We start from the raw sequence: 57671 nt of genomic DNA, 5'->3' as shown, positions 1-57671 counted from the left end.
ACGCTTGCAAACTTTTTACTTGCTTACGTTGAAGGAAAAATGAATCAGTTTGTACGTAGCGACTTTAAAGTTAAACCAAGTACTCAATTTGAAAAACAATGGCTTGAGCTACAAAAAATTTGGCTGTAATGTTTGCTAAATTAATAAATTAAATACGATAAAACGACCTACGGGTCGTTTTATCGTATATAGCTGCCATTTATCTGATCCGCTCGAATTATGAACCAAACTCGTTACAATGAAACAATGTCATAATACGAGAATCAATAATGAAAACAAAACTCACCTTATTAAGCACGGCACTCATTGCCAGCTTAACTAGCACCGGCATACACGCCAAAGAATCGCTACAATTTAAAGACGTATTTAGTTTTAAATCAGCTAAAAGCACGCAACTATCTGACAATGGCCAAGTACTCACTTTTAGTGCAACGCCGTATCGTGGAAATGCAACTGGCCAAGTTTACTCACTACAAAGCAATGCACTCATCGCAGAAGTAGAACGCGGTACAAAGCCTCATATTAATAAGGCCGCTAACTGGGTCGCTTTTACACAAGTACCTACCTTACTTGAAAAAGAAACAACCAAAAAAAAAGACACACTTAAAAACAATCTGGTACTCGTAAACACACAATCAGGTGCCCAACAAAGCTTTGCTGATATAAAAGATTACACGTTATCTGATGATGGTATGTGGCTTGCTTATCGTTTAAATAAAAAAGACGATGACGCAAAAGTAGAAGATAAATCCGATAGCACTAAAAACGAAGAAGACAACGCTATCACGCCCGATAAAAAAGATAAGAGCTATCCACTTGTTATCGTAAATTTATCTGATAAACGCAGCCATACAATAGAAAACGTATTTAGCTACGCTATTAACTCAGCTAACAGCCAGCTATTAGTGAGTCAAAGTTACAGCGACGGTAATAACAACCAAATAGCGTTAATTGAGCTAAGTGACTTTAATAGCAGTGCATTAATTGATGAACCGGGCGTAATCGCAAATAAAATAGCGTGGCACCCAACTGACAATATTGCAGCATTTACATTGGGTAACTATGTAAATGATGACACACGCCGTCGAAACTACAGTTTACAGCTATATAAAAACGATCAACTTTCAACAATAGATTCACCCGACAAAGTGTGGGCTTTAGGCAAAACGGCCTCACTTAAATGGTCAGAAAATGGCGAGCGTTTATATTTTGAAAACCATCCAAAATTAGCAGCTAAAGTAAAAGCCAAAGAATATACCGACGAAGCCTCATTGTACGACTTTGATACCATACGTGAACATAAAGGTTTAGATGTATGGCACAACAACGATGCACAAATAAAACCGCGTGAAGAACAGCAATGGAACAAAGTTAACAAAAATCGCCATTACAGCGCCGTGTATCACGTTAACTCGCAAAAAGTGGTACAGCTCAGTACAACTGATATGCCAGAGCTTTCACTTAATACAGAGCGTGCTACATCGTTGCTTGGCTCGTCAAATATTCCCTACCTAGAAAAAATAATGTACGGCGGTTTTTTTGCTGATTACTTTGCAGTAAATATAAATACCGGTAAACAAACTCCAATTATTAGCAACTACCCGTTTAGACCGAGCCTTGCCCCTAATGGTGAGTTTGCAGCTTATTTTAGCGACAGCCAAATACAGCTAAAAGATTTAAAAAATAATAAAGTAACGCCGCTTACAAAAGCGATTCAGGCAACCTTTGCTGATGATAAACACGACTACCCGTCTACTCAGCCTGGTTATGGTTTTGCTGGCTGGATGACCGATAGCAGCCAAATACTTGCTTACAGTAAATACGATATTTGGGCGTTTGACGTAAAAACGCAGCAAGCTAAACGCCTAACTAATGGTAAGCAAAGCAATACGCAGTACCGTGTTATTAAGCTTGATAAAACCCAAGTGGGCTTTAAAAAAGACGATACATTACTTGTCTCTGCTATTAATTTACAAACTAAACAAAGCGAAGTTGCAAAACTCGACTTAACCACTAATACAATAACTAACGTGCTTAGCGGTAATAAACGCTTTGATATGGTTAAAAAAGCCAAAAAGGCTGACAAGTACTTATTTACCTCGCAAACTTATAGCCAATTTCCTGATTACTACCAAACAGACTTTAGCTTTAGTGCACCAAAACAAGTGACCACTCTAAACCCACAAATTAGTAATTTTGCATGGGGCGAAAAGCCAGAACTAATAAGTTATAAAGGCTTTGATGGCGAAGACTTACAAGGCGTACTAATAAAACCTGCGGGATATAAAAAAGGCGATAAAGTACCTGTAGTTGTGTATTTTTACCGTTACATGAGCCAGCGTATGTTTGATTTTCCAAAAATGGAATTAAACCATCGCCCTAATTTTCCTATGTTTACCTCAAACGGTTATGCGGTATTTTTACCTGATATTCGTTTTGAAATAGGTCACCCGGGTAAATCGTCAATGCAAACCATGATAAACGCCACCCAAAAATTAATAGATTTAGGTATAGTTGATAAAAACAAAATTGGCTTACAAGGGCACTCATGGGCAGGTTATCAAAGTGCGTTTATGATAACCCAAACAGATATGTTCAAAGCGGTTGTATCAGGTGCACCAGTATCAAACATGACCAGTGCTTATAGCGGCATTCGATTAAAATCGGGTCTTGCTCGTCAATTCCAATACGAAACAGGGCAAAGCCGTATAGGTAAAAACTTATTTGAAGCCCCTGAACTTTACATAGAAAATTCACCTGTATTTTTTGCAGACAAAGTGAATACGCCTATTTTGATAATGTCTGGTGATAAAGATGATGCCGTACCTTGGCATGAAAGCGTGCAGTATTATTTAGCACTTCGTCGTGCAGGAAAGAACGCCACCTTCTTGCAGTACGAAGGCGAACCGCATCATTTGAAAAAGTTTCCTAATCAGGTCGACTTTTCAGTGCGTATGATGCAGTATTTTGATCATTACTTAAAAGGTAAACCTGCTGCTAAATGGATGGTTGAAGGTGAGGCCTTTATTAAAGAGTAGTACCAATCTACATAGAGTTAAATAGACCTCATATCTAAACAGGTTGGTATAATACCAACCTGTTTAAATCTTTGATCAATTTAACGAATTAAATTGCACTATAACGTCGTTAAAAATTTTTATTTAGAACACTAGATACAAAAATTTTTGCCTAGTTCTAGCGTAATTTTCTTAACGTTAAATAGACCCCATATATAAGCAGATTGGTATAAGATAATCACCCTTTCAATAAAAAGCCGATATTACATAGTAATATCGGCTTTTTATTGAAAAATCACAGCTACATGATTTTTAGTTACAAAAAAACCGCGTATAAAACGCGGCTTTTAAATGCTTTTTAATTACAGACCAGCACGGTCTTTAATTACAGCAATAAGTGGTGAACCAGCATGGTTACCTTCAGCCCAAGCGATATCTGCGCCATCAGCTAATGAACTTTTTGAAAGGTTTTTAACAATGTATTCACCAGTACCTACTGCGTTGCTTGCAACTGCATGGCGTAATAAGTTATTACCATTACATTGTATTGCATCGTAGATATTACGAATTTTTACACGAGAACTTTTAAGTTTACTACGTAAACGGTTTTTATCGTCCGCTGCTATATACTCGCAAATAGATACAGCTAATTGATCTTCAGCGTTTGCAGGCGCTACATACGAAAATGAACCTACTGCAATAGCAGTAACAATAACTAGCTTTGGTAATTTAAACATGAAAAACCCTTTATGGTACTTTTTACCTATGTTGATTGGTTAATATTGTACCAACACACGTAGATTTTCGCAATAATGTTATTGAATTTTATATAAAGTTACGAATTTATAACTAGATTTGTTTTTATTATCAGGCTGCATACTTAACTCTTCTTTAAGCTCCCATTTAGCTATTTTTTGATAATCTGGGAATTGTGTATCGCCTTCTACATCTAAATCTATAAACGTTAAATATAAGCGCTCTGCACGCTCTAAAAACTGCTGATAAATATTTCCACCACCAATGATCATTACTTCTTCAGCGTCAGAAACTAAATTCAATGCAGCCTCTGGTGTTGCTACCGTTTCAATTCCATCAGCTTGATACCCAAGATTACGAGTAATAATAATATTACGTCGCCCAGGCAAAGGACGTCCGATAGATTCAAAAGTTTTACGACCCATAATTACAGGCTTACCTGTAGTCACTTTTTTAAAATGCTGAAGATCTGCAGGTAAATGCCATGGCATTTTATTATCTAGGCCAATTACACGGTTATTTGCCATTGCTGCAATCATTGAAATTATCATATTAAATACCTAGTACTTTATTTTTAAACAAAGAAAAAGGAGCATAAGCTCCTTTTTATAAATTCTATTTAATTAGCGCTCGTAGACAACTTCTACGTCGTAATCATCTTCATCCCAGTCGTCCCAATCATCATCATTGCCTTTACCTTTAGTGGCTTTTTCATGATAGGTATCCCACTTGAATTCAATCTCTTCATCTTCAACCTGTACAAACTTCTCTTTAGGCATGCTATCGAGCAGTGTCATTATGTTGTGAATTAAAGGTTGAGTATTGAGTTTATTAATCGCTGAAATGTGATAAATATTTTCAGTTTCGCCCAGTTCTTCTGCAATAGCTTCACATAACGCTTTTGCTTCGTCCTCTGGTAATAAATCTATTTTATTAAAAACTAACCAACGTGGCTTTTCAGCTAATTTAGGGCTGTATTGATGTAACTCGTTAATAATCGAGAATGCATTATCAACAGGGTTTGAACCATCTACCGGCATTACATCGATAATGTGTAATAACACACGACAACGCTCTAAATGCTTCAAGAAGCGGATGCCTAAGCCTGCACCATCAGATGCACCTTCAATTAAGCCTGGTATGTCAGCTATTACAAATGATTTATTCGCTTCTGGACGCACTACACCCAAATTAGGAATAAGCGTTGTAAACGGGTAATCAGCTACTTTAGGCCTTGCTGCTGATACACTACGGATAAACGTAGATTTACCTGCGTTAGGAAGCCCTAGTAAGCCTACATCCGCTAATAGTAGCAACTCTAATTTTAAATTACGTACTTCGCCTTCAGTACCCAAGGTTTTTTGACGAGGTGCTCGGTTAGTACTTGATTTAAAACGTGCATTCCCCAAGCCGTGGAAACCACCTTTTGCAACCAAAATACGTTGACCATGTTGCGTTAAATCACCAAGTCCCTCTTGGGTATCAACATCCATGATACGTGTGCCTACAGGCACCATAACAAATAAGTCATCGGCTTTTCGGCCTGTACAGTTACGGCTACGACCGTTAGTACCACGTTCAGCTCTATGGAAACGCTCAAACTGATAATCAATGAGGGTATTTAAGTTTTCATCAGCTTGTAGATAAACACTACCACCGTCTCCACCGTCACCGCCGTCTGGTCCACCATCTGGAACATATTTTTCACGACGGAAAGACACGATGCCGCTGCCACCGTCTCCAGCTTCTGCGCGAATTTCTACTTCATCTACAAACTTCATGATTACTCACTTTAGGGATTGGCTTGTTAATTTAACTATTATATACCGAAGCCAAGCTGATTGCAGGCTTGGCTTGGGTATATATTTTTTTCTTAAAACAAAAAACCCCGCAAAGGCGGGGTTTTTTAACTACCTTACTGATTACTCAGTTACGATAGTTACGTATTTACGGTTTAAAGGACCTTTCTGTTCAAACTGAACTTTACCATCTGCTTTTGCGAAGATAGTGTGGTCTTTACCGATACCTACGTTTGTACCAGGGTGGAAACGAGTTCCACGCTGACGAACAATGATGCTACCCGCTAGAACTGATTCGCCACCAAAACGCTTAACACCTAGGCGTTTGCTTTCTGAATCGCGACCGTTACGAGTACTACCAGCTGCTTTTTTATGTGCCATTTCTAAGTACCTCTAATTAAGCGCTAATGCTAGTGATTTTAACTTCAGTGAACCATTGACGATGGCCCATTTGCTTACGAGAATGCTTACGGCGTCTAAATTTAACAACCTTAATCTTCTCACCGCGACCATGTGAAACAACCTCAGCTGTTATCTTGCCACCGTTTACGAACGGTACACCGATCTCGATTTTCTCACCATCAGCAACTAAAAGTACTGAATCAAATTCTACTGCCGCACCAGTTTCAACGTCTAATTTTTCAAGACGAATCGTTTGACCTTCAGTCACACGATGCTGTTTACCACCACTTTGGAAAACCGCGTACATAATTAACTCCGTCTGTGCACCCTCAAATCGGTGCAACTAAAATATTCTTCGATAGGGCGCGAAGTTTACGCTAACGCGAAATAACTAGCAAGCCTATTTTGTAATTAAAATGAATAAAAAGTAGCTGCATTGAGAGTAATTCAATATTTCCCCCAGTTTATATTAATTGACCCTTTTGCCAAGTGCTTTTTAGCTGTTAAGCGAAATAAGTTAATGCGCTTAAATAGAGCTCTCGCTGTATAATATCTAAGCGCGACTCAGACTGCATGTTGGTTATCTATTAATCAGTTATCTCAACCAATTAAGCTCTTATTCAGTACTTTAATAGTGTTTTTTCAATCAATCGTCACAAAATATCGAGCTAGTGCATTTTTTGTTGTACAATCTGCGCCGTTCACACATAAAAATTGGCTCGGAGATCAATGGATATAAAAGCTATCCAGGCGTTAATCGAAAGCGATATGAATGACGTCAATCAACTTATACATGCGCAAATGCGCTCAGATGTGGCGTTAGTTAATCAGCTTGGTTTATATATAGTTAGCAGTGGCGGCAAACGTGTTCGTCCAATGCTCGCAATTTTAGCAGCCAAGGCGCTCGGTTATCAGGGTAAAGATCACATAACACTTGCAACAATTGTTGAGTTTATCCATACAGCAACGCTATTGCATGATGATGTTGTAGATGAATCAAACTTACGACGTGGCACGCCTACAGCAAATGCTGAATTTGGTAATGCTGCTAGCGTATTAGTTGGTGACTTTATTTACACTCGCTCATTTCAGCTTATGGTTGGCCTTGGAAAAATGCAGATTATGCAAGTACTTGCCGATGCAACAAACATTATTGCTGAAGGTGAAGTATTGCAGCTGATGAACTGCAATGACCCAGATACGACTGAAGCCAGCTATATGCAGGTTATTTACTCTAAAACGGCTAAATTATTTGAAGCAGCGACAGGCCTTGCTGCCATTATTACTGAGCAAGACCAAGCGACACTCGACGCATTAAACTTATACGGTATGCATTTAGGCACCGCGTTTCAGTTAGTGGATGATGTACTCGATTACAATGCGGATGCTGAGCAGCTAGGTAAAAACATTGGCGATGATTTAGCTGAAGGCAAACCAACCCTTCCGCTTATTTATGCTATGCAACATGGTAGCGAGCAGCAAACGCAACTTATTCGTGATGCAATAGAGCACAGTAATGGTATGGAGCATTTAGAAGAAATTTTAACTGCACTAAAACAAACTAATGCGCTTGAGTTTACAATGCAAAAAGCAGAGTTTGAGGCCGAAAAAGCCATTGCCTGTTTAGACTTTTTAGCTGAGTCTGACTATAAGCAAGCACTTATAAGCCTTGCCCGTATTGCGGTTGACCGCGACCACTAGTTTTAACTAGTTACACAGTGTGACATTAATTCTGAGCAATAAAAAAGCCTGCAAATGCAGGCTTTTTTGTTGCTTAAACCGGCTATTACGCCATGAAATCAACACCTTCTTTGATGTCTTTTTTCAGAGTTTCAAGCATGTCATTTTTTGCTTTTGTTTCAAATGCGCTTAGTTCGCCGTAAGAAAGAATTTCTTCTACGCCGTTTTTACCTAAACGTACTGGATGTGCAAAGTACTCTGCATCGCCATTTTCAACAGCAACGTAAGCGTAATCTACAACTTCTTCACCTTGTAGGCCTTTAACTAAAGACATACAAAAACGCGCTGCAGCAGCACCCATAGATAGCGTAGCTGAACCACCGCCTGCTTTAGCATTTACAACTTCAGTACCCGCATTTTGGATACGTGGAGTAAGTGCAGCAACTTCTTCATCTGTAAAAGAAACACCTTCAACTTGAGAAAGTAGAGGCAGAATCGTTGTGCCTGAGTGACCACCAATTACTGGTACTTTTACAGTTGCTACGTCTACGCCTTTAAGTTCAGCAACAAATGCTTCTGAACGAATAACGTCAAGCGTAGTAATACCGAATACGCGTTTAGCGTCGTAAGTACCTGCTTTTTTGAATACTTCAGCAACAATTGGAACTGTGCCGTTTACTGGGTTAGTAATAATACCTACTAACGCTTTAGGACAGCTGGCAACAATGCCTTCTGCTAACGTTTTGATGATGCCAGCATTTACATTGAATAAATCAGCACGATCCATACCTGGTTTACGTGGCATACCCGCTGGGATAAGAACGATGTCAGAACCTTCAAGCGCTTTATTTAAATCGTCTGCGCCAAAGCCTGCTACTTTAACATCTGTTGGGATGTGAGAAAGGTCAACCGCAACACCTGGTACTACTGGTGCAACATCATAAAGTGATAATTCAGAGCCAGCTGGTAAGCCTGTTTTTAATAATAAAGACAACGCTTGGCCGATACCGCCTGCAGCACCTAATACAGCAACTTTCATTGGAATTCTCCGTCATTTGAGGTAGGAAATATTTGTGGCTCTTAAGATAATGAAATTAGCGACTAAAAACAAATTTATCCTGTCTATTTCAAGTATATTTTCGACCATAGTCGTAAACTTTTGTGATTTAACGCATCAAACTGGCAAGTTAACTAAACAACTGCTGCATAATTATTCATTATTGTGTAGAATTTGCAGCATAAATAACAAAAATGAATAAAGACTATGCAACCACAAGATAAACAAGAAGCACTGGTAAAAGCATTTAAATCGCTTTTAAAAGAAGAAAACTTTGGCTCTCAAGGCGAAATAGTTGATGCGTTAAAAGAGCAAGGCTTTGACAATATAAGCCAAAGTAAAGTATCACGCATGTTAAGTAAGTTTGGCGCTGTACGCACACGTAATGCCAAGCAAGAAATGGTTTACTGCTTACCTGCTGAAATGGGTGTACCTACGGCTAAAAGCCCATTACGCCAATTAGTAATCGACATTATGCACAACGAAATGATGATCATCATTCGTACCAGCCCAGGTGCGGCTCAGCTTATTGCACGTTTATTAGATTCATTAGGTAAAGCAGATGGCGTACTAGGAACTATTGCCGGCGATGACACTATTTTTATCGCCCCGGCTAAAATATCTGAAATAGACGTGACACTTGAACGCGTTCGCATTTTATTTGATACGGTTTGATTATTAATCGTAATTAAATCTGTTTTAAAAATCCGACCGAAGGTGCAAAAAAAGCAGAACCCATATCGGCTTGAGTAAAATCAAGCCAGTGGTCGTAACAATCACCTTCGCCTAAACGGCTTTTAAGTATTTTTTCGAACGCGGTTCCTGTACATGCACATGTAATTGATAACATTCCCTGCTCATACACATCGCCATAAGGCATGCTTTGATTTAATAGTAGCGGTTGCCCGTCTTCGTCTTTTAGTTCACTACGCGAAGCATGGCTGGTTTCGATCGCGGGGGTAATTAGTGTGTTATCAAGGCGCGTACGACCCATTATTTGCTCTTGCTCACTTAATGATAAATGCTGCCACACAGTTAAGTCATGCTTATAACGTTGTACATGAATATAACTTCCTTGATCTTCAAAGCTACCCGGTTTATTTATTAGTGCCGTCGCACGCTTTTTTCTACCATGAGCAGAATCGCCACCATAAATAAAGCCATTAAAGTCTCGTCCATCTAAAAAGCGAAAATTACGAACCTGCTCTACCAGCTCTACATCAGGAGCAAATAACTTTAATACTTGCAGGGCAAATAAATGGTTAACGTCTTCACGGTCAGAGCGAATTTGCACAAACAAATCACACGGTTGCACGCTCATTTGGTGATCGCTGTGATTTATATTAGGAAAGCTCTGTAATTCGCTTGGAATGTACTCAGGAAGGATATGTGGCCAATATTGCGCACCAATAGCGACCATACAAGAGAGCATTGATTCTGAAAACTGATCGCTAAATTCTTCTTCAATAGCGCTTACTTGCTTTAGTTTTACGCGTAACGATTCATCTTGACCATCAAACACATTAAAAAATAAGTGCAAACCGTGTAAGTTTGCTTCAGCACAAATCCCTGATTGCGCTTGCGCCATTGTTATTCCTTAGTTTTATAGATAAAAACACAGCGAATAACAAATTAATTATGATTCGAAAAAGTTCACCGTGTGAGGTTTTATTTTTATTATAACCTGCTCATTTTTTGCAAATGATTGGTCATATTGTGCAGCAACTTCAACTTCTTGCTCAGCAATAACGACTGTGTAAACATACGCTGAACCAATAAAGCGACTACTTAATATTGTAGCTCGTTCACAGTGTCTGTCACATAGATTATCACTTACCAATTCAATCTGGTGAGGACGAACATATATTTTCCCTACACTCGCTCTATGCTCATGTCCAATATATGATTTAACTAAGCCAAACGGTGTATTATATTCAGTTGTCGTTAATACTTCTGCCTCTAAGTATATGCCTTGACCCAGAAACTCTGCAACCTCCTTTGAGCTTGGGGCTGCAAAAAGCTGTTCTGGCGTGCCTTGTTGCGCAATTTTACCGCGATGCATAATGGCAAGTGTATCGGAAAAGGCAAATGCCTCTTCTTTTGAGTGCGTAACAAATACAGCAGAGACTTGTGTTGCCTTAATAATTCGACGTATATCGGCGATTAGTTCAAAGCGTACTTGTGTATCAATGTTTGAAAAAGGCTCATCAAGCAATAACAAACTAGGTTTATAAGCTAATGCGCGAGCAATCGCTACGCGTTGCTGCTGACCACCCGATAACTGATGAGGAAATCTATCGGCACAGCCAATTAAATGCACAAGCTTAAGCATTTCATCAACACGTTGCTGCTTTTGGGCTTTACTCATTTCACTAAGCCCAAATGCGATATTATTTGCCACCGTTAAATGCGGAAACAATGCATAATCTTGAAACATCATGCCGATGTTACGATGCTCAGGTGAGACAAATGATTGCTCATTACTCACTAATTTACCGTCTATAAAAATAGACCCTTGCTTGGCTTCAATTAAACCTGCAATGGCTTTTAATGTGGTTGTTTTACCGCAACCACTTGCACCGAGCAGACAAACAATTTCATCTTTGCCCACTGTTAAATCTAAATCATGAATAACCTTTGTACCGTTATAGCGATAGCTCACGCCTTGTAAAATTAAACTACTCATTTAACTACGTTGCTCCATAGAACGATTAATAAAATACAAAGGAATAAACCCGACAATAACAATAAATAATGCCGAAATTGAAGCAAGCTCTAACTGCTCGTCACTCACATACTGAAATACATGAGTTGCTAAGCTTTCAAAATTAAACGGTCTGAGCAATAACGCCGCAGGTAGCTCTTTCATGCACTCAATAAACACCAGTAATGCCGCCGTAAGTAGTCCACGGCGTAATAAAGGTAGATGTATTAAACGCAATGTTTGCCCTTGGCTTTTACCCATTGATTGACTTGCCATATCGAGTGATGGGCTAATGCGTAAAAAACTCGATTCTATCGCTCCGTGTGCGATGGCATAAAACCTAACAATGTAAGCAATAATAATAGTAAGAATACTGCCTGTAAGCAGTAAACCTATATCTAAATTATATGGTTCGAGCGCTTCATTGATGGTGTTTTCTAATAATGTAAGTGGTAATAAAACAGCAATAGCGAGCACTGTACCAGGCAATGCATAGCCCGTACTGGCTAAACGCCCAGGAATAAGCGGATACGTTTGCTTTGCAACACGCTGATAAAAAACCACAAAAATACTCAACGTAATGGTTATTACACTCACTATCCCTGCTACTTTTAAACTTTGCCAAGCATAGCTAAAAAACTCAATGTTCCACGCTTTATCAAAGTAGGTAATTGCGTAGTTTACGAGTACTGCAATGGGAATTAAAAAAGCGATAAGTAGAATAAAGCCACAAAATGCAGTTGCTAGCCAAGCCGACTTTCCTTTTAATACATAGAGAGATTCGCTATTTACACTTGATTGGCGCTCAAATACCGCTTGGTTACGGCGGCTAAAGCGTTCTGCCATTAATGCCAAAAATAAAAGTAAGAGCATTACACCCGATATTTTAGCGGCCGCTGTAAGCGAATAATAACCAAACCATGTGTCATATACGGCGGTCGTTAATGTGCTCACGGCAAAATAGCTGACGGTTGCAAAGTCAGCCATAGTTTCCATACTAATGAGTGCAAGAGCCGCAACAATTGCGCCGCGAGAGAGCACCAAACTTACTTTAAAAAAACTTTGTTTAGGAGATAGCCCCATTAATTGACTAGCTTGTACTAATTTGAATGACTGTTCGCGAAGGGCTGTTTTAAAAATTAAAAATAAATACGGGTAAAGTACCAAGGCAATCATAACGATAGCGCCAGGTAGTGTACGTATATCAAAAAACCAATAGTCACTAGGTGATTGCCAGCCAAACCATTTTCTAAGTGCTATTTGCACAGGGCCCGCATAGTCTAATAAATCAGTGTATACATAGGCAATAATATAGGTAGGCATAGCAAGGGGCAGCATAAGTGCCCATTCAAACTGCTTTTTACCAGGAAAACTACAGTAAGCAGTAAGCCAACCGAGTGGCAGCGCAATAGCACAGCTAAGCACACAAACGCCTAAAACCAGCAACACAGTATTAGTAATGTAATCCCAAAGCACTGTATCCCAAAGATGAGAAAACACCTCAGAGTTACCTTGCAGAGATTCAAAAAGAAGAAAAAACAACGGGGCCGACAGAATCAAACCCGTCGACCACGCAAAGAGCTGCCATTTAGACAGCTTAAATTTATAAGTCATTAAAGATCGAACTTCACCTCATCAATCAGCTTAAGCGCTAACGGACGATATTTACTGATCTCATCGAGTGGCAAGCTGTCTTCCTTAAAGCTCCCCCAAGACGCAACCAAACTGGATAATTGCACACCTGGCTTAACTGGATACTCCATATTTAGTGAGGCATACATGTTTTGTGCTTTATTGTCGGTCATATACTCTATGAGTTTCAAGGCATTTTCAGGATTTTTAGCGAACTTAGTAATAACCGCACCCGATACATTTATGTGCGAGCCACGATTAATTTGGTTCGGGAAATTAATATTTACCGCTTCCGCCCAACCTTTTTGTTCTTTATCTTGCAACATTTTTCCAAGGTAATAACTATTACCTAACGCTAAATTGCACAAACCTTCTTTAACAGCTTTAACTTGAGCACGGTCGTTACCTTGGGGTTTGCGCGCTAAATTAGCTTTGACGCCTTCAAGCCATGTTTTAGTATCAGCCTTACCATGGTGAGCTATCATTGATGCAACAAGCCCCAAATTATAAGGATGCTTACCCGAACGAGTGCAAATTTGACCTTTATATTTAGGATCAGCCAACTCTTCATAAGTTAGGTTTGGTAACGCACCTACTCGCTCTTTTGATGAATAAACATTACGCACACGCTTTGTTAGCGCAACCCACTGGCCTTCGCCATCACGAAATGCTGCAGGCACATTATTATTTACGCTGTCACTTTTAATAGTTTGCGTTAACTTTAAATCTTCTAATTGAATAAGTGCACTAAAGTTAGAAGTTAGTACTAAGTCGGCTTTGCTATGTTTTCCCTCGCGCTTAACACGTTCAATTAATCCTTTTTTAGCAAAAACAACATTCGTTTGGATGCCGGTTTGTTTTGTAAAATCATCCAAAATTGGCTGTATTAAAAACGGTTGGCGAAAAGAGTAAATATTAACGACGTCGTTTGCAAAGGCTGGCGCCGATACTATTAATCCTAAAGTGATAGCGAGTGTCTTCATTATTCCACCTAAATAATAATTATTATCAAATAATTCTACCGTGAACAGTTAAAAAGTGCACACCTTAAATAGCTGTAAGTAGGTAAAAGGTGTCTAAAACAGAAATGTCATGTAAGACATCTCTCACGGATGTGACAGCTAATGAGTAAAAAGCAACATATAAAACAAGCATTAATTAAATAACCAATTGAAAATAAAGAATTAATAAACTTTAGCTATTGCATAAATACTAATTAAATATAGTTTCAGCCCTATTTAAGTTGCTCCATTCACCTACAATTTACTCATCAACCAAGCAGTGATGCTTATCGATTAAATACAAGCAAATTATTTATTCGACCAACCAATGATTAGGTTACCAAGGAAATACGGATTTTAGGACAGGCTCAGGATGAGTAACACAATGGAATGTTGTAAAAATGGATAGCATCAGGAAGGTGCGAAAGGGATAACAACAAGGGTTTTAGTTGTTTGACAGGATGTTTAAGGAATAGATGGACAGGCCTTTTAGGCAACACAATGGATTGATTAATACACGGATGCACTAGGAAGTGCAATGGAAGGATTTGGTAATAGTATTTACCTTACAGGATGTTCAGGAATTAAAGGAGACAGGCCCGGATAGCCTAGATTACATAGAACTAAAAAGTAATATTGTAATAACATGGATTAGTAAAAATTGGAGTTGATTAAGTTCAATTGCAGGATGCAGAAAATTAGAAGATTCCGCAAGCGCGCCTAGAGATAGAGCGCGCTTTTCTTTGCATAGGTAATTAAGTCAAACATATTAATAATAGAGGAAATAGCAATCTCATCAGCTTCAGAGCACAACTTATATGAAGGAACATAAATAGTTTATGAATATAAATTTTAAATCGAGTAAAAACGTCTCCACACTTAATAGCCCAGTAAATAGCACAGCAGAGTATATTTGTATTTTTACGGCTCCTGCCCCAAAAGAAAATCCTTATTCTGCTTTGTTTAATCCAGAAGGATACGATTTTTCTAACATGTCTATGAGTGAGTTTAAAACGATACTCAACATTATTATTCAATTAGAAAGTGATATAAGAACAACCCAGAGAGGTGAAACCGCCCGTGATGACGAATTTAGTTATCAATTAAATAAGCTAGCAAATGCAATAGGCCGCACAAATTTTAATGGTAAAGTTAATATTAATAAGTATTTTTTAAAAAGAGTAGAAGAAGCAAAAAAAATGGAAAGCAGTGACTTCCATTCATTTAGTCAAGTGCATACAAGTATGAATCAACTATATGAAACAGTTGTAAAGTTAACATCTGAAGAAAATTTTACAGCACTTCAAAATAAAGCGATAGCTTACTTAGAATACACGAGCAAACAATCGGCTTAAGTTAGCTCTGATCAGATTCAGGCCTGCCTTTATTACGTTTACCTAATAAATACGCATCGCGAAACTTTATAAAATGTTGCTCAAGCTTTGTTGATGCATCCATTTCGCCAGCAAGGGCTAACACCATAATAGCCACTTCAGCAGTGCCTAGTTGATGCGCATGAGGGGCTACACGTAATCGGTAATCAGATAGTTTATCAGCAGTAACAGAAAGCACTGGTAGGTTATCTAAATAGGGACTTTTACGAATCATTTTCTTTGCTTCTCGCCACGTACCATCTAAAAATATAAATAGCGGCTTTTTACCTAATTCAATACTCACTTCGGTAATAGCTCTGCCCTCTTCTACATCTTCAGCGGGAAACACGACCATTGGCTGATACTGCGAATCATTTATTAAAGCTAAAAGCGCTGGGTTAGGATCTGTTCTGTCCCATCTAAAAGCGTGATTATCAGGTACTATTTCAGCAATTAAACGCCCTGTATTAGAAGGTTTAAAGCTTTCATTATGGTACATCAATAAACAGACCGCAGCCGTGCAATCAGCCTGTTCAACACCTTTACAAATACAGTAGTGCTTAGCTATTAAGCATTGCTCACAGCGATCTAATTTACCACCTCGAGCATTAAACTCTCGACGGGATTCACTTATTTGTTGAGCGCGTAATGCCAAAACTGAGTTTTTCACTGTATTTACCTTCAATTAATTAAGCGCGCATTGTAACGACTTCTTGTTATTTAATCTTATATTTATAGCCATACCAACCTGCATAAATCTTTGATCAATTTAACGAATTAAATTGCACTATAACTTCGTTAAAATTTTTTTATTTAGAACAACTAGATACAAAAAATTTTGCCTAGTTCTAGCGTAATTTTCTTAACGTTAAATAGACCCCATATATAAGCAGATTGGTATCATTGAATTAATTCAACATCTCTCAAATTAAAAATCAGACATAAAAAAACCCAACCTAAGTTGGGTTTTTCAAACAAATGCTAAAGAGTTAAATTACTTCTTTTTAACTGCTTTTTTGTTTGGTAGGTCAGTGATCGAACCTTCAAAAATTTCAGCTGCAAGGCCGATTGATTCGTTCAATGTTGGGTGAGCATGAATTGTAAGCGCTAAGTCTTCACCATCAGCACCCATTTCAATACCTAAACCGATTTCGCCAAGCATTTCGCCCGCGTTAATACCGATCATAGCACCACCGATTATACGGCCACTTTCTTTATCAAAGATAAGTTTAGTAGAACCTTCAGTACGAGCAGATGCAATTGCACGACCAGATGCTGCCCACGGGAATACCGCTGTTTCAACTTTTAAGCCTTGCTCTTTTGCTTCTTTCTCAGTAACACCTACCCAAGCGATTTCTGGGTCAGTATACGCTATTGAAGGAATACATTTAGGGTCGAAGAAATGCTTCTGACCAGAAATAACTTCTGCAGCAACATGACCTTCATGAACCGCTTTATGCGCAAGCATAGGCTGGCCAACTAAGTCACCAATTGCAAAAATATGGCTTACATTAGTACGTAATTGCTTATCAACATTAATAAAGCCACGCTCATCAACGTTTACGCCCGCTTTTTCAGCATCAAGTAAGTTACCGTTTGGAGTACGGCCAACTGCAACAAGTACTTTGTCGTAACGTACTGGTTCTGCTGGTGCGTTTTTACCTTCAAATGTTACGTATAAGCCGTCTTCTTTAGCTTCAACACCAACAACTTTAGTTGAAAGCATTACGTTGAATTTTTTGCTTACGTATTTTTGGTAAATTTTGATAATGTCTTTATCAGCTGCTGGTACTAATTGATCAGCAAATTCTACAACATCAATTGCAGAACCTAGCGCACGGTATACCGTACCCATTTCAAGACCGATAATACCACCACCCAATACAAGTAGCTTTTCTGGTACATCTTTAAGCTCTAGCGCGCCAGTTGAATCAATTACGCGGTCATCTTGTGGGATGAAAGGTAAGTTAACTGGTTTAGAACCGGCTGCAATAATCGCGTTATCAAACGTGATAGTTGTAGCGCCGTCTGCGCCTTCAACTACTAAAGTATTGCTGCCCGTGAATTTGCCGTATCCAGATACAACTTTCACTTTACGCATTTTGGCCATACCTTCTAGTCCACCAGTTAACTGGCCAACTACAGAATCTTTCCAAGTACGAACTTGGTCAAGATCGATTTTTGGTGCGCCAAAAGTAACACCGTGAGATGACATTTCAGCTGCGTCATCAATCACTTTAGCTACGTGTAAAAGTGCTTTAGAAGGAATACAACCAACATTAAGACATACGCCACCTAATGTTTCGCGAGATTCTACTAATGTAACTTCTAAGCCCAAGTCAGCAGCACGGAAAGCCGCAGAATAACCACCAGGACCACCGCCTAGTACAACAACTTGAGTTTTTAATTCGTTGCTCATGCTTTTACCTTAATTGTTTGAACGGGACACTGCCCTAAAATTTAACTGCCATGTTTCTGCAAGGCAGAAAGAGTGAGCAGCGCACAAAGTGATGCAATTCGTACAAAGATTGTATCATTGCAAATGGTAAAAATCCCAGCTAAAAACAACTGGCTGGGATTTGATTCTATTTATTTTATTGCGTATACCAATTTTTCTAAACTGGTTACATCACCAACTGGCGAATATCGCTCATGTAACTTGCAAGAGTCACAGTAAAGCGTGCAGCTAATGCTCCGTCAATAACCCTATGGTCGTATGACATAGAAAGTGGAACCATTAGTTTAGGTTCAAACTCTTTACCATTCCATTTAGGTTTCATTTCAGATTTAGATACACCTAAAATAGCAACCTCTGGCGCATTAACAATCGGCGTAAATGCCGTACCGCCAATACCGCCAAGGCTAGAGATAGTAAAACAGCCACCTTGCATATCAGACGATGTAAGCTTGCCGTCACGGGCTTTAACAGATACTTCCATTAGTTCACGTGATAATTCAATAATGCCTTTTTTATCAACATCTTTAAACACTGGCACTACTAAACCATTTGGCGTATCAACAGCAACACCAATGTTAATGTACTTCTTAAGAATTAAACTTTCGCCATCGTTAGACAGTGAAGAGTTAAATGTTGGGAAGTCTGCAAGTGCTTTAGCAGCTGCTTTCATTACAAACACAAGTGGCGTGATTTTAACACCCAGCTTTTTCTTCTCGCTAAGTGCATTTTGCTCTTTACGAAATACTTCAAGACTGGTGATATCAGCTTCGTCAAACTGTGTAACGTGTGGGATTTGTACCCAGTTACGGTGTAAGTTTTTGCCTGATAGCTTTTGAATGCGAGATAGTTTTTTCTCTTCAATTTCACCAAACTTAGCAAAATCTACTTTAGGCCATGGAATTAGACCAAGCTCGCTGCCACCAGCATTACTACCTGCTGATAATTGACCAGATTCAACTTGCTTAACCAGTGTTTTAACATAGTTTTGCACGTCTTCTTTAACCACACGGTTTTTACGACCAGTGCCTTTAACGTTAGCTAGGTTAATACCAAACTCACGCGCTAAACGGCGAACAACAGGTGATGCATGAGCATACGCGCTGTTTTCTGTGAAGCTTTCATTACTTGCTTTTGCAGTTGCTGCTTGAGCGGGAGCCGACTCAGTTTTAGCCGCTGCTGCAGGTGCTGATTTTTCAACTGGTGCAGATGCTGCTACTGGCGCGCTGCCTGCAACTTCAAATACAAAAATTAATGAGCCAGTCGATACTTTATCGCCAGCGGCTACTTTAATTTCTTTAACTGTACCTGCAAATGGAGCTGGTACTTCCATTGCAGCTTTGTCGCCTTCAACGTTTAAGATTGATTGATCTTCTGAAACCTCATCGCCAACTGCAACCATAATTTCAGTTACTTCAACTTCATCGCCACCAATATCAGGTACATTAACTTCTTTAGTACTTGGTGCTGCGTTTGCTGTTGAGCTAACTGCTGGCGCTTCTACAGGAGCCGACTCTTTAGCCGGTGCTGCAGATTCACTTCCTGCTACTTCAAAAACAAACACTAACGAGCCTGTTTTAACTGTATCGCCAGCGGCTACTTTAATTTCTTTAACCGTTCCAGCAAATGGTGCTGGCACTTCCATTGCAGCCTTGTCGCCTTCAACGTTTAAGATAGATTGCTCTTCTTCAACGGTGTCGCCAACAGCAACCATGATTTCAGTTACTTCAACTTCGTCATCGCCAATATCTGGTACGGTTACTTCTTTAGTCGAAGAACCTGTAGAAGCAGCAGGTGCTGCCTCTTCAGATTTAGCTGGAGCAGCGGCTGATGCATTAGTCGAGCCAGTGCCTTCACTCTCGCCTTCAAACAAAAATACTAAAGAGCCAGTTGTAACGGTGTCGCCAACGTTCACTTTAATCTCTTTCACTGTACCCGCTTGCGAAGCAGGTATTTCCATTGATGCTTTGTCGCCTTCAACATTTAATAGTGATTGGTCCACATCTACTTTGTCGCCAACGCTTACTAATATTTCGGTTACTTCTACTTCGTCGTCACCAATATCAGGTACTTTAATTTCAATACTCATTGCAAACCTCTTATGCGTACAGTGGGTTAAGTTTGTTAGTGTCGATGTTGAACTTTTTAAGTGCTTCAACAACTACTGACTTCTCAACTTCACCGCGTTTAGCAAGTTCAGATAACGTAGCAACAACAACGTAGCCCGCGTTAACTTCAAAGTGACGACGTAGGTTTTCACGGCTATCAGAACGACCGTAACCATCTGTACCTAGCACTTTGTAGTTGCTGCTTGGAATAAATGAACGCGCTTGTTCTGCGTAGTTTTTCATGTAATCCGTTGCTGCAACAGTCACAGAGTCGTTTAATACGCTTGTGATATATGCTGTTTTTTGCTCGCTTTCAGGGTTAAGCATGTTGAAACGTTCAACATCTTGACCTTCACGCGTTAATTCGTTGAAAGACGTTACAGAGAACACGTCAGACGCAATGCCATACTCTTCGCTTAGAATCGTAGCGGCTTTACGTACTTCAGTCATAATAGTACCTGAGCTTAATAGCTGTACGTTGGCTTTTTTACCTGCGTAACTTTCAAGCTTATAAATACCTTTACGAATACCTTCTTCAGCGCCTTCTGGCATAGCTGGCTGATGATAGTTTTCGTTCATAAGCGTTAGGTAGTAGTAAATATTTTCTTGATCATCACCGTACATACGACGAATACCGTCTTGTACAATAACTGCAACTTCAAACGCGTAAGTTGGATCATAAGAAATACAGTTAGGAACCGTATTAGCAAGAATATGACTGTGACCATCTTCGTGTTGTAAGCCTTCGCCATTTAGCGTTGTACGACCCGCCGTAGCACCTAATAAGAAACCACGTGCTTGTTGATCGCCCGCCATCCATGCCATGTCACCAACGCGTTGGAAACCAAACATAGAGTAGTAAATGTAGAATGGGATCATTGGCAAATCGTTAGTGCTGTATGAAGTTGCAGCAGCAACCCATGACGACATAGCACCTAACTCATTGATACCTTCTTGCAGTACTTGACCAGAAGTCGCTTCTTTATAGTAAGAAACAATATCGCGATCCTGCGGCGTATAGTTTTGGCCATGTGGGTTGTAAATACCAATTTGACGGAATAAACCTTCCATACCAAATGTACGCGCTTCATCGGCAATAATTGGTACGATGTTTTTACCAATGCCTTTATCTTTTAATAAGATATTAAGTGCACGAACAAAGCCCATAGTGGTAGAGATATCACGTTTTTGCTCTTCAAGTAGCGGCTTGAATGCGTCTACTTCTGGCAATGCTAGTTTTTCACTAAAACGTGGAATACGTTTAGGTGTATAACCTTTAAGTGCATCACGACGAGCATGTAGGTACTTGTACTCAGGTGAACCTTCTTCAAGCTCTAGGTATGGTAATTCTTTTAATTGATCTTCAGATACTAAGTCATCAAGGCCAAGGCGTGAACGTAAATGTGCAACATGCGACATGTCCATTTTTTTCACTTGGTGCGCAATGTTTTTACCTTCAGCTGCTTCACCCATACCGTAACCTTTTACAGTTTTAGCAAGAATTACAGTTGGACGACCTTTTGTTTCTTCTGCTTTTTTAAATGCAGCAAATAGTTTTGACGATTCATGACCACCACGCTTAAGCGCGAAAATTTCGTCATCTGTCATGTCCGCAACAAGTGCAGCTGTTTCTGGGTAACGACCAAAGAAGTTTTCACGTACGTACGCGCCATCTTTCGCTTTATATGTTTGGTAATCACCATCCACAGTCTCGTTCATTAACTGTAGTAATTTACCCGTTGTGTCTTTAGCTAGAAGAATATCCCAACCGCTGCCCCACACTAGTTTAATTACGTTCCAGCCAGCGCCTTTAAACAAGCCCTCTAGCTCTTGAATAATTTTACCGTTACCCATAACTGGGCCGTCTAAGCGCTGTAAGTTACAGTTAACTAAATAACAAAGGTTATCTAGTTTTTCACGTGCAGCAAAAGAAATAGCACCGCGTGACTCTGGCTCATCCATTTCACCGTCGCCTAAAAACGCGTAGACACGCTGATTTTTAGTGTCTTTTAAGCCACGACCATCTAAGTATTTTAAGAAGCGTGCTTGGTAAATTGATGAAATAGGACCTAAGCCCATTGATACCGTAGGGAACTGCCAAAACTCAGGCATTAACTTAGGGTGTGGGTACGATGGTAAGCCTTCGCCATCAACTTCTTGACGGAAGTTATCTAGCTGTCCAGCAGATAAACGCCCTTCAACAAATGCACGTGCGTAAATACCTGGAGAAATATGACCTTGGTAATAAACTAAGTCACCACCGTCTACATCATTTGGTGCTTTAAAGAAGTGGTTAAAACACACTTCATAAAATGCAGCAGATGATTGGTAAGACGCCATATGGCCGCCTAAGTCGAGATCTTTTTTAGATGCACGTAGAACGATCATAATCGCGTTCCAACGGATAATTGAACGAATACGACGCTCAAGATTTACATCACCCGGGTAAGCAGGTTCTTGATCTACAGGAATAGTATTAACGTAGTTCGTGGTAATACCCGTTGGCATATCAACGCCGTCTAAACGGGCTTGCTCTAATACTTGCTCAAGTAAAAACTGAGCTCGTTCAACACCTTCTTCGCGCACAACTGATTCAAGAGCTTGTAACCACTCTTGTGTTTCTAGCGCGTCTACGTCAATTTTATTGACTTCAGACATATGGAGGTTTCCTTATGTTTAAAATACGAATATTGTTAATTTAATATCACAGCTACTTAATGTGTGTTCAAAGTAATTATGTACTAACTTAATTTTGTTTAGTGCGTCTTAAACTACGTTCAATTCGCGAATGTTCTTTGCCTGCTTCAAGCAATGCTTCTTCTATAAATGCTAAGTGCGCATTACTTGCTAAACGGGCTTGTTCTGGATTACCGTCAATAACGGCATCCATTAATAAACGCCTGTGTTGGGCTAATTGACTGCTAATATCTGACTTTTTTAATAGAACAGTTAAATTTTGCAGTACATTTTGCTCAAGCAGCGCTTTCATACCTCTAACTAAATGCAATAACACGACATTATGCGAAGCTTCAGCCACACTAAAGTGAAATGCATTAATTGCTTTTGCTTTTTGCTGTAAATCATCATTAACTAAGGCAATTTCATCAAAGCTTTGCTTTACTTTGCTAAAATCGTTGCTGGTCCCGCGCAGTGCTGCGTAGTAAGCAGCAATCCCTTCTAATGCATGACGAAATTCAAGTAAATCAAACTGCGACTCAGGGTGTTTACTAATCAAATCAAAAAGTGGATCAGTAAGCCCTTCTTCGAGCTGATTTTTTACAAACGTGCCGCCACCTTGGCGACGCGTAACTAAACCTTTCGCTTCTAACTTTTGAATTGCCTCTCGCAGTGACGGGCGAGACACTTCAAATTGCTTTGCTAGTTCACGCTCTGGTGGCAACTTTTCACCTGGTGCTAACGAGCCTTCAAGAATCATGTTCTCAAGTTGCTGTAAAATAACATCAGATAATTTTGCTGCTTTAATCTTTAAAGACATGAATCAACGTCCGCGTTGTATAAATACCAAGAGCCCACAAAACGGGGCTTTAAGTCGTATGATTTACCCAAAAGGTAAATTGGTCATACCAAAAATTTTCAATACGGTATCAAAAAGCCTAATAGCTGTCAATTTACAGTGTATTTATACGTTGGCAGTAGCGTAACGCATTTTGAACGAAGATTAAACAATGCGCAATTTACAAAAAATTGTTATAACGTTAATAGGATAAAAACAATTGGTCTGACCAGATGGAATTAGAATATTAGCTCTATTTTATTGTGTTTAAAAATTGCAGGAAGAGATTAAAGCACCTTACATTGCATAAGGTGCTTTATTAAAAAGGTATTAACTTAAGACAGCCCACCAAATAATGTAAGTAGTGCTATAAGTACTAAGTAAAATAATACATTGCGCTTAACAAGCTTAATCATACAAGTGGCTTCGTAGGTACAGCCGTAATAACGCTTTTCAACTTGCTCTGCAGCCAGTGCAGTACATGTTACGACTTCTCGGTTTGGAGATTTAAAGTTAAGTACGTAACGTAGCCAACAGCTCGTGCCTTTATTAAAGTTACCTATTACTAAATAACCAAAGCTGGTAATACGTGCAGGTAACCAGTCGAGCCAAAACAATAGTTTATGTATAAGCTTAAAACGCTTAGCAAATATTACCTTATGATCTTCTCGTACTAAATCAGCTAAAGTACGTACTAATGCATATAAAACCGCACCTGGCGCGCCTAAAACAACAAACCAAAAAATAACCGCACAATAAAATCTAAAGTTTACCCACGCCAATGTTTGCCCAAAAGTCTCGCCACCATCTTGATCATCGGTACGCTTTTGACCTATTTGCAGTGCATATAAAGATGCTGCAGTACCATCGTCGCGCGTTAACGCATTTAAATACGATTTGTATAAAGCACGCTGCTTAGCACAACCAAAGCACACTAAAAGCACCGCGATATTAATACCCAACTGCCACAATACAAAATCTGACAAGCAATAAACTAGTGCTATAGCTATAACAGGGAGTGCAAGCCAAACTAAAAATCCCGGTGTTGAGCTAAATAAGCCCTTATCACCAAGTAATTTATTAGAGCGATTTAAATAACCATTTGCGTAATAACTTATTTGCCAATAATTAGACCGAGCACCTAGACGCTCAAGTATTAGTGCAATTATTATAGAAACCAAAATCATTGTAGTTACTCTCTTAGCTTGATTGCTCAAGCATATTTAAAAACAATTGCCAATTAAAGCTACTACCTGGGTCGGTTTTTCGCCCTGGAGCAATATCGCAGTGCCCCACAATACGTGAAGGCGTTATTTTTGGATAGCGTTGCATTATTGATTTGCTCAAAACAGCTAACGCATTATATTGCATTAAAGTATAAGGAGTGGTGTCAGTTCCTTCAAGCTCAATACCAATGCTAAAATTGTTACACGCCGCATGCCCTTCAAATTCAGATAAGCCGGCGTGCCATGCGCGCTTATTAAATGGCACGTATTGTAAAACATTCCCGGTGCGCTTAATAAAGCAATGGGCAGATACACGTAAATTCTTTAAGTCACTAAAACTCGGATGAGCATTACAGTTAATGCCACCCATAAATAACTCATCAACGAAAGGTGTACCAAACTGCCCTGCTGGCAATGATATATTGTGAATCACCAATAAAGAAATATCAGCCTCATCAGGGCGCTCATCAAAATGCGAACAAGGCCGCTGCACTACCGTACTTAAAACACCACTTAAATCTATTTTCATGATACGTTTGCTATATAAATATCAAGATATACATATCGCTGATGCTAAAGGATTTATTAAAACAATGATAGTAACAAGCGAGGTGTAAAACCTCACCTACAACATACACCAAACCGTAGGTGCAAATTTACGTCCGCTCATGTAACGTAGCTTGGGTGTTTAAAAAGCGAGGTGTAAAACCTCACCTACAACATACAGCAAACCGTAGGTGCGAATTTACGTCCGCTCATGTAACGTAGCTTGGGTTTTTAAAAAGCGAGGTGTAAAACCTCACCTACAACATACACCAAACCGTAGGTGCGAATTTACGTCCGCTCATGTAACGTAGCTTGGGTTTTTAAAAAGCGAGGTGTAAAACCTCACCTACAAATAATTTAAACCCACACGTAGGTGCGAATTTACGTCCGCTCATGTAACGTAGCTTGGGTTTTTAAAAAGCGAGGTGTAAAACCTCACCTACAACATACACCAAACCGTAGGTGCGAATTTACGTCCGCTCATGTAACGTAGCTTTTTAAATTAAAAGCGAGGTGTAAAACCTCACCTACAACATACATCAAACCGTAGGTGCGAATTTATTTCGCGCGCTTATCTTTATATCAGAACAAAGCCAATCGCTTCTCTTTCATCTACAAACATAGTAAAATTTTCTTAATTTATTAACGCTTATGAGCTTTGCTATGTCTATTTCGCACACCTTAATTAGTCAACTTGTTACTCTTGCACTCGACGAAGATTTAAATTACCAAACCGCGCAAGATGGCGATATTACCGCACAACTGATCCCACTAAACGAGCAAGCAAATGCCAAAGTAATAACGCGCGAAGACTGCGTTTTTTGCGGAAAAGACATCATCCTTGAAGTATTTAAACAAGTAGACCCGACTGTAAAAGTAGCCGTACTCGTAAATGATGGCGACGTAATTAAAGCAAACAGCACATTATTTACAGCCACTGGTTCAGCACGTTCAATATTAACTGCCGAGCGTACTGCACTTAACTTTGTGCAAACCTTATCAGGTACAGCGACTACTACAGCGCATTATGTAAAAGAGTTAAGTGGTACCACTACACAACTACTCGACACTCGCAAAACCATACCAGGGCTTCGCGCATTACAAAAATACGCAGTAAAATGTGGCGGTGGTGCAAATCATCGTATTGGCTTATTTGATGCGTTCTTAATTAAAGAAAACCATATAGCAGCCTGTGGCACAATTGATAAAGCAGTGGCTCAAGCAAAACTGAACCATCCTAATAAATCAGTTGAAGTCGAAGTTGAATCACTTCATGAGCTAAATCAAGCTATTCACGCTGGTGCTGATATTATAATGCTTGATAACTTTAGCATTGAGCAAATTAAGCAGGCAGTTACATTAACGCATAAACGCGCCAAACTTGAGGTCTCTGGTAATATGACGTTAGAAACACTCAAAACCTATTCTCAAGCTGGTGTTGATTTTATATCAAGTGGTGCACTTACAAAAAATTTACAATCAATCGATTTATCAATGCGTTTTGAATAAAAAACATGCTGAAAAAGGTTTAAGCATACCTAATTCATTGACATTTTAAATAATTGAGCATTTAATAGTAAAAAAGGACTACTCTTTAATATTTTGTTAAATAAAGTACCTTTAACATTAAATACGTATGCTAAATAACAATAAACAGTGCTAGACTCGCACTGTTGTATCAACTTATTTTATAAGTTCAGCCAAAATAGTTACTTGGCAATTTAGTTTAAAAACTAAATACACTAAATTATTTTATCAAGTGTCTAGTATTCATTGCTAACGTATAATTTGATTGATACAACGTAGTAGCACACAATGAATTTATAGCTTTTGTGGTCAAAAGCTCAAAAGTTAACGTGAAATAAAATTTTTTTAAGTAAAACTGTAAACTAAATCAGCTAAATTAAGTTAGGCAATTTTGCCGCTTATATGATTTAACCTACAAAAATCTATCCTTTAGGAGAGGAAACATGAAAACAATGACTCAAAAACAACAGGGTTTCACCCTAATTGAATTAATGATTGTAGTAGCAATCATCGGTATTCTTGCTGCAATTGCATTGCCTGCTTACTCAAACTATCAAGCTTCATCTAAATTAACAGCTGGCTTAGCAGAGATATCTGCTGGAAGAACAGGTTTTGAAGTTGCGGCAAATTCAGGCACTACCCCCACTATCGCCGAAGCGGGTTTACAAGCAAAAACAGCAAACTGCGACATAACAGTTACAGGGACAACAATTGAATGTGCGGTAATAAATGCACCCACACAAATTGGTAACGCGGCTAAAATCACTTGGACAAGAACATCTACTGGTACTTGGACATGTGCAACTACTGGTATTACTGCAGCGAATAAAGATTTAGCACCAAAAAGCTGTCCACAATCTTAATCATTTATTGATTTTTAAAAGCGCCTCAACGGGCGCTTTTTAGTGTGTAAGAATAAAAATTTATGAACCAAGTGAATATAATAAAAATATTAGTTATTAGTTTATTTTTTCTATTCACTTTGACTCCTTTAATACCAATAACCTCCTACGACTATCATAATCACCAAAGAATCATTCAAATATTTTTTTTGTTTGCTATAAGTCTATTATCAGTCCTCATTTTAATACGAAATAAAGGTGCTTCTATTGTTTCGTCATCAAATCGAAGAATCAAAGTCTTACCTCTTATTTTTATCGTTAGTGGCTGTTTGTCGTCGTTTATAAATAAAGAAACTAGCTTCAGTTTATTTTATACACTCCACATAAGCTTGCTTTTTATAACTCTGCAAAGTCTAAGTTCAATTAATAATAAAAAATCTATTTTGTTCATTATCTATGTGTTAGTAATCGCTCACACAAGCTTAATTTTAGTATGCCTACTCAATATAATTTTTACACTTTCTGAGCAACAACCTTTAAATCCATACATCATCTACTCTGGCTTTATTAACATTCGCTTTTTTAACCAAGTACAAGTGTTCATTCTTCCTTTCTTAGTGATACTTCTAAAATTTAAAAATATTCAGCGTATTGTATTTACTATTTTGTTTTTAAACTTACTGTTAATATTTATTGGCCAAGCTCGTGGCGCTTTACTCTCTTTTTTAGCTTTCTCAATTTTTGCTCTTGCTTTAAAAACAACATTAAGAAAACAAGTGTTTATTGCATTAGTCTGTTTGATATTAAGTTGTATTACTTTTTATGCTCTGGATTCATTAAATAAAGGTGGAGCCGAAATATTACGCACATCCACATCAGGTCGTGTTGATCTATGGTTAAATACTCTTTCAAGCTTATCTATAAAGCATTTATTTATAGGAAATGGTCCTGGAATATTTGAAATGTCACTTGGAAACTCTGCCCCTTTTAGCCACCCACACAATTCATTAATTGAAATTTTAAATGAGTGGGGACTAATCGCCCTTATATGTATTTTAACTGCTGTTTTTACAACCTTTAAGAAAGCTGTAACACATTTAAGAAGCCATAAAAAAGACGTCATTACTGAAAGCCTATTTTACTCATTTGCTATTGGCGTTATTTATTCACTATTTTCTGGTGTTCATGTAATGCCTGTTTCGCAAACATTATTATTCATAATGTGGGGATTGTTACTTGGAAGAATCAATAAAAGAAATGGCCCACTTATTTACATAAGTAAATGGGGAAAAGCTATTATTACTATTTTATTCATATTCGGTTGGTACTTTTATTTGCAACAGGCAATTAGCGTGTATAACAACATAGACCCTGATAGTGGCTATATTTATGGGCCTCGATTCTGGTCTGTCGGTCAGCGGGAATAAATCGTGAATAACTTTTCTATCAAGGATCATTTGTTTACGTTATGCTTCTCTTATAAAAGTCGATTTCATTAAAAGATCAAGCTGGATATTTTTATGGCAAAAAAACAAGAAGACAAGGGACTCGACATATTTCAGTGGGTCGGTGTTAGTGCTCGAGGAAAACGCCTTGAAGGTGAACTCGCCGGAAATAGTATCGCGCTAGTAAAAGCACAGCTTCGTAAGCAGGGTATTACCCCCTCAAAAGTTAAACGTAAGCCGAAACCTTTATTTGGTATTCAGAGTGTTCAAAAAATAACACCTAAAGATATCGCCTTGGTTACTCGCCAAATTGCCACTATGCTAATGGCTGGCGTACCCTTAATTCAATCTATTGAGATGATAGCTTCTGGCTCAACAAATAAAAGCGTTACCAAACTTATCTCAGCTGTAGGCGATGATGTAAAAGCTGGTCAGCCTTTGTCTTTATCACTTCGAAAATATCCACGTTATTTTGATGACTTATATTGTGATTTAGTTGAATCTGGCGAGCAGTCAGGAGCACTTGATAAAATATTTGATCGCATAGCTATTTATAAAGAAAAATCAGAAGCGCTTAAATCAAAAATTAAAAAAGCAATGTTTTATCCCATTTCGGTATTAGTTATTGCAGGCATTGTAACCTCGATATTATTAATATTTGTAGTACCACAATTTCAGGATATTTTTGCAGGGTTTGGGGCTGAACTTCCTCCATTTACATTATTCGTAATTGGTATTTCTGACTTTATGCAGGCTTATTGGTGGATGATTCTGATTGCGATAGTGGCTTTTGGCTGGACTTTTAAAGAAGCTAAATTAAGAAGCCTAAAGCTCAGGGATGCAACCGACAGAGCCATACTTAAGCTCCCTGTTATTGGCATGATTTTAAACAAAGCAGCTGTGGCACGTTATGCGCGAACACTTTCGACCACATTTGCTGCCGGTGTTCCATTAGTTGATGCACTTGATTCAGCAGCAGGTGCTTCGGGCAATGCAGTGTACCGTTATGCTATTTTAGATATTAAAGCAGAGGTTAGCTCAGGTAACCAAATGAACTGGGCAATGAGAAACTCAAAAATCTTCCCTGACATGGTAATTCAAATGGTTGCTATCGGTGAAGAATCTGGCTCGCTCGATGGTATGTTAGCTAAGGTCGCGACTATTTATGAGCAAGAAGTAGACGATGCTGTAGATGGCTTATCGAGCTTACTAGAGCCATTAATTATGGCTGTATTAGGTGTACTTGTTGGTGGTTTAATTGTTGCTATGTACCTCCCTATTTTCCAACTCGGTTCTGTTATTTAATTATTTGGTTTTTATATGCAAAGTATTGTAGAAGTAATGCAAAATGAGCTGTGGTTTTATCTAACCACCGTTGGCTTGGTTAGTTTATGTGTGGGCAGCTTTTTAAATGTAGTGATTTATCGCCTACCACTTATGATGCAAAAAGAATGGCAGAGTGAGTGCAGAATACTGTTAGAAGACGAGCTTAAAAATAGTAAAGCAATAAATAACGAGCAATTTAATTTAGTAAAGCCAAACTCAACCTGCCCAAAGTGCAAAACGGCTATTAAACCTTGGCAAAATATTCCTGTTATTAGCTGGTTATTTTTAAAAGGAAAATGTGCAAGTTGTAATAACCCTATATCAATACGCTATCCTGCAGTCGAAGCCATTACAGCAATATTAAGCTTATTTATTGCTTATACTATGGGCGCAAATGAACAAGCTTTACTGTATATATTGATTACTTGGGCATTAGTTGCACTAACCTTTATTGATATAGACCATATGCTATTACCCGATCAACTTACATTACCACTAGTATGGCTTGCTTTAATAGCGTCAATAATGGGCTATACCGTAGCGCCGAGCGATGCAATTATGGGGGCGGTTTTTGGTTATTTGAGCCTATGGAGTGTATTTTGGCTATTTAAGTTACTAACGGGTAAAGAAGGTATGGGCTATGGCGACTTTAAATTACTCGCTGTATTTGGTGCATTACTTGGTTGGCAATCACTACTTAGCATTATATTACTTTCAAGTGTTGTTGGCGCTGTTATTGGCATTGTATTACTCAGTATTCAAGGAAAAGACAAAGCAACCCCGATTCCATTTGGTCCTTACCTTGCCATTGCAGGCTGGATCACTATGCTATGGGGCACTGAATTACAAAACATTTATTTTAATTTAATTGGTTATTAAAATGAGTGAGCAAATAACTAAACTCTCTAGCAATAAAAAAAACAATTGGGTTTTGGGTTTAACAGGTGGTATTGGCTGCGGAAAAACAGCTGTTAGTGACATGTTTGAGGAACTTGATATAACCATTGTTGATGCGGATATTATTGCTCGCCAAGTAGTTGAGCCCAAGAGCTGCGGTTTAAATGCAATAATAACGCACTTTGGCAATACGTTATTACTTAGCGATGGCACGCTAAACAGAAGTGCCTTACGAGAGCGCATTTTTACTAACGATGCTGATAAACAATGGCTAAATAACTTGCTGCATCCTCTTATTCGCAAAAAAATAGTCGCTGATTTAAATGCCGCTAATAGTGCTTACGTGGTTTTAGTTGCCCCGTTATTATTTGAAAATGGTCTCGATAAGTACTGTAACCGAACCCTACTCATTGACGTACCTAAAAATGTCCAAGTCGAGCGCACACTTAAGCGTGATAATGTGAGCCTTGAACAAGTAAATAGTATTATTGCAACACAAATGTCTCGCGAAAATAAACGTAAAAAAGCAGATGATATTTTAAATAATGATAGGGATTTAGCGTTAGTCAAATTATCACTTCGGTCTCTACATACTCGTTATATGCAATTAGCATTAAAAAATGCGAGTTAGATAACCCGAACTCTGGATAATAAATCTATCTTAAGCTGTTACTTTCAGCACTAACTGCGTTGAAACATCTAGCTAGAGAAAACTAAATTTAAATATTATTATGGTTCAATATGTTAGTAAATCCCTTAATCAGAGTTCAGGTTAAGGAATTTAAAACAATAATATAATTTATAAAACAATATTTAGTTAGCAAAACTAGTCCATCTGATGAAGAGTAATATAATCTCCTTGTTTTTTCTGATAAATTGCTAATCATTAACGAATTAAGCAGGTGCGCAATGAATATTAACTCACCGTTACTAAGAAAATTTATTACCCTTGGCCGTATTGATGCAGATACCGTTAAAGTAAAACAACGAGATTTTGCCTCAACCGCCGAGCTTATTGCCAAATGTGGAAACATCGATAGCAAAGATTTAGCTGAGCAATGTATTGATTTATTTCGCGTACCTTATTTCGATTTAAAAGACTTTGAACCTGCAAGGATCCCAGCAGAACTTGTAAAAGAAAAGTTGATCCGTAAACACCATATTTTACCCTTGGTGCAAAAAGGTAGAAAAGTATACATAGCCGCGTCTGATCCGACCGATTATGGTGCGTTTGAAAACTATGAATTTAGTACCGGCTTATCCTGTGAAATAGTAGTAGTTGACTACATTGAACTTGATAAAAAAATTGACCAATTGCTTGATGCAACTGGTAGCTTAAATTTAAGTGATGACGAATTTAAAGAATTTGCTGATTTAGAGAGTGAAAACACTAAAGAAGCCACCCCAAAAGATGATGAAAAAGATGATGCACCTATCATTGTTTACATCAATAAAATCCTAATGGATGCCATTAAAAAAGGCGCCTCTGATTTACACTTTGAACCTTATGAGCATAAGTATCGCATCCGTTTTCGTATTGATGGTATTTTGCATGAGGTAGCCAGCCCGCCTAATACTTTAGCGACAAAACTTTCTGCACGAATAAAAGTAATGTCACGCCTAGATATTGCCGAAAAACGTAAACCACAAGATGGCCGTATAAAGCTAAAAATTACTGAGCGTAAAAGTATCGATTTTCGTGTAAGTACAATGCCGACCCTGTGGGGGGAAAAAATAGTAATGCGTATTCTTGATTCATCAAGCGCAATGCTAGGTATTGATGTATTAGGCTACGAGCCGGAGCAGAAAAAACTCTATATGGATGCGCTTGCTCAGCCTCAAGGGATGATTTTAGTTACAGGACCAACGGGCTCGGGTAAAACAGTATCACTTTACACTGGTTTAAATATACTTAATCAACCAGAGCGTAATATTAGTACCGCAGAGGATCCTGTCGAAATTAATCTCGAAGGTATAAACCAAGTACAAATTAATATTAAAGCCGATATGACCTTTGCAAATGCATTACGTGCATTTTTACGCCAAGATCCTGATGTCGTCATGGTAGGTGAAATACGTGACCTCGAAACAGCTGAAATATCAATAAAAGCGGCGCAAACAGGTCACTTAGTACTATCAACTCTGCATACTAATTCAGCACCTGAAACGATAACTCGGTTATTAAATATGGGCGTACCAGCTTATAACGTAGCAAGTTCAATTAGTTTGATTATAGCCCAGCGCTTGGCTCGACGTTTATGCCCTAAATGTAAAACACCGGAAATATTACCAAACGAAGAACTTACCCGCCAAGGTTTTAGCGAGCAACAAATTAGTGAAATGACCCTCTATGCGCCTAAAGGATGTGATAATTGCACTGATGGTTATAAGGGTCGTGTCGGTATTTATGAAGTAATGCAAATAACACCAGAGATAGCACAAATTATAATGCGTGGCGGTAATTCATTAGAAATAGCAGAAGTATCACTTAAAGCAGGATTTAATAACTTGCGATTATCAGGTATTCGTAAAGCGGCTGATGGAATGACCTCTCTTGCTGAAATTAATCGAGTAACAAGTTTTTAAAGATCCATAGTTAAAAGCGACAAGGTTCTGAACACTAAATTCAGAGCCTTACTTATACCTAGAGACTCATATCTAAGTAATGTAAAATGCAAAAAAAGATTGTAGAGAGTAAATTATGCCTACTATTGTAAACTGCCCAACCTGTAAAGCTAAAGTTGAGTGGTCAGAACAGAGCCCACATCGGCCTTTTTGTTCTAAACGCTGCCAACTAATTGATCTTGGTGAGTGGTCGTTTGAAAATAATAAAATTTCAGCGCCAATTACATCAGCACAAGAGTTTAGCCAAGATATGATTGAAGATATTGAAGCTATGATGGCCAAAAATGAAGATGACTTTTTTAAATAATTTATCTCCATAATGCCCTAAATACAAAAACCAGCATTACGCTGGTTTTTTAGTATTTACAAAAAAGTAAAATTAACTTTTTTGTTTACGGTGCTTTTTATTCATACGCTTTTGCATTTTAGCAAACTTCTCTTTTTGCTCAGCGTTAAGCACTTGCATTACTTGGTGTTGTGTTTTTAGTTTAATTAAACCAAATTGCTCACCTTTTGCATGACGTTCATTTAATAGCTCTTTTGCTGCATTTTCGTCAAATGTTGCAACCGAAAGTAATGCATCCATTTTTGCTTTGTGCGCTTCACGCATCGCTTTACGGGCTTCTTTATCGTCGCCACGCAGTGCTTTCATTTGTGTTTTTTGCGCTGCAAAAATAGCCTTTAGCTTAGTTTGCTGCTCATCTGTTAGGTTTAATTTTTCAACGCCGCGCTCAGAAAGTAAAAAACGAGCTTGAGAATGACCTTGTTTATGCCCGTCAGCTTTAGCCATAACACTACCGGCACCAAGTGTTGCTGTTGCCAGGCCAAAAACAAGTATTAATTTAGAAAGTGTATTTAATTTAGTCATAATCATTACCTTAATTATTTGGTTTAACTATTGGTTCAATTTGTGTGGTTGCGACTGCTTAATCAACTAAGTTAACTATACCTAACTCAATGCAAAGTAACGCAAAGCAGTGTAAAGGTTGTGTAAAGATTCACTTTTGCACAATTTAGTGGGTAAAATAACGCCATAAGCAACTCTAAGGGTTTGTAAATGAAACTATTAATGATTGACGACGATACCGGCCTTTGTGAGCTATTAAGTGAATATTTAACTGCCCAAGGTTTTGAAATACAAAGCGTACATGACGGTGAACAAGGTCTTAAGCTCGCGCAAGTAAACGATTATGCGTTAATACTACTTGATGTGATGCTACCAACTCTAGATGGCTTTGAAGTACTCAAGCAACTTAGACAAACAAAATTAACGCCGGTAATAATGCTTACAGCAAAAGGGGAAGATTTCGATCGTATTTTCGGATTAGAACTTGGCGCAGACGACTATATCCCTAAACCATTTAATCACCGTGAGTTACTTGCGCGTGTTAAAGCGATTACACGCCGTATAGAACATATTAATAGCTTTAACATTACTACCAGTAATAAGTTACAGGTTAATGGGATCACTGTTAACTTAGCCGCTCGAGAAGCGTCTGTTAATGATCATACACTTACATTAACAGGCACCGAATACGAAATACTAGCCCTTTTAAGCAAAAATGCAGGCGAAGTAGTCAGTAAAGAACTCATAAGTGAAGAGGTACTTGGCCGTCGCTTAGCTTCCTTCGATCGCTCTATTGATATGCATGTAAGCAATATCCGTAAAAAAATAGCTGAGCATATTTCAGGCGAGCGAATCAAAACAATGCGAGGAACAGGTTATGTCTTTATCCAAGGAGAATAAAGTAGGCTCTTTGTCTTGGCTTAAACATCCTGGGCATTACTTATTCTTTAAAATATTTATATGGTTTTGGCTAACTATAATAGGCACGATTACAGCACTGGTTTTCTTAAGCAACATTACGGCAATCAACGCCGTTAGTAACGAGCCATTACACGGTCCGATGGAAAAAAACTTACTCTATACAGCCAAAAGTATAGAACGCTCTGTTGTAAAACATAAGCGGACACTGAGTGATATGTTGTCTCACCCACGCTTATCTAAACGTAAGTTATTATATTTAAGTGCTGAGCAACAAGAAGACTCATTAACAAATAAAGAAGTCCCGAATGACGTTGATTTGAGCCTACTTAATTTTACCAAGACAATGTCACCGCAAATTATTTTTACTGAAAAGTATCAAGCATTTGGCCCTATTCAAATTACAGTACCCTCGGGCAACTTTTACTTGTATGAAATAGACATAAATCATCAGCCACCTTTGTTCCTTCGCTTAAAGCTTATGCCTGGATGGATGAAAGTTTCTATCGCCATCATCGCTTCTCTAATTTTAAGCTTTTTATTTAGTCGTAACTTAATTGCCCCTATAAATAGCCTAAAAAAAGCAGCTGTTAAATTATCTGGTGGTGATTTAAGTGCTCGAGCGGCCATTTCAGTAAGCAGAAAAGATGAGCTCGGTATACTCGGTCGTGATTTTAACAGCATGGCTAATCAATTAGAGCAATTAATTAGCTCGCAAAAACGCTTACTTGCAGATATATCACATGAGTTACGCTCACCTCTTACCCGCTTAAAAATGGCAACGGGCCTTGCTCAAATGCAAGCAAATGAAGCGAGTCAGTCCTATTTACTGCGCATAGAAAAAGAAGCGAATCAACTAGACAAAATGATTGCTGATGTACTGCAAGTGTCTCGTTTAGAGGCGAAAAGTCAGGCACTTTCACTTCAACAACAATCATTGCAAATTATAATTGACCATGTGCTTAACGACGCACAATTTGAAGCAAAACAAAACAACAAGCAATTACAGATTATGGGAAGTGCAGACATTAGTGTTAACTGTGATGAAACACTAATTGCCAGCGCACTTGAAAATTTACTACGCAATGCGATTAAATACGCCAATAGCACTATTAGCATTACTCTAAAGCATACTGATGCCATTTATATAGAAATATGTGATGATGGACCTGGAGTCCCTAATAACCAACTTAATAAGCTCTGTGAACCATTTTTTAGACAGTCAGATGCGCGAGACCGAGTTAGCGGCGGTACGGGGTTAGGCTTGGCAATTGCCAAAAATGCAATTACTGCACATGGTGGCAACTTAGTATTATCGAATAAAGAACAAGGCGGCTTATGTGCAAATATAACGTTGCCAATAATTAAAGAGTAAACAATGTTTTATAGTAGTGAGAACGAGCTTAAAAGTAACCAACCGGCCATTAGTAACTTTTATGATAATACACTGACAAAATCTTATTTAAATACACCTTATGGACAACTTTTTTACGCTTACGCTATCCCAAAAAATCCACACATTGCGATTGTTATTAGCTCAGGTCGTATAGAGGGCTTAGAAAAATATAAAGAGTTACTATGGGAACTTTATAATAATAATTATGCGGTGTTTATAATTGATCATCAAGGCCAAGGTCGTTCTTACAGGCATTTAAAAAACAAGCACAAAGGCTACGTAAAGCGCTTTGAAGATTATGCCGCCGACCTTCATTTATTTAATAAAGAAGTTGTAGATAATTATTGGCAAGGTAAAAAGGTATTAGTCAGTCACTCAATGGGGGGGGCTATTGCATTTGATTATCTTGCACATTTTGAACACACTTTTAGTGGCGCGTTTTTATCTGCGCCAATGCTCGACATTTACACCAAAGGCACACCAAAACCTTTAGCTAAATTAGTCGCAAGTACTGCAACATTACTTGGCTTTCAATACAGCTATGCGCTCGGACAAACAGATTATACGCCTGATGAGTTTGCTATAAATACCCTGACCAGCAGCCCAATACGTTACGAACTATTTAGGAAAGCCTATAAACAAGAGCCTAAATTACAACTTGGTGGTGTGACTTATGGTTGGCTACACACTACTTTTGCATTTATTTCATCCGTGAATAAATTAACGGTTAATATTCCACTTTATATTGCCAGTGCTCAAAATGATGAAATAGTTGATAACAGTGCGCAATATAAACTGGCAAACAGGCACGAAAATACAATACTTGAGAGCTTTGCCGACGCTAAACACGAACTATTTTTTGAACGCGATGAAATACGCCAACCACTGCTTAAAAGCTTATATCAGTTTTGTGAATCTGTGACGATTTAATAGCTAATTGTGTTAAATTTTATTGTAATAGTGCAATTTAATTCGTTAAATTGCTCAAAGATTTATACAGGTTGGCATTACAAATCAATATGCTAAAAATCGCTTAATCCGAGTTTAAGTTAAGCACCGACAATGGATCGAGGTGGATCAGAATATCGACCTCAGATTCAAACTCTTTGGTTATCAATACTTCTACTTCATCAGCCACGTTATGCGCACGAATCAAACTTAAATTGTCATCAAGCTCTAAGTGCATTTGAATAAATTTTATCTTACCGCCTTGGCGAGTACGAATGCCATGTACGCCATGTACATCAGCATGCGCTTTAGCTATTTCAAATATGCTTTGCTTTTCGTCATCTGGCAGCTCTTTATCCATTAAGTGATCGGCACTATCTCTGGCTATTTCCCAGCTGTTATAAAGTAAGTAACCCGCTACGCCAATAGCAAAAACAGGATCTGCATACAACACGCCATAATAAGCTAACAAAATAGCTAACAGCACAGCAGCGTTTAATATTAAATCGCCTTTGTAATGTACTGAATCAGCTTTTATTGCGATTGAATCGGTGTACTTAATCACTTTATTTTGTACAAATACAATAACCAAGGTACACGCAATAGCAAAAATGCTAACCCACACGCCTAATAAAGAATGACTGAGCTGTATTGGGTTAAATAATCGCTCAATACCATGAAATGCCAGTAAACAGCCTGAACCTGCAATAAAAGCGGCTTGCCCAAGCCCTGCTATAGCTTCAGCTTTGCCGTGACCAAATCGGTGGTCATCATCAGCTGGGCGCAGCGCATAACCTAAAACTAAAAAGCTCATTGCAGTAGCCGTTATATCCATTAACGAATCGGTTAGTGAGCCAAGCATTGATGCTGAACCCGATGCAAGCCACGCCCACGTTTTTGCAGTAATCATTAAACTAACCATTATCATGGTAACAATACTAGAAGTTTTAACCCAAAATTCGTAACTGCGGTTGTGCACGTTTTTATCCGTTAATAGGTGTATTCAATAAAGAGAGTATATCATTTTTTTAAAAGGTTTCGTGTATACTGAAAATCGTTAAACTACTGATTATTTAAAAGGCTTATTATGCTGGATATCGTTTTATACCAACCTGAAATTCCTCCTAACACTGGTAATATTATTCGTCTGTGCGCAAACACAGGCTATTCACTGCATTTAATTGAGCCCTTGGGTTTTGAATGGGATGATAAACGTGTAAAACGTGCAGGCCTTGATTACCATGAATTCAGCCATGTTCAACGTCACGCTTCATTTGAGGCATACCTAGAAAAATGTAAGCCTAAAAAAGTATATGCATGTACTACTAAAGGTAGCCAGTTTCATCATCAAGCAAGTTACGAAGCTGGCGATTGCCTTGTATTTGGTCCAGAAACACGTGGCCTTCCTGATGATATGATCCAAGCCCTACCAAATGAGCAACGTGTTCGTATTCCTATGCAAGCAAATAGTCGTAGTATGAACTTGTCAAACGCCGTGGCTGTATTTGTTTATGAATCTTGGCGTCAATTGGGCTTCCCTAACGCACAATAACTAATGCACTTACTAATATTGTAAGCCAAGGTATGGCTCTTAGTTTAAATGAGCTCTAAATTAAAGCCCTTGGCTACACTATCAGCTAATATATGCAGTTATCAGAAAATACAACAAACTTAAAATGTTGAACTACAAAATTACAGCCCAGGAATAAAAGCAATAACCTATCTTCGGCTGCGTATTATCTAACCTGAACTTACTTACAATAGGCCCATTATTGGCGTGCAAATTCACCTTGCTTTCACTGCAAATCCCTTGCTATAGAAAAATAAATTAAAATATCATTATTGTTCAATATATTAGTAAATCCCTTAACCGGAATTCAGGTTATCTGTATGCATCTCATTTAAACCGCCCCAAAATAAAGACTATCCTGTATCAAATTAACATTCATTTTTTACTATACAGTTCTCATAATCATAATTATTGAACTAAGCTCAATGTCATACAATTATTTAATTACATTGAAACTCTATGAAAAAAATATTTCTTTGCTCACTTATTTTATGCTCTACATCGAGTATTGCTGCTACATCAGCGACAGTTACCTTAGCATCTGATTACTTATTCAATGGTGTAAGTCAAACTCAAGAAGACCCGGCTTTACAAGCAAGTTTTGATTGGGCCGGAGACTCGGGATTGTATGCCGGAATTTGGGGCTCTAATGTCGACTTTGGTGAAGGCACTAATATAGAAGCCGATGGCTACATTGGCTATTACACAAGCTTAGCAGACTCGATTAATCTAGATATTGGTATTGCGCAATATACTTACCATGGTGAAGATTTTAGCTCCGATTATAACTACGCTGAAACTTACGCCAAATTCAATTATGGCAACACTAACCTTAACTTTTGGTACGCATGGGATTACTTTGCTACAGGGGCTGGGCATAGCATCATTATGCTGACGCACAACGTTCCGATTAATGACGTTTTTTCAATTGATATAGGCGCCGATTACTCTATGAGTTTCGACGATGACAAGTGGGAATGGGAGCCTGGTGATGATAATTATATGCATTGGCGTATAACTGCAAACTATACTTGGAATGAGTGGAATTTTACTGCTGGTTATGAAGACACAGATTTAGAAACGTACGGTGATGCAACTTTACTAGCAACCGTTTCAAGAACATTTAACTTCTAAGGGTTTATAAATGAAAACCACATTATTCTTTCTTTTACTTACTTTTTCTAATTTTATAGCTGCTGAAACAGTTTATTTAACATCCTTGGCTTGGCCTCCTTATTCAGATAAATCATTAGAACAACAAGGAGCATCAGTCGCAGTCGCAAAAGCAGCATTTAAGGCCGAAGGACATGAGCTTATCGTAGATTTTTATCCTTGGTCACGTGCCGTTAACTCTGCTTCACAAGCAAATTCTAAGTATGTCGGCTACTTTCCAGAATATATGCATGAAACATCGGATTTTGTTTTTTCTGATGCAACAGGGACTGGACCTCTGGGGCTGCTACAAAATAACGCTAAACCAATTGCCTATTCATCGGTGGGAGACCTTAAAGGTAAACGTATTGGTGTTGTACAAGACTATGTTAATACAAAAGAACTTGATGACATGATTGCCTCTGGCACAATTAAAGGAGACGCAGCTCCTTCTGATGTATTAAATATTAAAAAAGTAGCTGCGGGGCGAATTGATGCTGCAGTAATAGACGCAAACGTACTTAAGTACTTACTGGATACCGATAAATCGCTATCAGCACTAAAAAATAAGGTAGCAATGAACACAACATTATTAGAAGATAAAAAACTATACATTGCCTTTAGAAATGATACTGAAGGGCAAAAATGGCAGAAAATCTATAATCAGGGGCTTACAAAAATAGATGTAAACACCATTATGGCAAATTATCTTAAGTAATTTGGACTTTGAATAGTAAATATATCCCAAGCAACTATTTTCAACATTAACCTCGTTGAATTTAGTTGCAACGAGCCAGCTATTAACGCGTAAATTCGCTTTGCTCTCCTAAAATACCTGGACAGAAAAATAAATGAACTATCGTTCAAAACGTTATCAACAACTTTAACCAGAGTTCCGATTAAGTAAGGAGATATTTTGACTCGTTCAATTCTATTTAGGCTGGTTATTACTACATTAAGCGCTATGGTTTTTGTTTTACTTTGCTTTGGTGTTTATGATTACACCGCACAAAGCAATCAATTAAAGCTAAAGCTTGATACTGAAATCAATCTTGCAAAAGAGCGTATTGGACTGTCACTACCCAATGCGATGTGGAACTTCCAAGATGAATTAGCCAAAAAGCTAATAAATGCCGAAGTTGCATCCCAAAATATATCCAAAATAGTAGTATACGATACGAATGGAGAGGTATTCGTTGAAACAGATGGTGCAGAAACACCATCAATGACACAAACTGAGTTATTCTACGATGATGCAGGAACGCAAAATAAAGTAGGCAAAATTAATCTTTATATTGAGTTTAGTCATATTGAGGCTGTGCTACTTGAACTGGCTATTTTTTCGGTTATAGAAATATTACTACTCGTCACTATTTTAGCTGGAGTTTTAATCTATATTTTCAAAAAATTAGTTGCTCAACCATTATCTGAAGTGGCTGAAAAAATGGCAACCATTGCCAATGGCGATGGTGATTTAACACAAGAGATAATTGTTCGTCGCAACGACGAAATAGGCCAACTCGCGGCTTCATTCAACCAATTTGAACACAAAATTGCTGAGCTTATTAACGGTGTGAAACTATCAGTAGAGGATTCCTTTAACGTTGCTGGGAGTATTTCTAATGTTAGCAGCGAAGGTGTTCACTATTTAACAGAACAACAATCAGAAACAGACCAGATAGCAACTGCAATTACGCAAATGGCATCGTCTGCGGTAGAAATTGAAAATAATGCCAAATTAACGCTAAGCTCCGCCGAAACAGCAAATATAGATGCAAAAAAAGTTCATGATGCATTCCTAAGCTCTATAAATTCAATAGAGAACTTGGTGGGACAATTAGATGAAGCATCAACGGTAATTGCTAGTCTTGAAAATAGCGTGCAAGATATTGTATCTATGCTGGATGTTATTCAAGCGATAGCTGAACAAACCAATTTGCTAGCATTAAATGCCGCTATTGAAGCAGCCAGAGCTGGTGAGCAAGGCCGTGGATTTGCTGTTGTTGCAGATGAAGTACGCTCTTTAGCAAGTAGAACACAAACGAGTACAGCTGAAATTCATGAAACAATTAACAAATTACAACAAGGCTCACAATCTGCTGTTAATGTTATGGGCTTAAGTAAAAGTATGAGTCAAGAAAGCATGAGTGCTGCAAATGCAGCCAGTGAATTAATAGAAAATATATCTGAAGTAATAGAATCTATTACACATATGTCGAGTCACATCTCTAGTGCTGTATCAGAGCAGAGCACTGTTGCTGAAGATCTAAGTAAAAATATCAATGAAGTTGTCAGTGCTGGTCAAAACAGCATGGGGAAAATTGAACAAGTTCAAACATATTCAGAAGATATGAAAACACTCGCTCTTAAACTGAAAAAATCAGTAACTGTTTTTAAAACGTAAAGAAAATAAGCCTTTCAGATATTAGCTAAAAGGCTTATTTTTTATTCCGACTTTTGCTCTCGGCCTAATAGCGCCATAGCTGCATCTTTCATGTCTTTATTTTCATAAAGAACTTTATAAATTTGTTCAGTAATTGGCATTTCTACACCAGTGCGCTGCGCTAACAAATACACTTCTTTAGTATTTCTAAAGCCTTCAACAACTTGGCCAATTGACTTAATAGCAGCATCTACACTTTCGCCTTTACCCAGCGCTAAACCAAATCGACGATTACGTGATTGGTTATCTGTACAGGTTAGTATTAAATCACCAAGGCCAGCCATTCCCATAAAGGTTTCTGGCTTGGCGCCAAGAGCACAACCTAGACGAGTAAGTTCGGCAAGTCCCCTCGTTATGAGCGCTGTACGTGCATTTGCACCAAAGCCTACGCCATCCGAAATACCGGCACCAATTGCAATTACATTTTTAACCGCACCACCAAGTTGAATGCCAATAAAGTCATCATTGTTATACACTCGGAATGAGCGACCACAATGAAGTAAATCCGCAAGCTGCTGGGCAAATTCAGGCGACGTAGAAGACACAGAAATAGCCGTAGGTGAACCCATCGCCATTTCTTTTGCAAATGTAGGACCCGAAAGTACCGCAAGTGGAATATCATCTCCCAATTCTTGCAGTGCAACTTCTTGTAACAAGCGTCCAGTATTAGGCTCAAGCCCTTTGGTAGCCCATGCTACTTTCGCGCCTTTTTGTAATGCTGGTTTAATTTGCTGAAGTGTATCACCAAAAGCATGGCTTGGCACAACAACAAGTACAATAGCGCTGCTAGCAACGGCACGTTGTAAGTTGGCTTCAAGAGTAAGAGTATCTGGAAAAGGGGCATCTGGTAAGTAACGTTGATTTTTCCGCTCAGCTGCAAGCGTGGCAACGTCGTCGCTATTTCTTCCCCAAAGTGTCACGTTGTGACCATTTCGGGCTAAACAAATAGCAAGGGCGGTGCCGTAAGACCCCGCCCCTAATACAGTAACAGCTGTAGTTGCTGTATTCATGAGTTATGCGTCTGCTGTAACCTGGTCAGCAGGCGCAGTACGTTGTTGCATGTACTGTGCAAATAACGCATCAAAATTTACTGGCGCAAGATTAAGCTGTGGGAATGTACCACGGTTAACAAGGTTTGATACAGCTTCACGTGCATATGGAAATAACACGTTAGGGCAAAATGCACCTAGCATATGTGCAAGTTGCACTTCTTCAACATCAGCAATAGTAAAAATACCCGCTTGTTGAATTTCACATAAAAACGCAGTTTCTTCACCAAGCGAAGCAGTTACTGTTAATGCCAAAACAACTTCAAATACACCCTCATCTAACTTGTTAGAACGTGTATCTAAATCTAACTTAACTTCTGGCGTCCATTCTTTTTGAAAAATAGCCGGAGAGTTTGGTGTTTCAAACGACACATCTTTAGTGTAAATACGCTGAATAGTAAATTGTGCGCCGGCTTCTGCAGCTGCTACGTTTTGAGTTTCTTCGTTCATTGTTATTCCTAACTTGTTCGTTATTATAATTAAATTAAGCGTTTAGCTTAGCGTCAAGTTTACCTTGCGCTTCAATAGCCATCATGTCGTCGCAGCCACCGATATGTTCATCATTAATAAAAATTTGCGGTACTGTGCTTGCACCACCTGCTTTGGCAATCATTTCATCGCGTAGCTCAGGCTGTACACCAATATCATAATTTGTGTATTCAACGCCTTTGCTGTTTAAAAGCGAAAGAGCACGCTGACAAAATGGACAATACGCCTTGGTGTATAAAACAACATTACTCATAATAAATCCTCTATCGGCCTAGCTAAACTGATTAGCGACCTGTTGTAGTTGGTAAGCTAGCAGATTGCCACGCACCCATGCCACCGGCTAATAAGTAAACTCGTTCAAAACCAGCTTTACTCATAGCGGCTGCAGTACCTTGGGCAGTCATACCTGTAGTACATACAACTATAATGGGTTTAGTCTTGTACTTTTCAAGGCTTGAAAAGTCAGATTTTTTCGCATTCTCTGGGCTTAAGTGCTCAGCACCAGAAATACGCCCTGCATTAAACTCTTTTTGCGCACGTATATCGATTACTTGACCGTCATCACGGTTAATAAGTAACGTAAGCTGCTGAGGATTTATTTGACGAACAGCTGAAAACTTACTTTTTATCCAGCCACTAACAATAAGAAATACAATACCCACCCAAGCAAGGCTTAAAATTGGGTGATTGGTGATAAATTCAATATATTGATCCATTCGACTTCCACTATAAATTACATCCTAAAACGTAGTGTTTTAGATATTTTAGACTTTAGCCACGCAAGTATACCCAAACCAACTTAAAATGCGAGTTTAGACGTTGTTTAAAAGTACATAAAACGCCCCATATATACCTTATCTAAGTGTGTGTTTACGTTTTTCAGCAGAGTGAAAAAAATTAATATGCGGCTTTGCATGCTGACCCTAGTTACAAAACACGGTATGCTAAAGCCAAACAGGTGCTAACTTTCAGGAGTGACTATGACAGAACATAAAAAACCACTGGTATTAATGATTTTAGACGGTTGGGGGTATCGCGAAGATGAGCAAAGTAATGCTATTTTGGCGGCAAACACGCCAGTACTAGACAACTTATGGGCTACACGCCCTCATACATTAATTTCAGCTTCGGGCTTTGATGTTGGTCTTCCTGATGGGCAAATGGGCAACTCTGAAGTTGGCCATGTAAACTTAGGGGCTGGACGAGTAGTTTATCAAGACTTTACTCGTATCACCAAAGCCATTAATGATGGCGAATTTGATTCAACACCTGCACTTGTTGAAAATATAGATAAAGCTGTGAAAGCAGGTAAAGCCGTTCATATTATGGGCCTATTGAGCCCCGGCGGTGTGCACAGCCACGAAGATCATATCGTTGCAAGTATTGAACTTGCTGCTAAACGTGGTGCTAAAGAAGTCTATTTTCACGCGTTTTTAGATGGCCGTGACACACCACCACGTAGCGCTAAAGCGTCTATTGAACGTATTGAAGCATTATTTAGCGAGCTTAAATGCGGTCGTTTGGCTTCATTAATTGGCCGTTACTACGCCATGGACCGAGATAATCGCTGGAATCGTGTAGAGAAAGCCTATAACGTAATGACTCTTGCCGAGGGTGATTTTAATTACGATAACGGCGTAATAGCACTTGAAGCTGCATATGAGCGCGACGAAAACGACGAATTTGTAGCTGCCACTACAATTACCCCTGCAGGCGCGACACCTGCAACAATAAATGATGACGATACTATTATATTTGCTAATTTTAGAGCAGATAGAGCCCGCGAAATTACACGTGCATTTGTTGAACCTGATTTTGATGGGTTTACTAAAAAAAGAACGCCTGAGCTTAGTGCTTTTGTAATGATGACAGAATACGCAGCCGACATTAACGCACCAGTGGCATTTGGTCCTACGCCTTTAGTTAATGTTTTAGGTGAATGGTTTGAAAAAAATGGTAAAACTCAACTACGTATTTCTGAAACCGAAAAGTACGCACACGTTACGTTTTTCTTTAGTGGCGGGCGCGAAAGTGAATTTGAAGGCGAAACACGCGAACTAATTCCTTCGCCGCAAGTAGCAACGTACGATTTACAACCAGAAATGAATTCAGAAATGTTAACCGACAAGCTGGTAGCTGCAATAAAAAGCGGTAAATACGATGCTATTATTTGCAACTACCCTAACGGCGATATGGTTGGTCATTCTGGTGTATTTGAGGCTGCTGTTAAAGCCTGTGAAGCTGTAGATAGCTGCATTGGACGTGTTATTGATGCGCTAGAAGAGTTTGGTGGTGAAGCGTTAATAACAGCTGACCATGGTAATGCTGAGCAAATGGCTGATCTCAAAACAGGCCAAGCACATACCGCCCACACTAGCGAACCGGTGCATTTTATTTATGTTGGTCGCGATGCAGAGCCAATGCAAGGTAAAGCCTTAAGTGATGTAGCCCCAACAATGCTTCACTTAATGGGTATGGAGCAACCAAGAGAAATGACTGGTACGCCTATCATGATGTTGAAATAAAATGAATAAACGTATTAACCGGTTAATTAAGTGCGGCTTAATACTTACTTCGTTAGCGGCTGCACCTGCAGTCGCTAACGAAGACCGCACTAAAAAAGATTTATCCGAAGTACAAAACGCGCTTGAACAAAATCAAGCGCAATATAATGAACAACGAAAAAAAATAGCAAAACTACAAAAAAATCTCAAAAGTCATGAGCTCAACATAGCAAAAAATGCTAAAGCGCTTAATATGGCTGAGCAATCGGTTAAAAAAAACCAACAGCAGCAAAAACTGCAACAACAAAAAGCAGAACAACTTGATCAAAAACACGCCCTATTTCAGCGCATTTTAGCCGCGCAATTAAAAAGTGCCTATATGGCTGGCGGCGATGACTACTCTAAAATGATTTTGAACCAAGAAGACACAGCAAAATTTGAGCGCACTCTCAGTTATTACAATTACTTAAATAAAGCCAGGATAGAGCAAATTGAAGACCTAAAAGCCCTTCAAGAGGAAATAGCTTCTAATCAGATGGAGCTGGCTAAAACAAAACAAAGGTTAATCGCTTTACATGACGAACAAAAAAGGCGTCAAACTGCTTTGCTTAACGCTCAAAGTGAACGCCAAGCAAATCTTAAAAACTTACAAGCTCAGCTCACAAGTACCAAAAGCTCTATTAATTACCTTAAAGAAAACCAACAAACTTTAATTACAACCATTGAAGAGCTTGAAAAAGAGAAAACGCAAAAGATCGAATTACTCGGCCTAAATAAAAGTAAGGGTAAACTAAATTGGCCGACCAGAGGTAAGTTAGAACACACCTTTGGCCAGCGTAAGCATGGCGGTATTGATTGGAAAGGCGTATTAATTGGTGCAAAAGAAGGCGTGAATGTTAATAGCGTGCACAATGGCCAAGTTGTATTTGCCGATTGGCTAAAAGGTTATGGCTGGGTGATCGTTGTTGATCATGGTGAAGGCTTTATGAGTTTATACGGCCATGCACAGACACTCCTCAGAGATGTTGGCGATATGGTTAGAGAAGGTGAAACTTTAGCTTTAGTTGGCCAAAGCGGCGGACAAGCAAGTTCTGGTCTATACTTTGAAATACGCCACAAAGGACGCGCAGTAAATCCTGTAAAATGGTGCAGACGCATTTAATTGAATAAACCGCTGCACCGCTCTGGAGCAGCTGATGAAAAACAAAACCCCAACGACATTCTACGAAAAAAAACAAAACACAGGTTTCATTTTAAGCCTGTGTTTACTTGTCTTTATTTTCTTTATCAATAGCGCCTCTGCCAGCTCAGTAAAACAATTGAAGAGGCAACAAATAGACGAAATTTTATTTAATATTCATGCTTATTATGTTGATGACTTAGAATTACAAAATAGCATGCATATAAAATACAACAATCATCAATTTGAACGCTTATATTCAAAGCTCGATCCTTATTCTAAATACCTCGACGAGCATGAACTCACTGCGTTATTTGACAACACAAACGGTCGTTACACAGGCCTTGGTATTGAAGTTAAAAATATTGACGAGCAAATGACTATTATCGATGTTGTTAATAACTCTCCGGCCAAAAATGCAGGGATTTTACCTAACGATATTATAATTAGTATTAATAACCATACTGTTGCAACACTTACAATTGACCAAGTAGCTGCTTTAATAAGGGACAGTAAGTTTGCAAGCATTCACTTAACAGTGCAACGTAATACAAATAAAACCCATATACCTTTTGATGTTACCCGCACCCAAATAGATTTAGAAAGTGTAACCAGTCAGCTTTTAGATACCGGCACTGGCTATTTAGCTATCAATAGCTTTTCCAATCACACACTACATGAGGTAGCAATACAAGTTGCAGCCATGCAAAATCACTATGGTTACCCACTCAAAGGACTGGTCATCGATTTACGCGACAATCCTGGTGGCACCTTAAAAAGTGCTGTGGCAGTATCAGACCTGTTTTTACAAAGCGGCACTATTGTAACCACTAAGGGGCGTTTTTTTGATGCAAATCAAGCCTTTTACGCCAAGCACGGTGATGTGTTAAAAGGTGCACCAATTGTGGTACTCATAAATGAAAACTCGGCTTCAGCAGCTGAAATTTTAGCGGCTGCTTTAAAAGATAATAATCGTGCAAAGATTGTAGGAAGCCAGTCATTCGGTAAAGGCTCTGTTCAATCTCTCATCCCATTAGGTGACGGTAATACAGCCTTAAAACTGACTACAGCAAAATACTTTACGCCTTCAGGTAAATCAATTGATGGTGTAGGAATAACGCCCGATGTGGCGATTAATCAAACAAACCTTTCACAAAACAATAAAGCCGTTATAATAAAAAACGAACAGACTAAAGGTACTCAGCAATTACTTTCAAGTAATTTGGCTGATTTACAATTAGTTAAAGCAAAACAGTTGCTCAGTATGCAATAACATTCGCTTTATTTAGAGCAACTTACTGAGCTTAATAAGATAATAAAAATTATAAATTTGAAAACTATTAACGCAAGCATTACAACGTGGCTTTTATTAGTCACTTGCTTTGTCTCTTTTGATGTTAAAGCGAAGCAAATAGCAATCGTAATTGACGATATAGGCTACCATCAAAGAGATTTAGAGTTCTTAACCTTACCAGGGCAATTGTCATATTCAATTTTGCCTCACACCCCCTATTCGCAAGCTTTTGCTTCGCTAGCGAGTCAGTCAAATAAAGAGCTATTACTTCATGTGCCCATGCAGGCGCTAAATGGGAAAAAACTAGGCCCCGGCGCGCTTACATTAAGTATGAGTAAAGAGCAGCTCCAGCAAACTCTAGGCACTGCCTTAGCTAGTCTGCCACAAGTTAAGGGCGTTAATAATCATATGGGCTCAGCACTAACACAACAAAGCCAAGCTATGAAATGGACAATGGAAGTGCTTAAAAAACGCCATTTATACTTTTTAGATAGTCGTACCACAGATTTAAGCCAAGCTCAAAATGCGGCAAACTTTTTAGGTGTTGCTAATATTAGCCGCCAAGTATTTTTAGACAACATTATCACCCCCGAGCAATTGCAGTTAAGGTTTGATGAATTAAAACAACAAGCAACCGATCACAATTTTGCCATTGCTATCGCTCACCCGTATCCTGAAACTATTGATTTTTTACGTGAAGCGTTACCACAGTTAATAGATCAAGGCTTTGAACTTGTGCCGGTTTCGCAGCTGGTTGAGCGTAAATACATTCAATTGGCGCAGGCTGAGGGGAAAGGGGTTAGTACTCGATGATATGTACTTTAATAAGGAAATTATATGTATAGCAAACATGAAAAATAACTAATTTTTTTCCTTGCTGATTATTTTCTGAATCATGGTAAAGAAATACAAACAATTAAACTCCATAGCCAAAGCTTTTACTCTGAAGCTTCAATTAACAAGCTACGTAATTTTCATTTAATAAAATTTATTGTTGCTGAAGTTATAGAGATTTCACCTACCATGATTTCTGAAAGAGAAAAATTAAAAGCCCCACCCAACCATTTTCAAACTTCAAAAGTATGGTGGTTTAGTAAATCTTGGGCTGTCGCGTTAACTACATTAATTATAATTTTACCAGCCATAAAAACATATATAGATATTCTCAGTTACTTATTTAGAGTAGAACCGGTTATCAATTTTAGCACTAGGCAGGTGAAAGTTTACGGCCGTAAACAAAAAAGCCCCGCATTTTCATGCAGGGCTTTTTAAATTTTGCTGCTTGAGCTGTGTTTAACTCATAGCGCTTTGTAACTTTTTCATCGCTGTTTTTTCAAGCTGACGAACACGTTCGGCTGATACACTGTACTTTTGTGCAAGCTCTTGAAGAGTCGCCTTATCATCAGACAACCAACGTGCGCTAACAATATCTTGCGAGCGTTCATCAAGTGTTTTAAGTGCGCTAAATAAACGCGTATGCGCCTGCTCTTTCCACTGTTGTTGTTCAACGTCGTCAGCCAGATCAGCTGCACCATCCGTTAAATATTGTACTGGAGAGTAAGTACTTGTTGGTGCGTTATCATCGTCGTCACCTGTCAAGTCGAAGCCCATGTCTTGGCCGCTCATACGCGATTCCATTTCACGAACTTCCTTTTCACTCACACCTAACTCGCTCGCAACAGTGCTAACTTCTGCTTGGTTAAACCAACCTAAACGCTTTTTATTTTTGCGAAGATTAAAAAACAATTTACGTTGTGCTTTAGTTGTCGCAACTTTAACTATGCGCCAATTTTTAAGCACAAACTCATGAATTTCTGCTTTAATCCAATGAACTGCAAACGATACTAAACGAACTCCCACTGTAGGGTCGAAACGCTTTACCGCTTTCATCAGGCCTATATTGCCCTCTTGGATTAAGTCTGCTTGTGGTAAACCATAGCCCGAGTAGCTTTTAGCAATATGTGCTACAAAGCGTAAATGCGACATAATGAGTTGCTTGGCAGCACTAAGATCGCCTTCTTCCTGAAGCCTTTTAGCAAGCTCTTGTTCTTGTTCAACCTTAAGCATAGGAATAGTGCTTACCGCTTGAAGGTAACCGTCCATGCTTGCGCTTTGTTGTCCGACTGTAAGTGCCATTGCGTATAAATCTTTACTCATTTTTCACCTCGGTGATAAACATTTGAAACCATCTTAGCACTCTTTAACCAAGAGTGCTAACCCCAATTTAAAACTTTTTTTAATCATAAATCAAGAGGTTTTTTTGCGTTATTTAAGTCTACTATAAGCGGCTGAATAAGTGATGAATTAAAGGGATGCAAGAGGTTCACCTCATCGCAGCACCTCATTTATAACTTATTACCTTGAGGAGAATAGTACACAAACATGACAGTTTTAATAAAGGAGGTACTACCCAACCCGATAGCATACGCATACCGAGCAGGGTTAGTTCACTTATATGGTACATAAGCATCGAACGACTAATAGATTCGAATTATACTTTATCGGGTTCTATTTCTTTAATGTATCGATTTACAGAAAGATACGAACCAATAAAGCCCAAGCTTGTTGCAAGTAAAACTAACAGGCCAAACTCTTTTAATGTTAAACCAATTAACGAAAAACTTGTTTGGTAAACACCTGCTACACTACTAACAGCAGAAGATAGCCACCACATCATTAAAGCAACCGATATGAAGGCAAATAGCCCACCGATAACACCATACCAAATACCCGTCCATAAAAATGGTGCATGAATAAATGTATTAGTAGCCCCAACTAATTTCATTACTTGTATTTCTTCTTTTTTATCCATAATAGATAAACGAATAGTATTACCAATAATAAGCGTGACTGAAGTAAGTAACAGTAGCGTGATCGTTATTACACTCTCTTTTAACAAACTCAACAATGCATTTAAACGCTCTAACCATGCTATATCGAGCTTACCAAAATCAACCTCACGCTCAGCTTCCAGCTTAGTTAAAAGAGCTCTAGCTGCATTAGGCTGACGATCACGCTTAGTTGGCGTGACCAACACAACATCAGGAAGTGGGTTACTATCTAAGTACTCTAATGCTTGCCCAAACCCCGAGACACTTTTAAACTCTGTAAGTGCTTGCTGCTTTGAAATAAATGCCACACTCTCAACTTCGGGATACAGTGCTAAACGTTTCACCAAAGTTTGTGTTTGTTGCTCGCTCATCGTCTCTTTTACAAACAAAGATATTTCGCTTGCTTCTTCAAACCCGCTACTGACTTGTTGAACATTTTTAACCACTAAATAAAGTGTTGCTGGTAGCGTTAAACTCAAACCTAGTACAGCAATTGTCATCATCGAAGCTAAAGGCGTACGCCACATTTCACCAAGGCTGTGTATTCCTTGACGAAAAATATTAATAATAAAAAAATAACCGCCAGCTAATATAGATTTTTTTTGCTTTTCGTTTTTATTTTGGCGCCCCTTAAATAGTAAGCTCATAAAACCTCCTGCGCTAAGGGGTCTTGAAGCATTCGCCCGTCTTTTAAAGTTAAGCTTCTATATCTCATACGCGCAACCAAGCCCAAATCATGAGTAGCAATAAGCACGGTTGTACCGTGTTTATTAAAATCTTCAAATAATCGTAAAATTTCCATCGAAAGTTCAGGGTCAAGGTTACCTGTAGGCTCATCGGCCAATAAAATTGGTGGCGAGTTAACTATCGCGCGAGCAATACCTACGCGCTGTTGTTCGCCGCCAGAAAGCATAGACGGGTGGCACTTCACTTTATCAATTAAGCCCACTTTATCGAGCGCCCCATGAACCCGCTTTGCAATTTGATTATGATGAGTACCCTCAATAATTAATGGCAATGCCACATTATCAAATACAGTATGGCGCTCTAATAAGCGATGATTCTGAAAAATAATACCAATGTCACGACGGGCATAGGGAATTTGACGCGAGTTAACCTTATTTAAATCAACACCGTTGATAAACACGTTACCCGCAGATGGGCGCTCCATTAAGCTAATTAACTTTAATAACGTACTTTTACCTGCACCACTGTGACCAGTTAAAAATGCAAGTTCGCCCGGCTTAATATGAAAATTAACTTTTTCAAGGGCCCGATGCCCTCCTGGGTAGGTTTTACTTACTTGCTGAAAATTTATCATTTTTTATTATGCCAACCTCATCATAAACACGAATGCAATTGGTATTCCTCGCAATTAAAAAGGGAGCAAGCTCCCTCTTAGTAAATTAAACGTCGTCCTCATCTTGGCTAAATAACGCATCAATAAAGTCATCACTCTTAAAAGTACGTAAATCATCGATACTTTCGCCAACACCAATATAACGAATTGGAATATTAAACTTATCAGCCACCGCAAAAATAACACCACCTTTTGCAGTTCCATCAAGTTTAGAAAGGGTAATACCAGTTAAGCCTACACACTGATTAAACAAATTCACTTGGCTAATCGCATTTTGCCCTGTGCCTGCGTCAATCGTTAACATCACTTCATGCGGCGCATCAGGGTCAATTTTTTTCATTACACGCGCTATTTTTTCAAGCTCTTGCATTAAATTATCTTTATTTTGCAAGCGCCCAGCTGTATCGGCGATTAATACATCCACTTTACGGGCTTTTGCGGCTTGAAATGCGTCAAAAACAACTGAAGCACTATCAGCGCCAGTGTGTTGTGCAATAACAGGAATACTATTACGCTCACCCCATACTTGAAGTTGCTCAACAGCAGCCGCTCTAAACGTATCACCAGCAGCCAACATAACCGACTTACCTTCGTTTTGAAATTGCTTAGCCAGTTTACCAATAGTCGTGGTTTTACCTACACCATTCACACCCACCATCAGTATTACAAATGGTTTTTTATCAGTTGGTATCACTAAAGGCTGCTCTGCAGTTTTAAGCATAGTGGCCATTTCTTGTTTCATTAGCTCGTAAAGTGCATCGCCATCTTTTAACTGTTTACGATTAGCCCCATCTGTTAATCGATCGATTAACTTCATGGTTGTATCAACGCCCAAATCGGCAGTTAATAGCTGGGTTTCCAGCTCTTCAAATAAATCGTCATCAATTTTTTTGCCGCTAAATATAGACGCAAATCCAGATCCAATATTAACGCGAGTTTTTAATAAGCCTTTTTTAAGGCGAGAAAAAAAACCTTCTTTTTTGGGTTTATCTTCTTTCTCCGCTTTAAGTTTTTCAGCCTCAATACTCGCTTGCTCTAAACGCTCACTTTCAACTTTTTCAGCCGCAACTCGCGCTTGCTCTAAACGCTCGGTTTCAGCTTTTTCAGCCTCAATACGCGCTTGCTCTAAACGCTCGGTTTCAACTTTTTCAGCCTCAATACGTGCTTGCTCTAAACGCTCGGTTTCAACTTTTTCAGCCTCAATACGTGCTTGCTCTAAACGCTCGGTTTCAACTTTTTCAGCTGCAACACGCGCCAGCTCTAAACGCTCGGTTTCAGCTTTTTCAGCCTCAATACGTGCTTGCTCTAAACGCTCGGTTTCAACTTTTTCAGCCTCAATACGCGCTTGCTCTAAACGCTCGGTTTCAACTTTTTCAGCTACAACACGCGCTTGTTCTAGACGATCGCTTTCAGCTTGTTCAGCTGCAACTCGTGCTTGCTCTAAACGATCGCTTTCAGCTTTTTCAGCCTCAATACGTGCTTGCTCTAAACGCTCGGTTTCAACTTTTTCAGCCTCAATACGTGCTTGCTCTAAACACTCGGCTTCAGCTTTTTCAGCCGCAATTCGCTCTTGCTCAAGGCGCATTTGCATTTCTTGTTCGGCTAAACGCTGTTGCAGCTCTAATTGTTTTGCGTGGGCATCAGCTTGTTCTTTTGCCAATAATTCAGCATTTGCTTGTTCAACCGCTAACTTTTCAGCTTGCTCTGCATCGTGCTTCTCAGTTTCAGCGCGCTCTTGCTCTATACGCTCAGCTTCTTGTTGTTCGGCCAACGCTTGTTGGTTATTAGTTTCTTTTACTTGCTCTGCTTGTTTTTCATCTGACTTACCAAAACCAAACCAAGACAGGAATTTACTTTTTTTTGCCATACTTGCTAATAACCACTTATAAAAATCTGATAAACTAAAATTTGAAAATAGCTTTATTGTGCTCGGCAATATCTGCCAGCAAAAAAACAGTTCAAAACATTAAGAGCTAAATAGTAACACTTTTAATGCAGTTGAAAAATGAAGCTATACGTAATCTACTGCAATATTATCTGAGCTAGATCCCAGATACCATTTTTTAGTGAGCTAAATGAGAAATAAAACGGCGCAAAATAAAGTAATTAATAAATCAAGTGATGGCTTTATTAGAATTATAAGCGGTCAATTTCGTGGCAGAAAGCTACCAGTAAAGGATGTGCAAGGTCTGCGTCCAACCACCGATCGCATAAAAGAAACAGTATTTAACTGGTTAATGCAAGATACACGAGATACAAACGTACTTGATTGCTTTGCCGGCTCTGGTGGTTTAGGGTTTGAAGCATTATCTCGTTTTGCTAAAAGCGCTACTTTTATTGAGCTTGATTTATTAGCAGCAACGCAATTAGAACACAATATAACAACTTTAAAATTGCAAAACGCGCACGTAAAAAATATAAATACATTATCGTTTTTAGAACAAAAAAACCTAAATGAACCTTTTGACCTCGTTTTCGTTGATCCCCCTTTTCGTAAAAACCTAGCCCAAATTAGCTGCGATTTTTTAGAAAAGAATCAATGGCTCAGCTCAGAAGCTTTAATTTACGTTGAAGTTGAAAGTGATTTAAACTCATTCACAAAACCAGATAACTGGCTGTTAATTAAAGAAAAAAAAGCTGGCCAAGTGTTTTCTAGGTTGTACCAACGCCAATCAAATTAATACTGTTTTACATGATGTGTTTCTGTTAATATTGTCCTTTACATGTGGTGTTGCTTCGGATTACAATACCGCACCATTTTTGAACCACTTGATCAATGTTTGATCAACTTGAGCAACGCTCATAATTTAGGTAGGTGAATTTTTAATGCCAGTAATTAAAGTAAGAGAGAACGAACCGTTTGACGTAGCACTTCGTCGCTTCAAGCGTTCATGTGAAAAAGCAGGAATCCTTTCAGAAGTTCGTCGTCGCGAGCACTATGAAAAACCAACAGCTGAACGTAAACGTAAAAAAGCTGCTGCAGTTAAACGTCACATGAAAAAACTTTCTCGTGATAACGCTCGTCGCGTTAAATTATACTAATATATTAGGTTTTGTATAAATGAGCCTTTTAATAACGCTAAAAGATGCGCAAAAAGATGCGATGAGAGCCAAAGACAAGCAACGTCTTAACCCTATTCGTATGGTACTTGCTGCAATCAAGCAACGTGAAATTGACGAGCAAATAACGCTAGACGACGCAGGTATTACCTCCGTTATAGTGAAGCTTGTTAAACAACGTCGTGACTCTTACACTCAGTACAAAGATGCTGGGCGTGATGATTTAGCTGATATTGAAGCCAATGAAATAGTAGCGCTTGAAACTTTTTTACCTCAACAATTGAGTGAAGAAGAAATCATTGCTCTCATTGACGCGGCTATTGCTGATACTAATGCAGCAGGTATGCAAGACATGGGTAAAGTAATGGGTATAATCAAAAGCAAGGCTGAGGGTCGCGCCGATATGGGCAAGATCTCTGGTTTAATTAAGCAACGATTAACTGCCTAATACTCCCACATACATTAAAGTATGATTGAAGTAAACCGAGCCTTGTGCTCGGTTTCTTTGTTTTTAACTTTAATAAAAAGTGCTTCAATGTGGTTATTTAAAGATAAAATTATTTATAGCTACTCTGTTTATTTAGCTTTCGTTTTGGTAAGTTAAAGCACGTTATACTCTGCGCCAAGCGAGTATAAAAAGTAAATTTCACATTCGTTATTTTTATCATTATCTCAGGACTGCATTTTACTAATGGCTG

General features: G+C 38.7%; 55 protein-coding genes (2 of these 55 running past the window's edge). 28 read left to right on the top strand and 27 right to left on the bottom strand.

What is annotated here, in order from left to right; all coding sequences use genetic code 11:
- Both slmA and D172_RS02435 read left to right on the top strand, forming a co-directional pair.
- On the top strand, positions 1-129 hold the 3' end of the coding sequence (gene slmA / locus D172_RS02440) for a nucleoid occlusion factor SlmA (RefSeq protein WP_007378613.1). 459 nt of this gene lie to the left of the window's left edge; only the last 129 of its 588 coding nucleotides appear in the window; its start codon lies off the left edge, out of view; the stop codon is at positions 127-129.
- A 140-nt stretch (positions 130-269) separates the two neighbouring features.
- The gene (locus D172_RS02435) at positions 270-3038 is read left to right on the top strand and encodes a prolyl oligopeptidase family serine peptidase (protein ID WP_007378612.1); all 2769 of its coding nucleotides are present in this window, start codon (positions 270-272) and stop codon (positions 3036-3038) included.
- Positions 3039-3379: 341 nt separating this feature from the next.
- Here the strand turns inward: D172_RS02435 and D172_RS02430 are convergent, their stop codons facing one another.
- The 5 genes from D172_RS02430 to rplU all read right to left on the bottom strand — a co-directional run bounded on the left by D172_RS02430 (position 3380) and on the right by rplU (position 6281).
- Positions 3380-3754 carry a DUF3718 domain-containing protein gene (locus tag D172_RS02430; protein WP_007378736.1) on the bottom strand — a complete coding sequence of 125 codons (375 nt, stop codon included), beginning with the start codon at positions 3752-3754 and terminating at the stop codon, positions 3380-3382.
- Positions 3755-3832: 78 nt separating this feature from the next.
- Positions 3833-4324: a type 3 dihydrofolate reductase gene (gene folA, locus D172_RS02425; RefSeq protein ID WP_007378735.1), complete on the bottom strand. Its 492-nt coding sequence runs from the start codon at positions 4322-4324 to the stop codon at positions 3833-3835.
- A gap of 72 nt (positions 4325-4396) precedes the next feature.
- Positions 4397-5554, bottom strand: coding sequence for an Obg family GTPase CgtA (gene cgtA, locus D172_RS02420; RefSeq protein ID WP_007378734.1), 1158 nt, complete (start codon positions 5552-5554; stop codon positions 4397-4399).
- Between the two features lie 141 nt (positions 5555-5695).
- Positions 5696-5953 (bottom strand): 50S ribosomal protein L27, encoded by a 258-nt coding sequence (gene rpmA, locus D172_RS02415; protein WP_002957747.1) that lies wholly within the window; start codon positions 5951-5953, stop codon positions 5696-5698.
- Positions 5954-5969: 16 nt separating this feature from the next.
- On the bottom strand, positions 5970-6281 hold the full coding sequence (gene rplU / locus D172_RS02410) for a 50S ribosomal protein L21 (RefSeq protein ID WP_002957748.1): 312 nt from the start codon (positions 6279-6281) through the stop codon (positions 5970-5972).
- A gap of 422 nt (positions 6282-6703) precedes the next feature.
- Here rplU and ispB point away from each other — a divergent pair, with 422 nt between their 5' ends.
- Positions 6704-7675 (top strand): octaprenyl diphosphate synthase, encoded by a 972-nt coding sequence (gene ispB / locus D172_RS02405; RefSeq protein ID WP_007378733.1) that lies wholly within the window; start codon positions 6704-6706, stop codon positions 7673-7675.
- A gap of 85 nt (positions 7676-7760) precedes the next feature.
- Here the strand turns inward: ispB and mdh are convergent, their stop codons facing one another.
- Complete coding sequence (gene mdh, locus D172_RS02400; RefSeq protein WP_002957751.1) at positions 7761-8693, bottom strand: malate dehydrogenase; 933 nt, start codon at positions 8691-8693, stop codon at positions 7761-7763.
- Between the two features lie 225 nt (positions 8694-8918).
- Here mdh and argR point away from each other — a divergent pair, with 225 nt between their 5' ends.
- Positions 8919-9386 carry a transcriptional regulator ArgR gene (argR, locus tag D172_RS02395; RefSeq protein WP_006794541.1) on the top strand — a complete coding sequence of 156 codons (468 nt, stop codon included), beginning with the start codon at positions 8919-8921 and terminating at the stop codon, positions 9384-9386.
- A gap of 13 nt (positions 9387-9399) precedes the next feature.
- Here argR and D172_RS02390 read toward each other — a convergent pair whose 3' ends face one another.
- Genes D172_RS02390 through D172_RS02375 form a run of 4 tightly spaced genes read right to left on the bottom strand, consistent with a single transcriptional unit; the run spans position 9400 to position 14033 of the window.
- On the bottom strand, positions 9400-10299 hold the full coding sequence (locus D172_RS02390) for a Dyp-type peroxidase (protein WP_007378732.1): 900 nt from the start codon (positions 10297-10299) through the stop codon (positions 9400-9402).
- 48 nt (positions 10300-10347) lie between these two features.
- Positions 10348-11397 carry an ABC transporter ATP-binding protein gene (locus D172_RS02385; protein ID WP_007378731.1) on the bottom strand — a complete coding sequence of 350 codons (1050 nt, stop codon included), beginning with the start codon at positions 11395-11397 and terminating at the stop codon, positions 10348-10350.
- The gene (locus tag D172_RS02380) at positions 11398-13029 is read right to left on the bottom strand and encodes an ABC transporter permease (protein ID WP_033023849.1); all 1632 of its coding nucleotides are present in this window, start codon (positions 13027-13029) and stop codon (positions 11398-11400) included.
- On the bottom strand, positions 13029-14033 hold the full coding sequence (locus D172_RS02375; RefSeq protein WP_033015947.1) for an extracellular solute-binding protein: 1005 nt from the start codon (positions 14031-14033) through the stop codon (positions 13029-13031). The genes D172_RS02380 and D172_RS02375 overlap by 1 nt, the downstream gene beginning before the upstream one ends.
- Before the next feature lie 854 nt (positions 14034-14887).
- Between D172_RS02375 and D172_RS02370 the strand changes: the two genes are divergently transcribed.
- On the top strand, positions 14888-15403 hold the full coding sequence (locus tag D172_RS02370) for a hypothetical protein (RefSeq protein WP_007378728.1): 516 nt from the start codon (positions 14888-14890) through the stop codon (positions 15401-15403).
- Position 15404: 1 nt separating this feature from the next.
- On the opposite strand, the gene D172_RS02365 is transcribed toward D172_RS02370, so the two are convergent.
- The 7 genes from D172_RS02365 to ampD form a co-directional block, all read right to left on the bottom strand.
- Positions 15405-16091, bottom strand: a complete 687-nt coding sequence (locus D172_RS02365) for a tRNA-uridine aminocarboxypropyltransferase (RefSeq protein WP_007378727.1) — start codon at positions 16089-16091, stop codon at positions 15405-15407.
- A gap of 324 nt (positions 16092-16415) precedes the next feature.
- Entirely contained in the window at positions 16416-17840 is a 1425-nt protein-coding gene (lpdA, locus tag D172_RS02360; RefSeq protein WP_007378726.1) for a dihydrolipoyl dehydrogenase, read from the bottom strand.
- A 205-nt stretch (positions 17841-18045) separates the two neighbouring features.
- On the bottom strand, positions 18046-19965 hold the full coding sequence (gene aceF / locus D172_RS02355; protein WP_058230524.1) for a pyruvate dehydrogenase complex dihydrolipoyllysine-residue acetyltransferase: 1920 nt from the start codon (positions 19963-19965) through the stop codon (positions 18046-18048).
- A 10-nt stretch (positions 19966-19975) separates the two neighbouring features.
- Positions 19976-22642 (bottom strand): pyruvate dehydrogenase (acetyl-transferring), homodimeric type, encoded by a 2667-nt coding sequence (gene aceE / locus D172_RS02350; protein WP_007378723.1) that lies wholly within the window; start codon positions 22640-22642, stop codon positions 19976-19978.
- Positions 22643-22730: 88 nt separating this feature from the next.
- On the bottom strand, positions 22731-23480 hold the full coding sequence (gene pdhR, locus D172_RS02345; protein ID WP_002957764.1) for a pyruvate dehydrogenase complex transcriptional repressor PdhR: 750 nt from the start codon (positions 23478-23480) through the stop codon (positions 22731-22733).
- A 353-nt stretch (positions 23481-23833) separates the two neighbouring features.
- Positions 23834-24685, bottom strand: a complete 852-nt coding sequence (ampE, locus tag D172_RS02340) for a beta-lactamase regulator AmpE (RefSeq protein ID WP_007378722.1) — start codon at positions 24683-24685, stop codon at positions 23834-23836.
- Positions 24686-24698: 13 nt separating this feature from the next.
- The gene (ampD, locus tag D172_RS02335) at positions 24699-25253 is read right to left on the bottom strand and encodes a 1,6-anhydro-N-acetylmuramyl-L-alanine amidase AmpD (RefSeq protein WP_007378721.1); all 555 of its coding nucleotides are present in this window, start codon (positions 25251-25253) and stop codon (positions 24699-24701) included.
- A gap of 680 nt (positions 25254-25933) precedes the next feature.
- On the opposite strand from ampD, the gene nadC reads away from it, so the two are divergent.
- The 8 genes from nadC (at position 25934) to yacG (ending at position 34239) form a co-directional block, all read left to right on the top strand.
- Positions 25934-26779: a carboxylating nicotinate-nucleotide diphosphorylase gene (gene nadC, locus D172_RS02330; RefSeq protein WP_033023262.1), complete on the top strand. Its 846-nt coding sequence runs from the start codon at positions 25934-25936 to the stop codon at positions 26777-26779.
- 461 nt (positions 26780-27240) lie between these two features.
- Positions 27241-27660 carry a pilin gene (locus tag D172_RS02325; protein WP_007376055.1) on the top strand — a complete coding sequence of 140 codons (420 nt, stop codon included), beginning with the start codon at positions 27241-27243 and terminating at the stop codon, positions 27658-27660.
- Positions 27661-27722: 62 nt separating this feature from the next.
- Positions 27723-29066, top strand: coding sequence for an O-antigen ligase family protein (locus D172_RS02320; RefSeq protein ID WP_007376054.1), 1344 nt, complete (start codon positions 27723-27725; stop codon positions 29064-29066).
- Between the two features lie 93 nt (positions 29067-29159).
- Complete coding sequence (locus D172_RS02315; protein WP_007376053.1) at positions 29160-30389, top strand: type II secretion system F family protein; 1230 nt, start codon at positions 29160-29162, stop codon at positions 30387-30389.
- Between the two features lie 15 nt (positions 30390-30404).
- Positions 30405-31289 (top strand): prepilin peptidase, encoded by an 885-nt coding sequence (locus D172_RS02310; protein WP_007376052.1) that lies wholly within the window; start codon positions 30405-30407, stop codon positions 31287-31289.
- Position 31290: 1 nt separating this feature from the next.
- Entirely contained in the window at positions 31291-31938 is a 648-nt protein-coding gene (gene coaE, locus D172_RS02305) for a dephospho-CoA kinase (RefSeq protein ID WP_007376051.1), read from the top strand.
- A gap of 278 nt (positions 31939-32216) precedes the next feature.
- Positions 32217-33893 carry a type IV-A pilus assembly ATPase PilB gene (pilB, locus tag D172_RS02300; protein ID WP_007376050.1) on the top strand — a complete coding sequence of 559 codons (1677 nt, stop codon included), beginning with the start codon at positions 32217-32219 and terminating at the stop codon, positions 33891-33893.
- A 115-nt stretch (positions 33894-34008) separates the two neighbouring features.
- A complete protein-coding gene (gene yacG / locus D172_RS02295; protein ID WP_007376049.1) occupies positions 34009-34239 on the top strand; it encodes a DNA gyrase inhibitor YacG in 231 nt (76 codons plus the stop codon).
- A gap of 72 nt (positions 34240-34311) precedes the next feature.
- On the opposite strand, the gene D172_RS02290 is transcribed toward yacG, so the two are convergent.
- Positions 34312-34800, bottom strand: a complete 489-nt coding sequence (locus D172_RS02290) for a periplasmic heavy metal sensor (RefSeq protein ID WP_007376048.1) — start codon at positions 34798-34800, stop codon at positions 34312-34314.
- Between the two features lie 189 nt (positions 34801-34989).
- On the opposite strand from D172_RS02290, the gene D172_RS02285 reads away from it, so the two are divergent.
- The 3 genes from D172_RS02285 to D172_RS02275 are packed head-to-tail and all read left to right on the top strand — an operon-like array spanning position 34990 to position 38023.
- Entirely contained in the window at positions 34990-35679 is a 690-nt protein-coding gene (locus D172_RS02285) for a response regulator (protein ID WP_007376047.1), read from the top strand.
- Positions 35657-37072: an ATP-binding protein gene (locus tag D172_RS02280; protein ID WP_007376046.1), complete on the top strand. Its 1416-nt coding sequence runs from the start codon at positions 35657-35659 to the stop codon at positions 37070-37072. The genes D172_RS02285 and D172_RS02280 overlap by 23 nt, the downstream gene beginning before the upstream one ends.
- Before the next feature lie 3 nt (positions 37073-37075).
- Positions 37076-38023, top strand: a complete 948-nt coding sequence (locus tag D172_RS02275; protein ID WP_007376045.1) for an alpha/beta fold hydrolase — start codon at positions 37076-37078, stop codon at positions 38021-38023.
- 103 nt (positions 38024-38126) lie between these two features.
- Here D172_RS02275 and D172_RS02270 read toward each other — a convergent pair whose 3' ends face one another.
- Positions 38127-38969 carry a cation diffusion facilitator family transporter gene (locus D172_RS02270; protein WP_081824583.1) on the bottom strand — a complete coding sequence of 281 codons (843 nt, stop codon included), beginning with the start codon at positions 38967-38969 and terminating at the stop codon, positions 38127-38129.
- 159 nt (positions 38970-39128) lie between these two features.
- Between D172_RS02270 and trmL the strand changes: the two genes are divergently transcribed.
- From trmL to D172_RS02250, 4 genes are all read left to right on the top strand, one after another.
- Positions 39129-39593: a tRNA (uridine(34)/cytosine(34)/5-carboxymethylaminomethyluridine(34)-2'-O)-methyltransferase TrmL gene (gene trmL / locus D172_RS02265; protein ID WP_007376043.1), complete on the top strand. Its 465-nt coding sequence runs from the start codon at positions 39129-39131 to the stop codon at positions 39591-39593.
- 477 nt (positions 39594-40070) lie between these two features.
- Positions 40071-40745: a TorF family putative porin gene (locus D172_RS02260; RefSeq protein WP_007376042.1), complete on the top strand. Its 675-nt coding sequence runs from the start codon at positions 40071-40073 to the stop codon at positions 40743-40745.
- A 10-nt stretch (positions 40746-40755) separates the two neighbouring features.
- Complete coding sequence (locus D172_RS02255; protein ID WP_007376041.1) at positions 40756-41481, top strand: substrate-binding periplasmic protein; 726 nt, start codon at positions 40756-40758, stop codon at positions 41479-41481.
- 198 nt (positions 41482-41679) lie between these two features.
- Positions 41680-43167 (top strand): methyl-accepting chemotaxis protein, encoded by a 1488-nt coding sequence (locus D172_RS02250; protein WP_007376040.1) that lies wholly within the window; start codon positions 41680-41682, stop codon positions 43165-43167.
- A gap of 41 nt (positions 43168-43208) precedes the next feature.
- On the opposite strand, the gene gpsA is transcribed toward D172_RS02250, so the two are convergent.
- The 4 genes from gpsA to D172_RS02230 are packed head-to-tail and all read right to left on the bottom strand — an operon-like array spanning position 43209 to position 45460.
- Positions 43209-44216, bottom strand: coding sequence for an NAD(P)H-dependent glycerol-3-phosphate dehydrogenase (gene gpsA, locus D172_RS02245; protein WP_007376039.1), 1008 nt, complete (start codon positions 44214-44216; stop codon positions 43209-43211).
- A gap of 3 nt (positions 44217-44219) precedes the next feature.
- Complete coding sequence (secB, locus tag D172_RS02240) at positions 44220-44705, bottom strand: protein-export chaperone SecB (RefSeq protein WP_007376038.1); 486 nt, start codon at positions 44703-44705, stop codon at positions 44220-44222.
- Between the two features lie 34 nt (positions 44706-44739).
- Positions 44740-44997 (bottom strand): glutaredoxin 3, encoded by a 258-nt coding sequence (grxC, locus tag D172_RS02235; RefSeq protein ID WP_002957783.1) that lies wholly within the window; start codon positions 44995-44997, stop codon positions 44740-44742.
- A 31-nt stretch (positions 44998-45028) separates the two neighbouring features.
- Positions 45029-45460: a rhodanese-like domain-containing protein gene (locus tag D172_RS02230; protein ID WP_007376037.1), complete on the bottom strand. Its 432-nt coding sequence runs from the start codon at positions 45458-45460 to the stop codon at positions 45029-45031.
- Positions 45461-45724: 264 nt separating this feature from the next.
- Here D172_RS02230 and gpmM point away from each other — a divergent pair, with 264 nt between their 5' ends.
- The 4 genes from gpmM to D172_RS02210 all read left to right on the top strand — a co-directional run bounded on the left by gpmM (position 45725) and on the right by D172_RS02210 (position 50535).
- Positions 45725-47269: a 2,3-bisphosphoglycerate-independent phosphoglycerate mutase gene (gene gpmM / locus D172_RS02225; RefSeq protein WP_007376036.1), complete on the top strand. Its 1545-nt coding sequence runs from the start codon at positions 45725-45727 to the stop codon at positions 47267-47269.
- A gap of 1 nt (position 47270) precedes the next feature.
- The gene (locus D172_RS02220; RefSeq protein ID WP_007376035.1) at positions 47271-48410 is read left to right on the top strand and encodes a murein hydrolase activator EnvC family protein; all 1140 of its coding nucleotides are present in this window, start codon (positions 47271-47273) and stop codon (positions 48408-48410) included.
- 34 nt (positions 48411-48444) lie between these two features.
- Positions 48445-49701 carry a S41 family peptidase gene (locus D172_RS02215; protein ID WP_007376034.1) on the top strand — a complete coding sequence of 419 codons (1257 nt, stop codon included), beginning with the start codon at positions 48445-48447 and terminating at the stop codon, positions 49699-49701.
- A 66-nt stretch (positions 49702-49767) separates the two neighbouring features.
- Positions 49768-50535, top strand: a complete 768-nt coding sequence (locus D172_RS02210; protein WP_420713806.1) for a divergent polysaccharide deacetylase family protein — start codon at positions 49768-49770, stop codon at positions 50533-50535.
- A gap of 480 nt (positions 50536-51015) precedes the next feature.
- Here the strand turns inward: D172_RS02210 and rpoH are convergent, their stop codons facing one another.
- The 4 genes from rpoH to ftsY form a co-directional block, all read right to left on the bottom strand.
- Complete coding sequence (gene rpoH, locus D172_RS02205) at positions 51016-51879, bottom strand: RNA polymerase sigma factor RpoH (protein ID WP_007376032.1); 864 nt, start codon at positions 51877-51879, stop codon at positions 51016-51018.
- A 334-nt stretch (positions 51880-52213) separates the two neighbouring features.
- On the bottom strand, positions 52214-53200 hold the full coding sequence (gene ftsX / locus D172_RS02200) for a permease-like cell division protein FtsX (protein WP_007376031.1): 987 nt from the start codon (positions 53198-53200) through the stop codon (positions 52214-52216).
- On the bottom strand, positions 53197-53874 hold the full coding sequence (gene ftsE / locus D172_RS02195) for a cell division ATP-binding protein FtsE (protein ID WP_007376030.1): 678 nt from the start codon (positions 53872-53874) through the stop codon (positions 53197-53199). Before ftsE ends, ftsX begins: the two co-directional genes overlap by 4 nt.
- An 85-nt stretch (positions 53875-53959) precedes the next feature.
- Positions 53960-55780 carry a signal recognition particle-docking protein FtsY gene (gene ftsY / locus D172_RS02190; protein ID WP_007376029.1) on the bottom strand — a complete coding sequence of 607 codons (1821 nt, stop codon included), beginning with the start codon at positions 55778-55780 and terminating at the stop codon, positions 53960-53962.
- Positions 55781-55988: 208 nt separating this feature from the next.
- Here ftsY and rsmD point away from each other — a divergent pair, with 208 nt between their 5' ends.
- The 4 genes from rsmD to dnaG all read left to right on the top strand — a co-directional run.
- Positions 55989-56594 carry a 16S rRNA (guanine(966)-N(2))-methyltransferase RsmD gene (gene rsmD / locus D172_RS02185; RefSeq protein WP_007376028.1) on the top strand — a complete coding sequence of 202 codons (606 nt, stop codon included), beginning with the start codon at positions 55989-55991 and terminating at the stop codon, positions 56592-56594.
- A 145-nt stretch (positions 56595-56739) separates the two neighbouring features.
- Complete coding sequence (gene rpsU, locus D172_RS02180; RefSeq protein WP_002957797.1) at positions 56740-56955, top strand: 30S ribosomal protein S21; 216 nt, start codon at positions 56740-56742, stop codon at positions 56953-56955.
- 19 nt (positions 56956-56974) lie between these two features.
- The gene (locus D172_RS02175) at positions 56975-57421 is read left to right on the top strand and encodes a GatB/YqeY domain-containing protein (protein WP_007376027.1); all 447 of its coding nucleotides are present in this window, start codon (positions 56975-56977) and stop codon (positions 57419-57421) included.
- A 243-nt stretch (positions 57422-57664) separates the two neighbouring features.
- Positions 57665-57671 carry the start of a DNA primase gene (dnaG, locus tag D172_RS02170; RefSeq protein ID WP_007376025.1) on the top strand. Its footprint extends 1745 nt past the window's final position, so 7 of the gene's 1752 nt are visible here — the first part of the coding sequence; it begins with the start codon at positions 57665-57667; the stop codon falls past the right edge of the window.

Source organism: Pseudoalteromonas sp. Bsw20308 (assembly GCF_000310105.2).
In the GTDB taxonomy this organism is placed as follows: domain Bacteria; phylum Pseudomonadota; class Gammaproteobacteria; order Enterobacterales; family Alteromonadaceae; genus Pseudoalteromonas; species Pseudoalteromonas fuliginea.
This window is presented reverse-complemented; position numbering and strand designations above follow the sequence as displayed.

What these genes read in the sequence shown, in the direction of transcription:
- D172_RS02435 (WP_007378612.1), top strand. Translation starts at nt 270, where the DNA reads ATGAAAACAAAACTCACCTTATTAAGCACGGCACTCATTGCCAGCTTA.
- D172_RS02430 (WP_007378736.1), bottom strand. Translation starts at nt 3,754, where the DNA reads ATGTTTAAATTACCAAAGCTAGTTATTGTTACTGCTATTGCAGTAGGT.
- folA (WP_007378735.1), bottom strand. Translation starts at nt 4,324, where the DNA reads ATGATAATTTCAATGATTGCAGCAATGGCAAATAACCGTGTAATTGGC.
- cgtA (WP_007378734.1), bottom strand. Translation starts at nt 5,554, where the DNA reads ATGAAGTTTGTAGATGAAGTAGAAATTCGCGCAGAAGCTGGAGACGGT.
- rpmA (WP_002957747.1), bottom strand. Translation starts at nt 5,953, where the DNA reads ATGGCACATAAAAAAGCAGCTGGTAGTACTCGTAACGGTCGCGATTCA.
- rplU (WP_002957748.1), bottom strand. Translation starts at nt 6,281, where the DNA reads ATGTACGCGGTTTTCCAAAGTGGTGGTAAACAGCATCGTGTGACTGAA.
- ispB (WP_007378733.1), top strand. Translation starts at nt 6,704, where the DNA reads ATGGATATAAAAGCTATCCAGGCGTTAATCGAAAGCGATATGAATGAC.
- mdh (WP_002957751.1), bottom strand. Translation starts at nt 8,693, where the DNA reads ATGAAAGTTGCTGTATTAGGTGCTGCAGGCGGTATCGGCCAAGCGTTG.
- argR (WP_006794541.1), top strand. Translation starts at nt 8,919, where the DNA reads ATGCAACCACAAGATAAACAAGAAGCACTGGTAAAAGCATTTAAATCG.
- D172_RS02390 (WP_007378732.1), bottom strand. Translation starts at nt 10,299, where the DNA reads ATGGCGCAAGCGCAATCAGGGATTTGTGCTGAAGCAAACTTACACGGT.
- D172_RS02385 (WP_007378731.1), bottom strand. Translation starts at nt 11,397, where the DNA reads ATGAGTAGTTTAATTTTACAAGGCGTGAGCTATCGCTATAACGGTACA.
- D172_RS02380 (WP_033023849.1), bottom strand. Translation starts at nt 13,029, where the DNA reads ATGACTTATAAATTTAAGCTGTCTAAATGGCAGCTCTTTGCGTGGTCG.
- D172_RS02370 (WP_007378728.1), top strand. Translation starts at nt 14,888, where the DNA reads ATGAATATAAATTTTAAATCGAGTAAAAACGTCTCCACACTTAATAGC.
- lpdA (WP_007378726.1), bottom strand. Translation starts at nt 17,840, where the DNA reads ATGAGCAACGAATTAAAAACTCAAGTTGTTGTACTAGGCGGTGGTCCT.
- aceF (WP_058230524.1), bottom strand. Translation starts at nt 19,965, where the DNA reads ATGAGTATTGAAATTAAAGTACCTGATATTGGTGACGACGAAGTAGAA.
- aceE (WP_007378723.1), bottom strand. Translation starts at nt 22,642, where the DNA reads ATGTCTGAAGTCAATAAAATTGACGTAGACGCGCTAGAAACACAAGAG.
- pdhR (WP_002957764.1), bottom strand. Translation starts at nt 23,480, where the DNA reads ATGTCTTTAAAGATTAAAGCAGCAAAATTATCTGATGTTATTTTACAG.
- ampE (WP_007378722.1), bottom strand. Translation starts at nt 24,685, where the DNA reads ATGATTTTGGTTTCTATAATAATTGCACTAATACTTGAGCGTCTAGGT.
- ampD (WP_007378721.1), bottom strand. Translation starts at nt 25,253, where the DNA reads ATGAAAATAGATTTAAGTGGTGTTTTAAGTACGGTAGTGCAGCGGCCT.
- nadC (WP_033023262.1), top strand. Translation starts at nt 25,934, where the DNA reads ATGTCTATTTCGCACACCTTAATTAGTCAACTTGTTACTCTTGCACTC.
- D172_RS02325 (WP_007376055.1), top strand. Translation starts at nt 27,241, where the DNA reads ATGAAAACAATGACTCAAAAACAACAGGGTTTCACCCTAATTGAATTA.
- D172_RS02320 (WP_007376054.1), top strand. Translation starts at nt 27,723, where the DNA reads ATGAACCAAGTGAATATAATAAAAATATTAGTTATTAGTTTATTTTTT.
- D172_RS02315 (WP_007376053.1), top strand. Translation starts at nt 29,160, where the DNA reads ATGGCAAAAAAACAAGAAGACAAGGGACTCGACATATTTCAGTGGGTC.
- D172_RS02310 (WP_007376052.1), top strand. Translation starts at nt 30,405, where the DNA reads ATGCAAAGTATTGTAGAAGTAATGCAAAATGAGCTGTGGTTTTATCTA.
- coaE (WP_007376051.1), top strand. Translation starts at nt 31,291, where the DNA reads ATGAGTGAGCAAATAACTAAACTCTCTAGCAATAAAAAAAACAATTGG.
- pilB (WP_007376050.1), top strand. Translation starts at nt 32,217, where the DNA reads ATGAATATTAACTCACCGTTACTAAGAAAATTTATTACCCTTGGCCGT.
- yacG (WP_007376049.1), top strand. Translation starts at nt 34,009, where the DNA reads ATGCCTACTATTGTAAACTGCCCAACCTGTAAAGCTAAAGTTGAGTGG.
- D172_RS02290 (WP_007376048.1), bottom strand. Translation starts at nt 34,800, where the DNA reads ATGACTAAATTAAATACACTTTCTAAATTAATACTTGTTTTTGGCCTG.
- D172_RS02285 (WP_007376047.1), top strand. Translation starts at nt 34,990, where the DNA reads ATGAAACTATTAATGATTGACGACGATACCGGCCTTTGTGAGCTATTA.
- D172_RS02280 (WP_007376046.1), top strand. Translation starts at nt 35,657, where the DNA reads ATGTCTTTATCCAAGGAGAATAAAGTAGGCTCTTTGTCTTGGCTTAAA.
- D172_RS02275 (WP_007376045.1), top strand. Translation starts at nt 37,076, where the DNA reads ATGTTTTATAGTAGTGAGAACGAGCTTAAAAGTAACCAACCGGCCATT.
- D172_RS02270 (WP_081824583.1), bottom strand. Translation starts at nt 38,969, where the DNA reads ATGATAATGGTTAGTTTAATGATTACTGCAAAAACGTGGGCGTGGCTT.
- trmL (WP_007376043.1), top strand. Translation starts at nt 39,129, where the DNA reads ATGCTGGATATCGTTTTATACCAACCTGAAATTCCTCCTAACACTGGT.
- D172_RS02260 (WP_007376042.1), top strand. Translation starts at nt 40,071, where the DNA reads ATGAAAAAAATATTTCTTTGCTCACTTATTTTATGCTCTACATCGAGT.
- D172_RS02255 (WP_007376041.1), top strand. Translation starts at nt 40,756, where the DNA reads ATGAAAACCACATTATTCTTTCTTTTACTTACTTTTTCTAATTTTATA.
- gpsA (WP_007376039.1), bottom strand. Translation starts at nt 44,216, where the DNA reads ATGAATACAGCAACTACAGCTGTTACTGTATTAGGGGCGGGGTCTTAC.
- secB (WP_007376038.1), bottom strand. Translation starts at nt 44,705, where the DNA reads ATGAACGAAGAAACTCAAAACGTAGCAGCTGCAGAAGCCGGCGCACAA.
- grxC (WP_002957783.1), bottom strand. Translation starts at nt 44,997, where the DNA reads ATGAGTAATGTTGTTTTATACACCAAGGCGTATTGTCCATTTTGTCAG.
- D172_RS02230 (WP_007376037.1), bottom strand. Translation starts at nt 45,460, where the DNA reads ATGGATCAATATATTGAATTTATCACCAATCACCCAATTTTAAGCCTT.
- gpmM (WP_007376036.1), top strand. Translation starts at nt 45,725, where the DNA reads ATGACAGAACATAAAAAACCACTGGTATTAATGATTTTAGACGGTTGG.
- D172_RS02220 (WP_007376035.1), top strand. Translation starts at nt 47,271, where the DNA reads ATGAATAAACGTATTAACCGGTTAATTAAGTGCGGCTTAATACTTACT.
- D172_RS02215 (WP_007376034.1), top strand. Translation starts at nt 48,445, where the DNA reads ATGAAAAACAAAACCCCAACGACATTCTACGAAAAAAAACAAAACACA.
- rpoH (WP_007376032.1), bottom strand. Translation starts at nt 51,879, where the DNA reads ATGAGTAAAGATTTATACGCAATGGCACTTACAGTCGGACAACAAAGC.
- ftsX (WP_007376031.1), bottom strand. Translation starts at nt 53,200, where the DNA reads ATGAGCTTACTATTTAAGGGGCGCCAAAATAAAAACGAAAAGCAAAAA.
- ftsE (WP_007376030.1), bottom strand. Translation starts at nt 53,874, where the DNA reads ATGATAAATTTTCAGCAAGTAAGTAAAACCTACCCAGGAGGGCATCGG.
- ftsY (WP_007376029.1), bottom strand. Translation starts at nt 55,780, where the DNA reads ATGGCAAAAAAAAGTAAATTCCTGTCTTGGTTTGGTTTTGGTAAGTCA.
- rsmD (WP_007376028.1), top strand. Translation starts at nt 55,989, where the DNA reads ATGAGAAATAAAACGGCGCAAAATAAAGTAATTAATAAATCAAGTGAT.
- rpsU (WP_002957797.1), top strand. Translation starts at nt 56,740, where the DNA reads ATGCCAGTAATTAAAGTAAGAGAGAACGAACCGTTTGACGTAGCACTT.
- D172_RS02175 (WP_007376027.1), top strand. Translation starts at nt 56,975, where the DNA reads ATGAGCCTTTTAATAACGCTAAAAGATGCGCAAAAAGATGCGATGAGA.